Genomic DNA, 55,858 nt, shown 5'->3' with positions numbered 1-55,858 from the left:
CCACCCGCGCTGCTGCGCACGTGCGAAGCCGTCGGCATGCCGCTGTTCGAAGTGCCGTACCGCACGCCGTTCATCGCGGTCGCCCGCGCCAACGCGGAAGCGATCGCCGCTCAGGCGTACTCGCGTCGCAGCTGGGCACTCGACGCGCAGCGCGCCATCTCACGCGCGGCGCTGCGCCCCGACGGGCTGCGGGCGACCGTGACGGAGCTCGCACGACAGCTCGACCAGTGGGTCGGCCTGTTCGACGGTGCCGGCGCGCTCGTGCAACAGCATCCGGCCGCCTCACTGCCCGCAGGGGCGCTCGACGAGCTGCAGGTCGACGTGCAGCGCCTGCTGCAGAGGGGACACGGGTCGGGTTCTCGCGTCGCCGTCGGCGGCGTGCCGTTCTCGCTGCAGACGCTCGGATCGGGCGGACGGCTCAGCGGGGTGATCGCGATCGCCGGCGAGACCCCGGCGACCGAGGCGCGCGATCTCGTCACGGCCGTGACGGCACTCGCCGAACTCGCCCTCGCCCACAACGTCGTGCTCGGCGGCGCACGCGACGCGCTGCGAGAGGCACTGGTGTCGATGCTGCTCGCCGGACACACCGACGTCGTGGCGCGGGTCGCGGCGCAGGCCTGGGGACCACTGCCGGCGGGTGAGGTCGTCATCGCGTGGGCGACGGTGCAGCCCGAACGCACCGCCGCGCTATCCGACTGGCTCGCGGTGCGCGCCGCAGACGACGCAGTGTTCTTCGGGCGCATCGACGACGGCATGCTTGTGGTGTCCACCGACGCCGAGCTGCCCGATCGCATCGCCAACGAGTTCGACGCGACCGTGGGCATCGCCCCGCGGCATCCGCTGTCTGCTGCGCGCACCGCGTACCGGCAGGCACGCACGGCGCACGCCCGCGCCCGCTCCGGCGAGGCCGCGCGCTTCGCGGATCTTGCCGATCAGGGGATGCTCGCGGCGTTGCACACCGACGACGCGCAGGCACTCGCCCAGCGTCTGCTGCAGCCCGTGCGCGAACACGACCGTGCGCAGGGCACCGCACTGGAGCAGACGCTGCGGGCATGGCTCGCCCACGACGCGCAACTGGATGCTGCCGCACGAACGCTCGGGGTGCACCGTCACACCGTGCGCGCCCGCGTGCAGCAGGCGCAGGAGCTCCTCGGACTCGACCTCGCGTCCTTCCCCGCACGCGCCCAGCTGTGGGCCGCCTTCTCTGCCCTCGGCTGAGCCCGGCGATCGCGAGACTTCACAGATGTCACGTTTTCGCGCGGGAATCGTGACATTCGTGAAGTCTCGCGGCGTCAGGCCTGCGGGGCGTGCGTCTCGAGGAAGTCGTAGAGGTCCGTGGTGTCGACGCCGGGGAACGACCCGGTGGGAAGGGTCGCGAGCAGGGTGCGCGGCGTGCGGACGTTCGGCCACGCCTTGTCGCGCCACTGCGTCTCGAGCTCGGCCGGCGCACGACGGCAGCACACCTCGACGGCGTGCCGCGAGACGCCGCGGTTGGTCGAATCACGCCCGATGAACCATTTCGTGTCGTCGAAGCGCACGCCCACACTCACCGAGTGCGCCCCCTCGCTGGAGGCCTCGACGCGCGCCGTGCACCAGTACGTGCCGTTGCCGGTGTCGGTGTACTGGTAGTACGGGTTGAACTTGTCGGGGATGTCGAAGACGACGCGGCTCGTCCATTTGCGGCAGCACATCTGACCTTCGATGGACCCGAGCCGGTCGGCGGGGAAGTTCACGTCGTCGTTCTCGTATGCCTTGGTGATCGTGCCCGATTCGTGCACCTTCAAGAAGTGCACGGGGATGTCGAGGTGCCGTGTCGCGAGGTTCGTGAAGCGGTGGGCGGCGGTCTCGTACGACACGGCGTACGCGTCGCGCAGGTCTTCGATCGAGATGGCTCGGCGTGACTTCGCGTCCTGCAGGAACCCTGCGGCGTGCGATTCGGGGATCAGGAGCGCACCGGTGAGGTAGTTCGTCTCGACGCGCTGGCGCAGGAACTCGGCGTACGAGCGCGGCTCGCTGTGGCCGAGGATCCGGCTCGACAGCGCCTGCAGCACGGCGGTGCGCGAGTCGGCTTTCGCCGGCACCGTGCTCGACAGGTACAGGCGCCCATTCTTCATGTCGGCGACGCTGCGGGTGGACTGCGGCAGGTCTGACACGTAGTGCAGCGTGAAGCCGAGGTGCGCCGCGATGTCGGAGGTGGTGCGCTGCGTGAGCGGACCACCCGGATGGTCGACGGCCTGCAGGATCGACTGGGCGTGCGCTTCGAGTTCGGCGAAGTAGTTGTCCTGCGTGCGCATGAGGTGTCGCAGTTCGACGTTCGCACGGCGAGCCTCCTCGGGCGTCGCCGAACGCTCGTCGTTGAGGCGCTCGATCTCACCCTGCAGCGAGAGCAGCGCCTTGAGGACGTCGTCGGGGATCGCCTTGCCGATGCGGAACGGCGCGATGCCGAGCGCCTGGAACGTCTGTCCCTTCATGGCGCGCTCGAGGGAGATCTCCATCGTGGAGCGTTCGTCGAGCGGCTGCGCCTCCAGCAGCGCGTCGATCGTCGTGTCGAGCGCTTTGGCGATCGTGCGCAGCAGGGTGAGTTTGGGTTCGCGCTTGCCGGTCTCGATCATCGAGAGCTGGCTCGGAGCGCGCTCGACCGCGGTGGCGAGCTCGTCGAGCGTCATCCCCCGCGTCGTGCGCAGCTGCCGGATGCGGCGGCCGATCGTGAGGGCGTCCGCCTCGTCGAGCGGCTCGTCGACGGATGCCGGGGTCTCCAGGGTCGTCATGACCGGAATTCTGTCACGAACGTAGAAGAACAGCAAAACTTCACACGTGATTTGGTGAAGCATGGCGTCATTCTTCACCCAAAGTGGATGCAAGCCGCCGGGTCACCGGCATCCGACAACGCACAGAAGGACAGGGCCATGGCTCCCACCGCAACGGGCATCGCGCCCATCACCACCACCCTCCACACCGGCATGACGCCCGCGATCGAGATCGTCGGCGCACTGCGACCCCGCTACGACGAGATCCTCACGCCCGAGGCCGTCGAATTCCTCACCGCGCTGCACCACCGGTTCGCCGGTCGCCGCCACGACCGTCTCGCCGACCGCATGCGTCGTCGCTTCGAGATCGGCAACGGGCACGACCCGCAGTTCCGCGACGACACGGCGCACATCCGTGAGGACGCCGACTGGCGCGTCGCCGGCGCAGGGCCCGGGCTGGAGGACCGCCGCGTCGAGATCACCGGACCCACCGACCCGAAGATGACCATCAACGCGCTGAACTCCGGCGCGAAGGTCTGGCTGGCCGACCAGGAGGACGCGACGAGCCCCACGTGGCGGAACGTCATCGAGGGGCAGCTGTCGCTGTTCGACGCGATCCGCGGCCAGCTCTCGTACACCTCCCCCGAGGGGAAGGAGTACGCCGTCACGGCGCAGCGCACGCCCACGATCGTGATGCGCCCCCGCGGTTGGCACATGGTCGAGAACCACATCCAGTTCACCGATCGCACCGGCCGCACGCTCTCCGCGTCGGGTTCGCTGGTCGACTTCGGGCTGTACTTCTTCCACAATGCGAAGCAGCTCATCGCGAACGGCCGCGGCCCGTACTTCTACATCGCGAAGATCGAGAGCGCCGAAGAGGCGAAGCTGTGGGACGACATCTTCACCTTCAGCGAGCAATACATCGGCATCCCGCACGGCACCGTCCGTGCGACCGTGCTGATCGAGACGCTGCCGGCGGCGTTCGAGATGGAGGAGATCCTGTTCGAGCTGCGCGACCACTGCGCGGGCCTGAACGCGGGGCGCTGGGACTATATCTTCTCGATGATCAAGAACTACCGCGGGCGCGGCGCACGCTTCGTGCTGCCCGACCGCAACAAGGTCACGATGACGGTGCCGTTCATGCGCGCCTACACCGAGCTGCTGGTGCAGACCTGCCACAAGCGGGGAGCTTTCGCGATCGGCGGCATGAGCGCATTCATCCCCAACCGCCGCGACCCCGAGGTGACCGCCCAGGCGTTCGAGCGGGTCGCTGCCGACAAGAAGCGAGAGGCCGGCGACGGCTTCGACGGCACCTGGGTCGCCCACCCCGACCTGATCCCGGTGGCGATGGCCGAGTTCGACGCGGTGCTGGGCGACAGCCCGAACCAGGTGAAGCGTCAGCGCGACGAGGTGCACGTGACCGCGCGTCAGCTCATCGACTGCCACATCGGACTGCCGATCACCGCAGAGGGCGTGCATGCCAACGTATCGGTCGCAGTGCGCTACATCGAGGCGTGGCTGCGCGGGCAGGGCGCTGTGGCGATCGACAACCTCATGGAGGATGCCGCGACCGCCGAGATCAGCCGCTCGCAGGTGTGGCAGTGGATCCACCAGGACCGCCAGACCGAAGACGGCACCACGATCACGCCGTCCTACGTCGAGCAGTCGATCCAGCAGGTGTTGGGCGAGGTCGACCGCACCGACGGCGACCGGTTCGACGAGGCGGCCGAGGTGTTCCGCGACGTGGCACTGGGCACCGACTTCCCGACGTTCTTGACGCTCGGGGCCTACAACCGGTACCTGACCGAGACCGACTGACCCGCACCGGCCGGCTGGGGGGCAGCGAAGGGGCGGATGCGTTGCGGCATCCGCCCCTTTCGTCCGCCCGTCTTTCGGCTGCCCCGTCAGGTGATGAGGCCGCGCTCCATCGCGAGCGTGACGGCACGCGTGCGGTCACTCACGCCGAGTTTCTCGAACATCCGCAGCAGGTGCGTCTTCACCGTCGATTCGCCGATCCCGAGGGCGACGGCGATCTGCTTGTTGCTGCGACCGTCGCGCACCAGGCGCAGCACATCGAGTTCACGTTCGCTGAGCGCCTGCGCGGCGGGCTGCCGCATGCGCTCGACGAGGCGCACGGCGACCTGCGGTGACAGCGCGGTCTGCCCCTCGGCGACCGAGCGGATGCCCGCGACGATTTCGTCCTGCGGCGCCGCCTTCAGCAGGTAGCCGCTGGCTCCGGCTTCGATCGCCGCGAGGATCTGATCGTCGGACTCGTACGTCGTGAGGATGAGGATGCGGGCACTACTGCCCGACTGCACGAGCCTCGTCGTCGCACCCACGCCGTCGAGGACGGGCATGCGGAGGTCCATCAGGACGACGTCCGGCTTGGTCTCTTCGACCACCTCGACGGCGGCGGCCCCGTCTGCCGCCTGACCGACGACCTCGAAACCGGGCTCGTCGTCGAGCAGTCCGACGAGTCCCGCCCGCACGATGGGGTGGTCATCGGCGATCACGAGCCGGATCATGCCGTCCCCGCCTGACGAGGCCCGGGAAGGCTGACGGTGAGCGCCGTGCCGCCGCCGTCTCGTGTCACGACGTCGAAGTCGCCACCCGCGAGCGCCACCCGTTCGCGCATGCCGTCCAAGCCGAACCCGGCGCGCGCCGTCGCGGGGTCGAAGCCGCGACCATCGTCGGCAACCGTCAGCGACGCCGACCCGTCGACGCTCGTTCGCACCTCGACCTCGACGCGGCCGGCATCCGCGTGCTTGCGCACGTTCGCGAGCGCCTCCTGCAGGCACCGCAGCAGCACGATCTGCGTCTCACGGTCGACGGGCGCGTCGACGTCGAGCCGCAGGTCGACCGCGAAGCCCACCTCGACCCGGAACCGCTCGGTCAGGCGACCCAGTGCATCGGCGAGCGCGGTCTCGGACGAGACAGCCGCGGTGTGCACGACCAGTTCGCGCGCCTCCCGCAGGGCGTCGCGGGCGAGGTTCTCAACGGTCGACATCGTCTCTGTGGCTGCATCGATCCTGCCGTCCGCGGCTTGTCGCGAGCCCCGCTCGGCGAGGATGACGAGGCCCGCCAGTGTCTGTGTGACCGTGTCGTGGAGGTCACGCGCGATGCGCTCACGCGCTTCGGCGGCGCCCCGTTCACGACTGAGCACTTCGACCTCCGCCTGCGCCGCGGTGAGCTCGCTGATGAGGCGGTCACGCTCGACGCCGTACTCCATGACGCTGCGCAGCCACAGACCGATACCGATCGAGAACGCGCCGACGAGGCCACCGGTCATGCTCGCGAGGAAGAGCCCGCGCGTATTCAGCCCCGACGAGATCAACGTCCCCACGGTGATGCCCACCGCCATCGCGATCGTCGCGAACACGGCTCCTCGCCGCGTCGGCGCCAACAGCCAGCAGATCGGGTTGACGAGCGCGGTCGCCAGCGCGACGAACGGGCTGCCCGCATTGCCGATGAGCATCGCGACCGCGCACGCACTCGCGAATGCGACGAAATGCGTGGAGCGCCCTGCTCTGGCTGCGGGGTATGTCAGGAAGATGTAGCCGAGCCCGACGATCGCGATCGCGACCGCGACGAGGGCCGGCGCGAATGCCGCGAAAGCAGCGGCGTCGGGGATGGCGATCACGGCGATCACCGCGAGCACGCCGACGGCGGCAACGTCCCACCAGCGCGTGTGCGTCATGTTCACAGAGGCTACGCGGCGCCGGGGACTCACCTCGTCAAGCACGACCGAGCCGCCTGGATCGACATCGCCCGGGCCAAGGTCTGCTGTGCGCGCATGCGAGAGCGCCGCGTGAGCGATCGGCCGAAATGATTCGCTCACGCGGCACCCTTCCCCCGCCGACCACCTGACTACGGGCATGCCTGCCCGGAGTACCTCAGCATTCGCGGCATCCCCCAGTTCGTGCGGCCCCCACCGCACAGACGCCGCGACCGACGCGGACGTCGATCGCACCGAGGTGTCGAGTGGTGATCACCCTTCGATCCTCCTGTCTGCTCGCAGACTTCGACAGCCGCCATCAGTCGGAACCGGTGTCCACCATTCGGTGGACACCTCGAGCATTCATCTCGATCCGCCGACACACCATCGTGAGATCGAGTTTCATGCGCGCTGACACCCAGTACTCGACAAAGAATTGACGGACATGCCTGTCCGGTTGTGTGGAAACCCGAGAACTCCCATCCCCGCTCCGCCGCGCCCGCTAGCTTCCTGCCTGTTCGCCGACATCAAAGGAGATTCGTATGCGACGCACGATGGCGTGGGCGGCAGCTGGGGTATTGACCCTGAGCCTGCTCGCCACCTCCCCCGCTACCGCCACGACCGGATCGTTCTACGACCCACCCGCCGACCTGCCAGCCGCCAACGGCGAGCTCGTCCGCGCCGAGCCGATGCAGCTGGCCGCGTCCGTCTCGTTCGGAGGCAGCATCGCACCGCTGCCGGGCGCTGCCACCCGCATCATGTATCGGACGACCGACATGAACGGCGCCCCAGCCGCCGCATCGGGCGTGTACATCGAGCCCACCGTGCGCTGGCGCGGTGACGGCGAGCGCCCCCTCGTCGCCTTCGCCGCGGGCACCCAGGGCCAGGGCGACGCGTGCGCACCGTCGAAGACCCTCGAATCGGGGCTCGTAGTCGAATCGGGCGCCGTCGCCGTCGGGTATGAGATCCCCAGCATCTACGGCCTCCTCGCGCGCGGCATCGCGGTCGTCGTGACCGACTACATCGGCCTCGGCACGACCGATCGCGACCACTCCTACGTCGTGCGGCTCGACTCTGGGCACGCCGTCCTCGACGCCGCCCGCGCCGCCGACGACGTGCCCGGCGCATCGGTAACCGCGTCCTCGCCGATCGGCCTGTTCGGCTACTCGCAAGGAGGCGGTGCAGTCGCCTCGGCTGCCGAACTCGCAGCGACCTACGCGCCCGAACTGCCGATCAAGGGTACGTTCGCAGGCGCCCCGCCCGCCGATCTCGCCGCGGTGTTGCGCTCGGCCGACGGCACCTCGCTGACCGGCGTCATCGGGTGGGCCCTGAACGGTCTGGCCCAGTACGACGCCGAGTTCGCCGCCGCCGTGACGCCCGAACTGAACGAGAAGGGCGTCTCGACACTCGAAGCGCTGAAAGCGGCCTGCATCGGCGACGCGATCATCACGAGCGGGACTGCGTTCAACAAGACGTCGTCGTGGACCACATCGGGCGAGAGCCTGTCGCAGCTCGCCGCGCGACTGCCGGCCGTGCGCGACAGCCTCGCCGAGCAGCGGATCGGCACCATGCTCCCCAACGCGCCCGTGCAGATCCTCACCGGCACGAAGGACGACATCGTCGCCCACCCGCAGGCCAAACAGCTCGCGTCGGACTGGTGCGCACAGGGAGTCGCGGTGACATACGTGCCCGTCATCCAGCCCGTCGGCAGCGGCGGCACGGGGCTGAACCACCTCGCGCCGATGATCACGCGCGCCGCGCTCAGTCAGCAGTGGCTCGTCGACCGACTCGAGGGCGACCGCACGAGCGGCAACTGCAGTTCGCTGCGCTGGCTGCCCTGACGCAGTGACGACACTTTCGGGCGGATGCCGGAAACACCCGGCATCCGCCCGACGCGCACCCTGCGGGGCCACACCGCGACCGGCGCGCCGACTACGCTCTAGATCGTGACCGAACGCGCTCCCCTGTCCCGCAAGCTCTCGAACATCGCCGAGTCGGCGACCCTCAAGGTCGACGCCAAGGCGAAGTCACTGCAGGCCGCCGGCCGCCCCGTCATCTCGTACGCGGCGGGCGAGCCCGACTTCGCGACACCGCAGTTCATCGTCGACGCCGCCGCCGAGGCGCTGCGCGACCCGGCGAACTTCCGCTACACACCCGCCGGCGGGCTGCCCGTGCTGCGCGAGGCGATCGCCGCGAAGACGCTGCGCGACTCGGGGCTCGAGGTCGCGCCGAGCCAGGTCATCGTCACCAACGGCGGCAAGCAGGCCGTGTACCAGGCGTTCCAGGCCGTCGTGAACCCGGGCGACGAGGTGCTGCTTCCCGCGCCGTACTGGACCACCTACCCCGAGGCGATCGCGCTGGCCGACGGCACGCCCGTCGAGGTGTTCGCCGGTGCCGACCAGGACTACAAGGTCACCGTCGAGCAGCTCGAAGCCGCCCGCACCGAAAAGACGACCGTGCTCGTGTTCGTCTCGCCGTCGAACCCGACCGGATCGGTCTACACGCCCGACGAGGTTGCGGCAATCGGCCAGTGGGCCCTGGAGCACGGCATCTGGGTCATCAGCGACGAGATCTACCAGAACCTCATCTACGAGGGCGCCCGCGCCGTCTCGATCGTCGAGGCCGTGCCGGAGCTCGCAGGCCAGACGATCCTGGTGAACGGCGTCGCGAAGACGTACGCGATGACCGGCTGGCGTGTGGGCTGGATGGTCGGTCCCGCCGATGCGATCAAGGTCGCCGCCAACCTGCAGTCGCACCTCAGCTCGAACGTGAACAACGTGGCGCAGCGTGCAGCGCTCGCGGCGCTCACCGGGCCGCAGACCGAGGCCGAGCAGATGCGCGAGGCGTTCGATCGGCGCCGCCGCGTGATCGTGTCGGAGCTTGCGAAGATCGATGGCGTGACGGTGCCGAACCCGCTCGGCGCGTTCTACGTGTACCCCGACGTGCGGGGGCTCCTCGGCCGCGAATGGGCGGGCGTCACCCCGACCACGACGCTCGAGCTGGCCGATCTCATCCTCGAGCAGGCAGAAGTCGCCGTGGTGCCCGGCGAGGCGTTCGGGCCCTCCGGCTACCTGCGCCTGTCGTACGCCCTCGGCGACGACGCTCTGCTCGAAGGCGTGCAGCGCCTGCAGCGCCTGTTCGCCTGACCTGGGAGCGGTCGGCTCAGAGTTCGATGCCGACCAGCACCGGCTCTGGCTGCAGGATGAGGCCGAACTCGGCCTGCACGCGCTGCTGCACGAACCGCGCGAGTTCGGCAACCTCGCCGGCGGTCGCTCCGCCGCGGTTGGTGAGCGCGAGGGCGTGCTTGGTCGACAAGCCGGCGCGCGAGCGCGGGAGTTTGAACCCCTTGCGCAATCCCGCGTGCTCGATGAGCCACGCCGCACTGACCTTGACGTCGGGCTCGGAGCCTGCCGTCGATGGCAGCTGCCCATCCCAGGTGTGGAGCGGGATGACGGCATCTTCGCGGGTTTCGACGGCCATCGGCCAGCGCGGGCACGCGTCGGGAAGCGTGCGCGCGAACGAGGCCGAGATCACGGGGTTCTGGAAGAACGACCCGGCGCTGCGGGTGTCGGGGTCCCCGGCATCGAGCACCATCCCCTTCCCGGCACGGATCGCGAGGACCGTCTCACGGATCCACGCGGGTGTGACGAGCGCGTCGTCGTCGAGACGCAGCGCCTGCCGCAGCTGCTCCCCCCGCACCGGGATCGGGTCGTGGCCCACGACGGTGAGCTCGAGCGTGAGCGACACGATGACCGCCACACGTTCAGCGACGCTGCCGTAGTGGTTCTTCAGCACCGAGGTGCGAAGCCCGAGGCCCAGATCGGATGCCGGCACCACAGACAGGTCGCCGGTGGACTCGTCGAGCAGTTCGACCTCGACGAGGGTCTGCACGATCTCCTGCCCGTAGGCGCCGACGTTCTGGATCGGTGCGGCGCCCGCCGATCCCGGGATTCCCGACATCGCTTCGATGCCGGCGAGGCCGCGGTCGACCGAGTATGCGACGACCGCGTCCCAGTCGTGGCCGGCCTCGATCTTCAGCCGCACGGTTCCCTCGACCGGCGAGGCGACCTCGGTGATCCCCTCCGTGCGCACGAGGACGATCGTGCCGTCGAACGGTTCGTCGGAGGGCAACAGGTTGGAGCCGCCGCCGACGACGAGCCACGGTTCACCGTCCGCCCACAGTGCTCGCAGCGAATCGACGAGTTCGTCGCGCGTGCGGGCCTCGATCATGCGCGTCGGAGCGCCACCGACCTGCAGCGTGGTCAGCTGCGCGAGCGGAAGCGGCGTGATCTCGGGCATGCGTTCAGGCGGCCCGGCGCACGCGCACCTGGGCTTTGCCGAGCACGACCGTCTCACCGTGACTGACCGTCAGGTCGACGCGCACCGTTTCGTCGTCGAGCGCCCCGATCTTCGCGGCCACGGTGACGTCGGCGCCGCCCTCTGCATCGACGACGACGGGGCGGGTGAAGCGCACGCCGTACTCGAGGATGCGACCCGAGTCACCGAGCCATTCGACGATCGTCTCGACGGCGAGTCCCATCGTGAGCATGCCGTGCGCGAGGACACCCGGAAGGCCGACTCGTGCTGCGACGTCGTCGCGGTAGTGGATCGGGTTGAAATCGCCGGAGGCACCCGCGTAGCGCACGAGGGACTCTCGCGTGAGATGGATGGTGCGCTCGGCGACGACTGCACCGACTTCGAGGTCGCTCATGCGTCTTCACCTCCGACCAGCAGCACCGAGATGGCGGTGACGACGTGGGCACCGGTGTCGTCGGTGATCTCGGATTCGCTCGTGACCATGGCGCCCTTTCCGAAAGGTCGCACCCCGGTCACCGACAACTTCGCGGTGAGTGCGTCACCGGCGACGATGGGGCGCGTGTACCGGAATCGCTGCTCGGCGTGCACGGTGCGCTCGAGGACGATGCCGGAGTCCGGAAGGTTCAGCAGCTGCTGCAGCGTCAGATCTTGCACGACAATCGCGAAGGTCGGCGGCGCGACGACGTCGGCGTAGCCGAGCGCCTGCGCTGCCGTCGTGTCTTCGTGCTGGGGGTCGGTCGCGAAGACGGCGCGGGCGAACTCGCGCACCTTCTCTCGTCCGACGAGATACGGGGCGGTGGGCGGGAACTCGCGTCCCACCAGCTCAGGGTTCACAGACACCCCCCGATCCTACCGAGCCGACCGGCCGCCCCGACCCTTCCACGCCTTGACGGCCATCTGCGTCGCGATGAAAACGAGGAAGCCGGCGAACAGCAGGTTCGCGGCGAACGGGTCGAGGTGCAGTGCGATCCATGCGCCGAGCGCAGTCGTCGTGCATGCCGCGACGCCGATGAGCGCAGCGGCCGGCAGATCCACGTTCTTGCGTCGGATGTTGCCGATCGTGCCCGAGATGGCCGTCGGGATCATCATGAGCAGCGAGGTGCCCTTCGCGATCACGTCGCTCGTGCCGAACAGCAGGATCAGCGCCGGAACGACGATGATGCCGCCACCCACGCCGAGCAGACCCGACAGGATGCCGGTGATCACACCGAGCACGACCAGCCCGACGCCCGACCACACGTCGATGTCGAGTCCCGCGTCTCGCGACGGGATGACGATGAAGAGCATGATGACGACGACGGCGAGGAAGCCGATGAAGCCCCAGCGCAGGGCGTTCTGCGGGAGGCGTGCGAGCAGCCACGTGCCGATCTGGGCTCCCACGACAGCCCCCGCGGCGAGGACGAGCGCCGGAATCCACGCGACCGAGTCGCTGAGCGCGTACGAGACGACGCCGACGCTCGCAGTCGGCACGATCGCGGCCAGCGACGTGCCTGAGGCCAGTCGCTGGTCGAAGCCGAGGATGAGCACGAGCAGTGGAACGATGACCGTGCCGCCGCCGACGCCGAACAGGCCCGACAACAGTCCCGCCGCCAGGCCCACGGCCAGGCACGTGATGATGAACCGGGGCGTGCGCTCGCGCACATCGGACCCCTCACCCGCGAGCGGACTCACGCTTCCGGCACCTTCGGCGCCGGTGCTGCCGATGCGGCGGTCTGCTCGCCTGACAGTTCGTCAGTCACCGACTCGGCGGACTCGTCAGCGTGGTCGAGGACAGGCTCGTCTTGCGCGTCGATCGCATGCTCGAACTGGGACTGGTACAGCCGCCAGTAGGCGCCCTGTTGCGCGATGAGCTCGTCGTGGTTGCCCTGCTCGACGATGTCACCGTGCTCCATCACGAGGATGAGGTCGGCGTCGCGGATGGTCGACAGCCGGTGCGCGATCACGAAGGAGGTTCGCCCTTCGCGCAGCGCCGACATGGCGTGCTGCAGCAGCAGCTCGGTGCGGGTGTCGACCGAGCTCGTCGCCTCGTCGAGGATGAGCACCGCGGGCTGCGCAACGAACGCGCGCGCGATCGTGATGAGCTGCTTCTCACCCGCAGACACGTTCGCCGCATCCTCGTCGAGGACCGTGTCATAGCCCTCAGGAAGCGAGTGCACGAACTTGTCGACGCGGGTGGCGACAGCAGCCTCTGCGACCTCTTCGTCTGTTGCGGACTGGCGACCGTAGCGGATGTTCTCGCGGATGCTGCCCGCGAACAGCCACGGGTCCTGCAGCACCATGCCGGTGCGTGAGCGCACGTCGTCACGCGTGAGCTGGGCGATGTCCTGCCCGTCGAGCAGGATGCGCCCGCCGTCGAGCTCGTAGAAGCGCATCAGCAGGTTGACGAGCGTGGTCTTTCCGGCACCGGTCGGACCGACGATCGCGACCGTCTGACCCGGCTCGACGCGGAACGACAGGTCGCGGATGAGCGGCTTGTCGGGGCTGTAGGCGAACGAGACGTGCTCGAACTCGATGACACCGGGGCCGGGGACGAGTTCGGGGCCGTCTGCGTCGTCGGCGTCTTGCTCGTCCTCGTCGAGCAGTTCGAACACGCGCTCTGCCGAGGCGGTGCCGGACTGCACGACCGCGGCCATGCCGCCCAGCTCGGACAGGGGCTGGGTGAACTGCTGCGAGTACTGGATGAACGCCTGCACGCTGCCGAGGCTCAGCTGCCCCGCTGCGACCATGAGCCCACCGAGGACGGCGATGCCGACGTAGGTGAGGCTGCCGATGAACATCATGCCCGGCATGATCATGCCGGAGAGGAACTGCGCCTTGAACGCGGCCTGGTAGAGCTCTTCGTTCTCTTCTTGGAACTTCTCGCGGCTGTCGGCCTCGCGACCGTACACGCGCACGAGCGCGTGGCCGGAGAAGGACTCCTCGACACGCGCGTTGAGGCGCCCGACCTTGCGCCACTGCGTCGCGAAGGCCTTCTGCGAGCGAGGTCCGATGATGCCGAAGATGACGCCCATGAGCGGCAGGGCGACGAGCGAGACGAGCGCGAGCTGCCACGAGATGGAGAACATCATCGTGAGCACGCCGACGACGGTGAGCACGTTGGTGATCGCCGTCGACAGCGACTGCTGCATCGTCTGGGTGATGTTGTCGATGTCGTTCGTGACGCGCGAAATGAGCTCACCGCGTTGCACCTTGTCGAAGTACGACAGCGGCAGACGGTTGATCTTCGCCTCGACGTCCTCACGCAGACGCCACATCGTGCGCACCATGATGATGTTGATGACGAAGCCCTGCAGCCAGGTGAGGATGGCGGAGCCGACGTAGATCGCCAGCACGCCCACGACGATCCACTTGAGCTGTTCGAAGTCGACGCCGGCGCCGACCTCGAAGTTCTGCATGGCGCCGACCATGTTGGCCATCTCGCCCTGCCCGGCCGCCTCGAGCGCCGCGACGACATCGGCCTGCGAGGTGCCCGCCGGGAACTGGTCGGCGAGCGCAGTCGAGAAGACCCCCTGGAAGATCACGTCGGTGGCGGCACCGAGCACCTTCGGCGCGATGACGGCGAGCACGACGCCGATGGCGCCGAGGATCGACACGAAGACGAACGCGGCCGCCGACGGACGCAGCAGTCCGATCATGCGCTTGAAGCTGGGGCCGAACTGCGACGCCTTGCCCGGTGCCACACTGTCCCAATCGCCCGAGTTCAGGCGCGCCTGCTCGGCGAGTTCGAGCTCGAGCTTCTCGTCTTCGCTGAGGGTCTCGGTCGTGTTCACGTTCTCCCCGGCGCTCATGCGTCAACTCCGAGCTGCGATTCGACGATCTCGCGGTAGGTCTCGCTGGTCTCGAGCAGCTCTTCGTGGGTGCCGAGGCCGACCATGCGGCCGTCTTCGAGCACGACGATGCGGTCCGCATCGGTCACCGTCGAGATGCGCTGCGCGACGACGATCTTCGTGATGTCGGGCATCTCACGCCACAGCGCCTGTCGCAGCCTGGCATCCGTCGTCAGGTCGAGGGCAGAGAACGAGTCGTCGAACACGAGCACGTCGGGGCGTCGCACGACGGCCCGCGCGATCGAGAGTCGCTGCCGCTGACCGCCCGAGACGTTCGTGCCGCCCTGCGCGATGCGCGCGTCCAGGCCACCGGCCATTTCGGCGACGAACTCCCTGCCCTGCGCGATCTCGAGGGCGTGCCAGAGCTCTTCGTCGCTCGCATCCTCCTTGCCGAAGCGAAGGTTGCTGGCGACGGTGCCGGTGAACAGGAACGCCTTCTGCGGCACGTAGCCGATGCCCTGCCAGAGCCGGTCGAGATCGGCTTCACGCACGTCGACGCCGGCGACGCGCACAGCGCCCGCCGTCGCGTCGAACAGGCGCGGGATCAGCGAGACGAGCGTTGACTTGCCCGACCCGGTCGAGCCGACGATCGCGACGGTCTCGCCGGGCGCGGCGCGGAAGCTGATGCCCTGCAGCACCGGCACGTCGGCCCCGGGATAGGTGAAGGTGACGTCATCGAACTCGACGGTGCCTGGAGCGGTGAACTCGGTGATCGGCTGCGCCGGGCGCTCGAGTCGGTCATCACTGTCGAGCACTTCGCCGATGCGGTCGGCCGACACGGCGGCACGCGGGATCATGATCGTCATGAACGTCGCCATGAGCACACCCATGAGGATCTGACCGACGTACTGCATGAAGGCGAACAGGGTGCCGATCTCGACGTTGCCGGCATCGACCTGGATGCCGCCGAACCAGATCACGCCGACGACGGTCACGTTGAGCACGAGCATCGCGAGCGGGAACATGATCACGAACAGCGAACCGACCTTGCGGCCGACGACCATGATGTCGGTGTTGGCGACGCGGAAGCGGTCTTCTTCGATGCGCTCACGTACGAACGCGCGCACGACGCGCACGCCGGTGAGCTGTTCCCGCATGATGCGGTTCACGTTGTCGAGCTTGGTCTGATACGCGCGGAACAGCGGCACCATGCGGCTGATGATGAGCACGGCGATCACGAGCAGCACCGGCACCGAGACGGCGATGAGCCAGCTCAAGCCGACGTCCTGCTGGACCGCCATGATGATGCCGCCGATCGCCAGCAGGGGCGCGGTGACGAGCATCGTGGCGCCCATCATCGCGAGCATCTGCACCTGCTGCACGTCGTTGGTGTTGCGCGTGATGAGGGTGCCGGGGCCGAAGCGCGACACCTCACGTTCGCTGAAGCCGCTCACCTTCTGGAAGACGTCGCGGCGGATGTCGCGACCGACGCTCATGGCCGCACGCGCCGCGAAGTAGGTCGCGATGATCGAGGCGACGATCTGGCCGAGGGCGATGCCGAGCATGAGCACACCGTTCGACCAGATGTAGGCGGTGTCACCGTTGGTGACGCCCTTGTCGATGATGTCCGCGTTCAGTCGGGGCAGGTACAGCGAGGCCATCGCCGAGGCGAACTGGAAGATCAGCACGCCCGCGAGCAACAGCTTGTACTGCCGCAGATAGCGGACGAGGAGTTTTCCGAGCATGCGCGAGCTTCCCAGACGGCGACGGAGGAACGTTTCATCCTAGCCCCGGACCTCCGACATCGGGTTCGCCGCATCAGGTCGGATCGGAGGCCATCTCCCACATCTTCGGCGAACGCCACAGCGCGCTGGTGGTCAGCGACCGGATCATCTCCATCTCCTTGGGCAGCCGGTTGTAGAGCTTCATGAACAGCTCTTCGGCCTCCAGCAGCTCCGCCGTCCAGTCGCGGCGGTTGATGGCCATGCAGGTGAAGAAGTCGGCATCCGAGAAGTCCAGCCCTTCCCAGTTCAAGTCTTCGTAGCGGGGCATCCAGCCCAGCGGGCTCTCGACGGCGTGCGCCTTGCCGCGGGCGCGGCCCACGATCCACTGCAGCACTCGCATGTTCTCGCCGAAGCCGGGCCAGAGGAACGTGCCGTCCTCGTCGCGGCGGAACCAGTTCACCTGGAAGATGCGCGGCGGGTTGGGCACCTTCCGACCGAACGAGAGCCAGTGGTTGATGTAGTCGCCCATGTTGTAGCCCGCGAACGGCAGCATCGCGAACGGGTCGCGGCGTACGACACCCTGCGTACCGAATGCCGCGGCGGTCGTCTCGGAGCCCATCGTCGCCGCCATGTACACGCCGTAGGCCCAGTTGAAGCTCTGCGTGATCAAGGGAATGGTGCCGGCTCGGCGCCCGCCGAACACGAACGCGCGAATGGGGACGCCGGCCGGGTCGTCCCACGACTCGTCGAGGGCGGGGTTGAGGGTCGCCGGCGAGGTGAACCGGGAGTTCGGGTGGGCCGCCTTCGTGCCGGATTCCGGCGTCCAGTCATTGCCCTGCCAGTCGATCAGGTGCGCCGGTGTCTCACCGTCCATCCCCTCCCACCACACGTCGCCGTCGTCGGTGAGGGCGACATTGGTGAAGATCGTGTCGCTGCGCACGGATGCCATGGCCGCCGGATTGGTGGCGTTGGAGGTGCCGGGGGCGACCCCGAAGTACCCGGATTCGGGGTTGATGGCGTACAGCTTGCCGTCATCGCCCGGTTTGATCCAGGCGATGTCGTCGCCGACCGTGGTGACCTTCCAGCCCTTGTCGGAGAACGCCGGCGGCGGCACCAGCATCGCGAAGTTCGTCTTGCCGCAGGCGCTCGGGAACGCGGCGGCGACGTAGGTCTTCTCCCCCTCCGGGTCGGTCACCCCGAGGATGAGCATGTGCTCGGCGAGCCAGCCCTCATCCCGCGCCATCGACGACGCGATCCGCAGCGCGAGGCACTTCTTGCCCAGCAGCGCGTTGCCGCCATAGCCGGAGCCGTACGACCAGATCTCCCGGGTCTCGGGAAAGTGGACGATGTACTTCTCGTCGGGGTTGCACGGCCACGCGACATCCTGCTGGCCGAGCGCGAGCGGGGCTCCCACCGTATGCATGCACGGCACGAAGTCGCCATCGGCGCCGAGGACCTCGGCTGCGCCCTTGCCCATGCGCGTCATGATCTTCATGCTCACGACGGCGTACGGCGAATCGGTCAACTGCACGCCGAGGCGCGCGATCGGCGATCCGAGCGGCCCCATGCTGAACGGGACGACGTACATCGTGCGGCCGGTCATGCAGCCGGCGAACAGGTCGCGGAGGATGCCGCGCATCTCGCGCGGGTCCATCCAGTTGTTGGTGGGTCCGGCATCCTCCTCGCTGCGCGAGCAGATGAAGGTGCGCTCCTCGACGCGGGCGACGTCGCTCGCATCACTGCGTGCGAGGAAGCTGTTCGGGCGCTTGTCGGGATTGAGGCGGATGAACGTGCCGGCCTGGACGAGCTCCTCGCACATCGCCTCGTACTCTTCATCCGACCCGTCGCACCAGTGGATGTCGGCCGGCGTACACAGCTCGGCCATCTCCTCCACCCAGGCGATGAGTGCTTCGTTCGTGATCCACACCGGTGTGCTCATAGCCCGAGCATGCCCGCTGACGGCGCCGGGCGCCAGGGTTGCGCGTCGATGCGAACCATCGCCCGTCGCGGGCGGCGAACGACAAAACCCCCGATAAATCGGGGGTTCTCATCTGTAGCAGGAGCGGGGCTTGAACCCGCGACCTCACGATTATGAGTCGTGCGCTCTCACCAACTGAGCTACCCTGCCGCGACGCACCCGAAGGTGGTGTGCGAGCCCCGAGTCAGGATTGAACTGACGACCCCTTCCTTACCATGGAAGTGCTCTGCCACTGAGCTATCGGGGCGTGCTGCCCGCGTGCGGACAACTCATCGAGAATACCACCCACGCGGCGTCCCGACGAATCGAGGTCAGCTCCCCGCGTGCTCGAACATCCACGCCATCGGGTCGACCCGGGTGGTGCCACCGAGCAGCACCTCGAAGTGCAGGTGCGCACCGGTCACCTTGCCGGTCGCGCCGACCGTTCCGAGCACGTCGCCGACGCTCACGGTGTCGCCGGGCGCGACGTTCAGCGAGCCGTACTGCATGTGCGCGTACCGGGTCGAGACGATCTCGCCGTCGATGACGTGGTCGATCATGACGTTGACGCCGTAGTCGCCGCCGGCCTCCGTCGCGATGCGGACGGTGCCGTCGGCGATCGCATGGATCTCGGCGCCGGCGCCGGGCGTGAGGTCGACGCCGTTGTGTGCCGACGCGAACGTCGCGAGGTAGCTCGACGAGCCGTAGGCGGCCGAGATCGGCACGCCGACCTCGAAGGGCCACTGCACGTCGGCGTTCGGGTTGTTCACCCAGGTGTTCGCGAACTGCGTCACGCCGGCTTCTGCGGCGAGGTCGGCGAGCGAGGCGACGTTGTAGGTGTCGGTGCGGTTGAGCGCGAGCGCCTCGGTGTCCGACGCGGTGACGTACGCCTGGATGTCGGCTTCTTCTTCGGTCGCGGCGGTGCCGACGGCGCGGATGTCGGTGGATGCCGACGACGCAGCGAGCGCGGCGGGTCCTGCGGTGCCGAAGGCGAGCAGCCCGACCACACCCATGACGCCGATCGAGAAGGATGCCGCGGTGATGCGGCCGGCGATCGCGCGCCCCGAGATGCGACGGCGCGGCGCCAGGTGCACGGCGGGAACGAACTCGGTCGGTGCGCTCGCGGCCGTGCGGACCGGAACCTCACCCGTGAAGGAGAAGAGCCGTGCGGCGCGCTCGAACTCGTCGACGCTGCATTCGGACTGTCCGGCGAACGTCGCCGGCACGACGACGGGTTCGAGGACGGGCTCGTCGTGCGCCAGTTCCTGCGCGGCGGGAGCGGGCACAGAATCGCCGGGCGTCGCGATGGTGCGAGCCCGGCGTCGGAGGGGACGTGCGGGGACCTGTGCGGTCACGTCACCGTGAGTGCCGGCTGAGGCGATGACGGTCGCGATGACGGCGGCCTGTGCGGTCGCGTCGACGATCGGCGTTTCGACCGCGGGCGATGCCTCGTTCTGGGCCTCGACGACGGGGGCATCGACAACGGATGCCGTCGTCTCGACCTGCGCACCCGCCTGCTGCCGACGCCATTCCGCGCGCGTCATCGCAGCCTGCGCGACGGGCGCAGTGGCAGCGAGACGGCTGGAGCGGCGCGTGGGCGCGGCGTCAGCCGGTCGGGGGGCGAGGGTCAAAGGGCAGGCTCTCGTCGTTCAGCCGAGCGGGGGTCTCGGATGGGCTTCATCGGGGGCTTCGATCACTTCACCGTCGGGCCGGCAAAGGTAACGATCGGGTAAACACTATCGGCATCCGCCTGGGAATGCCATGGACGACTCACCGATATATGACCGCGGCGAGTCGCTCGAACAGTTCAGGCGCGGCCGCGAGCGTCATCGTCCGCCCGGGCGCCCCGTCGGGCTGACCACCCATGCGCCCGCCCGCTTCGAGGACGAGCAGGCCGCCGGCGGCGTGATCCCACGGGTACAGCCCCCGCTCGAAGTACGCGTCGAGCCGGCCGGCCGCGACGAACGCGAGATCGAGTGAGGCGGCCCCTGCACGACGGATGTCGCGCGCCAACTCGAACGCGCGGGTCACACGGTCGAGATCGCCCGCGCGGGTCGCAGGGTCGTAGCCGAATCCGGTCGCCACGAGCGCGCCGGCGGGGCCCGGTTCGCTCACCGCGAGGCGCTGCTCGCCGAGCCACGCGCCGCCGCCGCGCGTCGCGTGAAACAGCTCGCCGGTCGCCGGATTGTGCACGACGCCGACTTCGGCGCGCCACGAGCGGGCGTCGGGCTCACCGGTGACGGCGGCGATGCTCACTGCGTAATGGGGGATGCCGTAGGCGTAGTTCACGGTGCCGTCGATCGGGTCGACGACCCACGTCACGCCGGTCTCACTGCGCGCGGCGTCGGACTCCTCGCCGAGGAAACCGTCACCCGGGCGCGCTGCGGCCAGACGGTCGCGCACGAGCTGCTCGACCTCGCGATCAGCCTCGGTGACGATGTCGGCGATCGTCGACTTCGTCGCGGCGATCGACACCCCCTCCGATCGCCTGCGGCGGGCGAGCGCACCTGCCTCACGAGCGATCTCGAGAGCGAGCGGCAACAGGTCGGGGGCATCCACCATGCCTCCACGCTACGCGCACTACCGTGGTGCCATGAGCGCCGCCCCACCCATCCACGACGTCGTCATCGTCGGCGGAGGCCACAACGCCCTCGTCGCCGCCGCCTACCTCGCCCGCTCGGGGCTCAGCACCGTCGTGCTGGAGCGATTGGACCACGTCGGCGGGGCGGCCGTGTCGGAGCGCCCCTGGGCAGGCGTCGATGCGCGACTGTCGCGCTATTCCTACCTGGTGAGCCTGCTCCCCCGCCGCATCCTCGATGACCTCGGCATCTCACTGGAGCTTCGCCGCCGACGCTATTCGTCGTACACGCCCGACCCGCACGACCCGGCACGCGGCATCCTGGTCGACAACGGCGACGCGTCGGCGACCGCCGCATCGTTCCTGCGCACGACCGGGGATGCAGACGAGGCGGCCCGATTCGCCGCGTTCTCGCAGCGGATGCTGCCGCTGTCGCGCACGTTGTTCCCCACCGTCACCGAACCGCTGCGTCGTGCAGGCGACGTCCGTGCCCTGACTGCGGACGACGACCTGTGGCGAAGTGTCGTCGAAACCCCGCTCGGCACGTTGCTGCGCGACTCGCTCGAGACGGACATCGCCCGCGGCATCGCCCTCACCGACGGACTGATCGGCACCTTCGCAACGGCCGACGACGTGTCGCTGCGGCAGAACCGCTGCTTCCTCTATCACGTGATCGGCGGCGGCACCGGCGACTGGGACGTGCCCGTCGGCGGCATGGGGCAGGTGAGCGGCGCGCTCGAGCGGGCCGCTCGGGATGCCGGCGCCGACCTTCGCACCGGCGTCACCGTCTCCGCCATCACCCCCGACGGCGAGGTGACACTCGACAGCGGGGAGGTGATCCCTGCCCGCCTCGTGCTCGCCGGCGTCGGCCCCGCCGTGCTCGACGACCTGCTTGCCGCGGGCGGCGGCGATGCCCTCGGCGCCGAACGCCCCGAGGGCGCGCAGGTGAAGGTGAACATGCTGTTGCGGCGACTCCCCCGGCTGCGTGATGAGTCGGTCGCGCCCGAAGCGGCGTTCGCCGGCACGTTCCACATCAACGAGACGCTCACGCAGCTCGACGCCGCGCATGCCACGGCCGCAGGCGGTGGCATCCCCGATCCGCTCCCCGCCGAGATCTACTGCCACTCCCTCACCGACCCGAGCATCCTCTCGCCTCGGCTGCGAGAAGAAGGCGCCCACACACTGACCCTGTTCGGTCTGCAGGTGCCGCACCGGCTCACAACGGGCGTGGACCGCGACCGCGTTCGCGACGACCTCCTCACCGCGGCGCAGCGCTCACTCGACGCCGTGCTCGCGGAGCCGATCTCCGATGTGCTCTATGAAGCGCCCGACGGCAGCCCGTGCATCGAAGCGAGGACCACGGCAGACCTCGAGGAGTCGCTGGCCATGCGCGGCGGCGACATCTTCCACGGGTCGCTGTCGTGGCCGTGGGCCGGTGACGATGAGGCGCTCGAGACGCCCGCGCAACGCTGGGGCGTCGCCACCGCGCACCCTCGCATCCTGGTGTGCGGGTCGGGCGCGCGCCGCGGCGGTGCCGTCAGCGGCATCGGGGGCCACAACGCGGCGATGGCCGCGCGCGAAATCCTCGCGCGCTGACCGTCACTCGCGACCCCTCAGCCCCAGGTTCGCGAGCCCTCGCACTATTCGCGAGCCCACACGATTCCGGACGCAGAATCGTGTGGGCTCGCATCAGCTGTGTGGGCTCGCCGCTCAGCGCGGCGGCGCGGGCGGCGGCGGATAGCTCTGGTATCCGGGCTGCGCGTCGGGTGCGGCGGGCGGCTGGACGGGATCGGGCAGCGGCGGAGCGGCAGGCACCGACGGCTGTTCGATCGCGGCCGGTGCGGGCGCCGCCTGCGGAGCGCCCTGCGGGAAGGTCGGCTGGCCGGTGTAGTAGGCGTTCCAGTCGGGCGCGCCGTCGGGCATGACCGGCAGCGGGGTACGTCCGTCGGCGTAGGTGGGCCAGGCGACCGGCCCGGGCTGCGGCACGGCCTGGGCGACGGGCTTGGGCGTGCGCGGCGCGAAGAGCGCATTGACGAGCGGCACGAGTGCCGTGCCGACGGCGGCGAGGATCGCGAGGGCGACCACGATGCGCCAGTACAGGTCGCCGAAGTCGGTGTACTCGTCGAGCATGAGCGGCAGGACGAGCAGCACGACGAGGATCACGACGAGGGCGATGGTCACATACGTGACGATGCTCGTGAAGGTCGTCTGGTGGCGCAGGTACGCCTTCGTGAACAGCCACACGTGCAACAGGGCAAGTTGGACGATCACGACCATGAAGAAGAACTTCGAGAACCGGTCGAAGCCGCCCATGAAACCGTCGTACGGCATCCAGATGAGGAACGCGCCGAGCAGCAGGATCACGACCCACGACGTCATGCTCGCAAGCGCCAGCCATGCAGGTCGGCGCGATGCCAGGCTGGCCTCGAGGATCGAGATCCCCGCGAACGCGGCGAGCAAGAGGATCGTGAGGAACGCCTTGCCGATCATGCCGTCGGCATCCCCGATCAGCACCCACACGACGCAGACGACCGCCGCCGCGATCAGCGCGCCGATCGCGACCCAGATGGCCGCGCGCAGCAGCTTCGACGATGACGGACTGGTGATCGGTTCACTCATTGCCTGTTCCTCCCCCGCGGCGTCGCCGCTGCGACCATCCTGGCACGGAGACAGCGCGGAACGACGAAGGGCCCCGCATTCGCGGAGCCCTTCACAATCGGTGGCGAGTGAGGGATTCGAACCCCCGAAGTCGAAGACGGCTGATTTACAGTCAGATCCCTTTGGCCACTTGGGTAACTCGCCAGGCGCACCCGCCCGGCTTGTGCAGTCGACCGGAGGCGCGAGTACCTATCTTAGCCGCACGTTCAGCAGTGCGAAAACCATGCCCGTCACGGCTCGGCGATGCGCTCCACGAACGCCTCGATCCGGTGTTTCGTGCCGTCGATGCGACGGTCCACGCTCGCCCGGATCTCGCCCGGCGCGAGCGGCGCCGCGAGCCGCACGTTCTCGTGGCACGACAGGTCTGCGCAGATGTACGTGCCGACGCTGTCGCCTCGGTCTCCGGCATCCCCGGCTCTGCGCGCCGTGAACAGCGCAACCTGATCGCCCGGCTGCATCGTGTGGCAGAGGTTGCACATCGCCGGGTGCGCATGCGACGAACCGCCACCGGCGCGCAGCACGATGCCGGTCGCGGCGCCGTCGAGTTCGGCGACGAGGTAGCCGCGACCACGCGTGCGAGGATCGCGCCACGCGAAGAAGTCGAGGTGGTCCCACTCGACGAGAGGAAAGTCCAATGGCAGCGCGAGTCGGTCCCGCTCGTCGTCCGATGCGTTGACGAGCACCGCCCGCACCTCGTGTTCGGTGAGGGCCTGCATGCGGTCAGTCTACGAAACCGGGCGCGGTCAGCCGCTCGCCCAGATGAACAGCGCAATGGCGACGATGAGCCCCAGCACGGTGCCGACGATCGGCCATACGTAGCCGGCCTTGCGCGTGAACGCGATGACGAGCCCGACGATGCCGAGCACAGCGGCCAGTGCCCCGCCGAGGATCGCGATCGGCAGCGCGGCGAACAGGAACCACACGAAGTTCTCGTCGACCGTCGCGGTCAGCGCGAGCACGGCGATGCCCGGCACGATGCTGAGGCACGCGACGATGACGGCGACGACGCCCCAGGCGCGCTGCGCAGTCACGGACACGGGGGGCGTTGTCATGCCCACACCCTACGACCCGGCCGGGACGCGGCTCGGTAGACTCCTCGGCATGGCTGACTCTTCGTTCGACATCGTCTCCAAGATCGACCGCCAGGAGGCGGACAACGCGCTCAACCAGGCGCGCAAGGAGGTCGAGCAGCGCTACGACTTCAAGGGCACCGATGCGTCGGTCGAGTGGAGCGGCGAGGCGATCCTCATCAAGGCGAACAGCGAAGAGCGCGCGAAGGCCGTGCTCGACGTGTTCCAGTCGAAGCTCATCAAGCGCGGCATCTCGCTGAAGTCGCTCGACTCGGGCGACCCGCACGCCAGCGGCAAGGAATACCGCATCGTCTCGACGCTGAAGGAAGGCATCTCGCAGGAGAACGCCAAGAAGATCGGCAAGATCATCCGCGACGAGGGCCCGAAGTCGGTCAAGTCGCAGATCCAGGGCGACGAGCTGCGCGTGCAGTCGAAGTCGCGCGACGACCTGCAAGAGGTGCAGCGTCTGCTCAAGGCCGCCGACCTCGACGTCGATCTGCAGTTCGTCAACTACCGGTAGGCCTAGTCGGGCGTTGAGACGTTCATCACCGACGCCTTCGCTGATCAGGCGTAGCGAGGTTTTCTGACGTGCTACCAGGAATCCTCGGCGCATTCGAGACGCCCATTGCGGGTGCGAGGCTGGTCATCATTCCGGGCTGCTGTTCGCCTGCTCGGCGATGTCGGTCAGTGCGAGGATTCGTGCCTCGAGCGCGCGCAGAAGTGGTTCGCGTCGGGTGGTCTTGAGCAGCTCGTTGATGTATGACTGCGCCAGGCCTGTCGCGACGAGCCCGGCGTAGGCGCTGTCTTCGATTTCTACGACGAGGTCGCTGACGGCGTCGACGTCGTCGGCGACAATCGCGTGAAGGAGTCGTGCGGCGAGGCGTTCCGGCGCGTCCATGTCGGATCCTCCTTCTCTTGTGGGTTTCTGAGGTCGCGTGTGCCGCGCGGTGAGGGGTCTCTCCCGTCGTGCGGACGAGACCCCTCACGCGTGGTCCTTGCTGCGGAGGCGGCCATGATCGCGGCGAGGTCGCCTGCGATCGCGGACGCGGTCACGCGTCGATGCTGCGGTTCTCCTGCTGGACGATCTTGTCGCCGCTGGTGATGCCGATCTTGCGCGGCTTGGCGCGCTCAGCGATCGGGATGCGCAGGCGCAGCACCCCGGCGGTGTAGTCGGCATCGACGTGCTCAGTATCGAGCGAGTCCCCGAGAACGAGCTGTCGGCTGAAAACACCCCAGGTGCGTTCGGCGGCGACGGAGTTCGCGGCATCCGGCATCCGGCTCAGGCGTTCGGCTCGGATGGTGAGGACGTTGCGTTCCACATCGATGTCGAGCTTGTCCGGCTCGATGCCGGGCAGGTCGAGTTCGACGACGAACTGGTCGCCCTCGCGCCACGCGTCAAGCGGCATGCTCGACGGGCGGCTGACGGTTCCGAAGACCTGCTGTGTGAGGCGGTCGAGGTCGCGGAACGGGTCGTGTTGCAGCAGCATTTCGGATCTCCTCCTGTTCACATGTACTGGTCGACATTCGACGATCTATATCGAATGCAGTAGATTTTGTACCTCAACTTGGACAGCAATGCAAGTACTGTTCTCAGTGAACGTCGGAGGTGAGCGGTGATGTCGGAACCGGATCGAGACCCGGGCCGGACGCGGGGGGTGTATAGCATCGCGATCGCCGCGGAGCTGGTGGGCGTGGGCATTCAAACCCTCCGCTTGTATGAGTCCCGCGGACTCGTCGACCCAGCCCGCAGCGCGGGCGGGACACGGCGATACAGCGACGCCGACGTCGACGTGCTTCGGCGCGTCGTTCGCCTCCTCGCGGAAGGCGTCAACCTCGCCGGAGCACGCCAGATCATCCAGCTCGAAGACGACAACCACGCCCTCCGAGCGATCATTGCCGCCTCTAAGAGTACGAACGGCGAATGACGCGCACGCAGTCGCGACTCCACTGCGACGGGGAACGCCAGGGGCACGCGCGACCGAGTGCGATCTTGCGAGTCGAGAGCTGCCCGATGTCGATGCGACGTTGCTGGATGCTTTGGTTGACCGCATCCGCTTCGTCGTTCGAGGCCGTGACGAGCGCGACGCGCTTGCGTTGTCCCATCCAGCGGAACCACGCGTCAACCATCTGTTCGCGTGCCGCATCTTCGCTCGCGCTCGCTGAGACGGCATCGTCAGCCGTACGCGATGAAGCGCGCGGTCGTGCCGCGGAACGTGCTCGGGGTCTGGCCGGGCAGGGCGGAGCCGCTTGGGGGGCCGGGCGGCGACTCCGAGCCGTCGTGCGCGAGTCGGCGGTGGGTGTCACGGCGGGTACCTCGCAGGCGCATGATCTCGCCGGCACCTGACAACAGCCGGGCGGTGATCGGCTTGAAAGACGGGATGGCGACCGGCTTGCGACTATGCGGCTTCAGCATGGCTCTGACATTCGATGCAGGCGGCCGCGGACGGCAGCACCTCGAGTCGCGCGGGCGCGATCTGGTTCCCACACCGGACGCAGCGTCCGTACGTGCCGGCAGAGATACGGTTGAGCGCCGCGGTGATCTGGTCGACGGCGAGGCGGTGGGATGCCGTGGCCTGGTAGGCGACCGGGTCGACGCTTGGCGCAGCGAACGGCTGGAGTTCCTGTATCGCCAACAGCCGCTCGTCGAGCTGCCGCTCGAGCTCGCGCTGCAGTGCAGCGATCGGGACGGTGTCGGGCGTTTCGATGGTCATGAATCCTCCTGGATAAACAAAATCGCGCCGCAGGTGCGACGCGATGGGGTGTCCGGTTCGACCGGTTCGACGGAACCAGTCTCACGGAGGCGCGGCGCCCCAGGCGAGCGGCGTGGACAAGCCACCCGCGACGCTCTGCCGGGGCGGGAGCACCTCGTGGCGTGCGCCAGCGACGTCGGCCACTGCCGTCACGACGGAGGCGTCGATGAGACGCTCCGTACGGTGGCGACAGGTGTTCGTGGTCATGGTCATCACCATAGCCCGGTTGCAAAAAAAGGCAAGTCAGCGGATTTTTTTGTGCAAGGGGGTCGCGAGTTGACATTCTCTGGAAGGCGGCTATGGTCGGGGGTTCACCCGCCAGCCAATCAGGGGAAGTGAGGCATCATGTCAGGCAGGTCACCGCGTGCGCGCGACGCCAAAAAAGTGGCGCAGTCGTCGCCGAAGCAGAAGCGCGCCGAGAAGCGCGCGAGCGCGCAATCCCGAGCGTTCATCAAGCCGCGCAAGGGCGCGTCCGGTTGACGAACGACGCGGGCTCCTCAGCGCGGGGAGCCCGCGGCACCCCCGCTCGACGCGCGCCAGGAAGACCTCTTCGAGCGCCGGCTGCTTCTGCTTCTGCTGTTCGAGCGGTCCGGTCAACAGCTCGATCCATCTGGCTGCCATGTCGGCGTCCTTCGCTGATGTCCATGAACCCCTGATCGCGCAGCCCGGTGACGCAACCCTCCCCGCGAACAAGCAGCGGACCCGACGGGTCAGCGCAGCGCGCCGCGGCGCAGCCAGCGCTCGAGCTGCGCGTACGCGTCCGCACGCGGCTCCGGGCGCGACAGGAACAGGTCGTGGATGCCGTCGGTGATCCGCACGATCGTCACGGCCCGTCCGATGCGGGTCGCCGCCTTCGCGATGTCGTCGACGACGAGCACGGAGTCAGAACGCGTCATGGCCTCGTTCCACTGCACGGGCGTCGTGGTGCGGGTCGACAGCATGACGAGCGTCGGGCACCCGACATCCACACCCGCAGCGATCCGGGCGTGGCCGCGCACGATCGCCGCCAGCCAGCCGGGATGCGTCGGAAAGCCACGCTCGGGCCGCCACGCCGCACGGTACTCGGGCACTGGCAGTGCGCCGATCTCGGTCTGCGCCCGGGTGTAGAACCCGAGGTCGACCTCGGGGTGCGTCCCCAACGGATCAACCGCGGCCCGCCATTGGACGAGCGGCGCGAGCGCTTGGCGCGCGAGGCCACCCACCTGCAGTTCGAGCCACGGACTGTTGAGCACCAGCGCGTCGGCGACGCCCGGATGCCGTGACGTCCAGAGCGTGAGCGTCAGACCGCCGGTCGAATGACCCATCAGCACGAGCTTGCGCCGACGACCGCCGCGCACCGCAGGATCGTGACCCATCGCGACGAGTGCTGCACCGATGTCGAGGTCGTACTCGTCGAGGTCGGCGACGTACCCCGGTGTCTGCCCGTCGCGCAGGCTCCGACCGTACCCGCGCAGATCGACCGCATGGAAGCGCGCACCAAGACGGGTCCAGAAGCGGGCCAGTTCGGTTTGGAAGAAGTAGTCCGACCAGCCGTGCACGTACAGCACGTCGACATCACGCAACGCTCCGGTGAGCGCGGCGGTGAACGACGGCATCCGGCGCACGAGGGTCGCGACCGCCCCCGCGGGCTTGGCGCCGTCGAGTTCGAGCGTCACCTGCTCGAACCCGGCTCCCAGGATGTCGGGCGACCAGACCATGCCGTCAGCGTACGCGGTGGGGCGGACGCGGCGCTCCGGAGCTACTCGCCGCGCGAGATCGAGACCATCTCGTCGCGTTCGACGACCTTGACTCGGGCACGATCGTGCGGTGCACCGAGCGCGATCTCGTGCTCGTCGAGTCGGTGCCAGCCTTCGAGGTCAGTCCACGCGACACCCCGGCTGGCGAGCAGTTCGACGACTGCCGCCTCGGAGGGATCCTCCGGGCTCCACCACGACCCCTGATCGTTGATCAGGTGCCGGACCGTCTCCATCGCATCAGACTTCGTGTGGCCGATCAGCCCCACGGGACCGCGCTTGATCCACCCGGTCGCGTACACGCCGGGCACACGCTCGTTCGAACTCTTGCGCAGCACCTGACCCTCGTGGTTCGGGATGACGCCGTGCTTCTTGTCGAATGGCACACCTTCCAACGGTGAGCCGAAGTACCCCACGGCCCGGTAGAGCTGACCGATCTGGACCGTCCGCAGCTCACCGGTGCCCTCCACACCACCCTCGCCGTCGGGTCGCGTGCGCTCATAGACGAACGACGAGACGTTGCCCTCGGCATCCTTCTGCACTTCGACAGGCTTGGCGTAGAAGTGCAGGTGGAGTCGGCGTGAGGCCTCACCACCCGCGTTGTTCACGCTGGGGCGCTGCCGCCAGGACTGCAGCACGCGGTCGATCACCATGACCTGCTTGTTCGAGGCGATCGCCGCCTTCGAGGCCTCGTCGTAGTCGAAGTCCTCGTCGTAGACGACCATGTCGACGTCGCGCAGTTCGCCGAGTTCTCGCAGCTCGAGGGGGGTGAACTTAACCTGGGCGGGGCCGCGGCGGCCGAACACGTGCACATCGGTGACCGGCGACGCCTTCAGACCTTCGTACACGTTCGCGGGGATCTCGGTGGGCAGCAGGTCATCGGCGTGCTTGGCGAGCACGCGCGCCACATCGAGCGCGACATTGCCGTTGCCGATGACGGCGACCGACTCGGCATCGAGCGGCCATTCGCGAGGGTAGTCGGGGTGCCCGTCGTACCAACTCACGAAGTCGGCCGCACCGTACGAACCGTTCGCCTCGATGCCCGGAATGTCGAGGTCGGCGTCGCGGACCGCCCCGGTGGCGAAGATGACGGCGTTGTAGTGCCGCTTGAGGTCGTCGAGCGTGATGTCGGTTCCGAAGTGCACGTTGCCGAAGATGCGGATATCACCCCGGTCCAGCACTTCGCGCAGCGCGTTGATGATGCCCTTGATGCGCGGGTGGTCTGGGGCGACACCGTACCGTACCAGCCCGTAGGGCGCCGGAAGGTGGTCGAACAGGTCGATCGACACATCGAACTTGCGCTCCGCCTTCAACAGGATGTCGGCCGCGTAGATGCCGGCGGGTCCCGCGCCGACGATGGCCAGCCTGAGCTTGGTCATTGGAGTCCTTCCGAAGGGCGCGGGACGAGCGTCGCGCGGGTCAGTGGGAACGGTCGACGACGACCTGGGCGAACCGGGTGAGCGCCTCGCGGACCGGCCCGTCGGGCAGTGCCTCGAGCGCGGCAACGGCCGCTTCCGACCACTCGACGGCCAGTCGCCGTGTCGCCTCCGTGGCACCGTGCTCTCGCAGGCGCCCGAGCGGCTCGTCGAGGATCGCCGGATCCGCACCGTCGGCGATGCGGGCGACACCGTCGTCGATCGTCGCCTTCAGCGAGCGTGACGCGGGGTCATCGGCGCGGCCGAGCAGCAGGTACGGCATGGTCGGCACACCGGCACGCAGATCGGTGCCGGGCACTTTGCCGGTCTCTTCGGCGTCGGCTGACAGGTCGATGACGTCATCGAGCAGTTGGAAGGCGACACCCACCTTCTCGCCGAAGTCCAGCACCGCCTGCTCGTACGCAGCCGGCGCGTCCGAGAAGAGGACGCCGACCTGCGCTGCGGCCGCGATCAGCGAGCCGGTCTTATCGGCGAGCACCTGGATGTAGAAGTCGACCGGGTCATCGCCGGCCTGCGCGCCGAGCGTCTCGTGCATCTGGCCGAGCACGAGCCGCTCGAAGGTGTCGGCCTGCAGACGGATCGCGCGCTCCCCGATCTGGGCCATGAGCTGGCTGGCGCGGGAGAAGAGCAGGTCGCCCGTGAGGATCGCGACGTTGTTGCCCCAGACGGCGTGTGCGCTGGGCACGCCGCGGCGGGTGTCGGCACCGTCCATGACGTCGTCGTGGTACAGCGAGCCGAGATGAGTGATCTCCAAGGCCGCGGCGCCCGAGATGACGTGATCGGTGGTGCCGTTGCCGAGTTGTGCCGTGAGGATCGCGAGCATGGGTCGCAGTCGCTTGCCGCCGGCCTCGTACAGGTAGCGGGTGGTTGCGTCGGCGAGGGCATCGGTCACCCTGAGCTCCACCGCGAGCGCCGCTTCGACGCGTTCGAGTCCGTCTTCGACGGTTCGCAGGAGCTTGCGCTGCTTCGGGCCCGCGAGGATGCGCTCGGTCATGCCGATGCGGCCCGCAAGCTGCGAGCCGGGCGCGGAAGGGCTCGGAGTCACCCTTCCAGCCTACCGGGCCGCGCCGACGACGGTCAGCGGCCGGTCACTGCGCCGGGCTTGGTTCCCCGGTGCAGTGCGACGATGCCGCCCGACAGGTTGCGGTGTGCGACATCCGACCATCCTGCCTCGCGCATCCACCCTGCCAACGTGCGCTGGTCGGGCCAGTCCCGGATCGACTCGTTCAGGTAGTCGTACGCCACGGCGTTCGAGCTGAAGGCGCGCGCCACGACGGGCAGGACGCGGTTGTTGTAGAAGCCGTAGAGCGCGGCGAACGCACGCGACGGCGGGTGTGAGAACTCGCAGATGACGACCCGCCCACCGGGCGCGGTCACCCGCAGCATCTCTGCCAGCGCGACCTTGGGCTCGATGACATTCCGCAACCCGAACGAGATGGTCACCGCGTCGAACTCGTCGTCGTCGAACGGAAGGGCCGTCGCGTCGGCCTGCTCGAACGAGAGATTCGGGATGCCGCCGTGCCGACGACGCCCCTCGGCGATCATGCCCCGCGAGAAGTCGGCCGCGACGACGTCGGCGCCGCCGCGGGCGAGCGAGACCGAACTGGCGCCCGTGCCTGCCGCGAGATCGAGGATGCGCTGCCCCGGCCTCGGGTCGATCGCCCTCGTGGTCGCGATGCGCCACAGCTTGTCGTTGCCGAGACTGAGCACCGTGTTGGTGCGGTCGTAGCCTGCGGCGACCTCATCGAACATGCCGCTCACGCGGGAGGGGTCCTTGCCGAGATCGGCGCGGTTCGGCTCTGCAGTCACGGTTCGAGCCTAGGTCACCGAGGGACCCGGGTACTCGGCGGGTCGGTCGAGCACCGAGAGCCAATGGCGGGCGGTGCGCGCATCGAAGGGCGGCTCGTGCGCGGTGACCGCGCGAAGCAGTTCATCGGCGGTCGCTTCGAGCCGCGCCATCACCGATGGCGGGTATCCGTACGCGACACTGTGCTCCTCCCATTCGTCGACGTCGTCGATCCAAATGCCGCGGCCGGCGTGGTCGACGACATCCAGGTCCATGTCGATGCCGCCGGGTACGCCGTCGCGCCATCCGGCATCCCAGGCGAGGTCGATGTAGACGCGGGTGGGATGCGGCGGCGCGTTCATCGTGAGCGCCCAGGTGCCACCGGGTGGGAGCAGGGTGACGTTGCCGAACTCCGCGACGAACTCCCGGCCGGGGCGAGCACTCCCCCACCCCGGATGCTGCCCGAACCAGTCACCATGCGCGTCGGCACCGAGATACCGGCAGTCGTGCACCCAGTGCGGCGACCCGTCCCACTTGCGCCAGACGAACCGCAGACGCGTTCCGGGTGCGGGTCGCTCGTCCATCCCCCGAGTGTGGCACGCGGCGCGGCGCGGTCGCCGCGGCCACCGGTCGTAGGCTGGACAGGTGAGTTCCGCTCTGCCGCCCGTCAAGCTGTGCGTCGTGACCCGCGAGGTCGATCCGGGCACGGTCGAGGAACTGCTTGAGCTGACATCGCCGCGTGATCCGCTCGTGTGGTCGCGACGGGGCGATGTCATGGTCGGCGGTTCCGCTGTGGCGGAGATGACGGCCTCGACCGCGGCCGAGGCGGCACGCTGGTGGCGCGGGGTCTGTGACAACGCCGAGGTCGACGACCCCGTCGGACTGCCCGGCACCGGACTCGTCGCCTTCGGCGCGCTCCCGTTCGACGCCCGGTCGGGCCGCAGCGGCACGCTGCGCGTGCCCGAGGTGCTCATCGGCCGTCGCGGCGGTCACGCCTGGATCACGCACGTCGGGCTCGGGTCCGCCCCGACGGCCGATGCACCGCGGCCCACGCCGTTCGGCGCGCATTGGGCGCCGACGCTCGGCCCCGGCACCCTCACCCCGGAGGGCTACCAGGCAGCCGTGCGCGCAGGCCTCGACGCGATCGCCGCCGGGGAGGTCGAGAAGGTGGTGCTTGCCCGAGACATCGCGGGCACCGTGCCGCCCGGCGCAGACCTGCGCCGGCTGGTGCGCGCGCTTTCGACCGCTTACCCCGACACGTGGACGTACGCCGTCGACGGACTCATCGGCGCGAGCCCCGAGACGCTCGTGACCGTCGCGGGCGGCACGGTCACGGCCCGGGTCCTGGCGGGCACCACCGCGCGCGGTGCGGATGCCGACGCCGACACGGCGGCATCCCTCGCCCTCGCGACCAGCGTGAAGGACCTCGACGAGCACGAGTACGCGGTGCAGTCGGTGCTGCGTTCGCTGCGCCCGCACACGTCGGCGCTCGTCGCCGCGGAGGAGCCGTTCACCCTCAAGCTGCCGAATGTCTGGCACCTCGCCACCGACGTGGAGGGGACGCTGAGCGACGCGGCGTCGGCGCTCGACCTGCTCGGGGCACTGCATCCCACCGCCGCCGTCGCCGGCACTCCGACCCAGGTCGCCATGGACGTCATCCGCCGGCTCGAGCCGTTCGATCGGGGGCTGTACGCGGGACCGGTCGGCTGGATCGACGCCGCCGGTGATGGCGAGTGGGCAATCGCGCTGCGCTGCGCGCAGTTCGACCTGTCGGCGATCCCGCCGGGCGGTCGCGACGACATCCCGTTCACTGCTCATGCCGGTGCGGGCATCGTCGCCGGCAGCGACCCCGAGACCGAGATGCTCGAGACGAGGGTGAAGTTCCGCCCGATCGTCGACGCCCTGGCGTGAGGGTCAGGCTCACTTCTTCGATAGCTGACGCAGTGCAGTGTCCTGGATGTTCTTGTGTGCAGCCGTCCGACGTGCGATCAACGCCTTGATCGCCTTCGTCTTGTCGGCACCGTCCGGCAGATCCTGCGCCTCCGCCAGTTCTCCCTCGATCTCGTCGAGCTGGCGTAGCCACCAGATGTCATTGAACAACCGGAACGCTTCCAACGCATCCTCCGCGCCGACTCGGTCTGCGTTCAAGAACCGCTCGGACAGCCCCGCTGCCACGGCGGCTGGTCCCCAACCGTCCAACTCGCTGATCTTGGCACCGTTGATGTACACCAGCACATACGAATCGCCTTCCACCACCGGCGCTTTCGTCTCGCTCCAGCAGAGCTTGCCGTCGACGACCACGAACTGCTCACCGTTGCGCTCGAACGTGCCATCCTCGGAGACGATCTCGCCGCTGTCCGCATCGATGTGCGCAGGGATGAGGGTGTTCCCGTCCGGGTAGAGGAGCACGTAGCCGGCCTTCGTGAGCGGCTTGCCCGGCGAGCTGAGATTCACACGCCACGTCATCACCCGGTCGTTGTCGCCGTCGATGAGCTTGTCGACAGTGCGTCCGATGAGTTTCGTGGCTGTCTTCGCAACCGTGACCCAAGCCGCGCCTGCGGGCCCGGACACCGCAAACACCGGTAGCGCGGCGGCTGTCGCCGCGGCGTCCACCCAGGACTCGAACGTCTTCTTGTTGAATCGGTCGAACGCGAAGCGAATTGTCACGTCGAGCTCTTGGCTGAGTTCCGCGGGCGAATAGTAGACGACGTCGGATCCGGGTTCATCCGCCCGAGAACTGAGGAGCCGCCCGTACTCGAGACGTTGGTACATGTAGTGCATCGCGAGTGGCTTGGCGTTCTGCAGCAATGGGCTGCGAACCGCCGACGTCAAGATCGCATCCCGTCCGCGTTTGTGCGCGTCGTCACCTGGAAACACGCTGACGATTCGGATGCTGAGCGGTCGACCCGGCCGGATTGGTGAGGGCTTCGGTCCCTTCGTCGACTCGTCGGGGAGGACGACGTGCGAGTCGAGCACCTCGATCGCGTCCTCGAACACACTGATCGCGTCTTTTGCACCGACTAACGGCATCGTGAACTCCCCAGTCCCCATCGGCGCCCGGGTCGGCGCCACTCACAATGAGTAGTAGTCCTCTTACGTGCAACGGTCAAGACCCGCACCCGCGGGTCCGAGCCGACGATTGGCTCAGACCGTTCAGCGAGACGAAACGCCCGCCACCGCTCAGGTGGCGGCGAGTCTCGCGCGCTCGGCCGCAACGTCGAACGACGCCGCGGGCCACTGCGGATCGATGCGCTCCAGCGCATCGATGACGAGCTGTTGCACGGCGAGCCGGGCGTACCACTTGCGGTCGGCTGGGACGACGTGCCAGGGCGCCACTTCGCTCGAGGTTCGCTCGAAAACCGTCTGATACGCGGCCATGTAGTCGGGCCACAGCTTGCGCTCATCGACATCGCCCGGGTTGTACTTCCAGTGCTTGTCCGGTCGGTCGAGCCGCTCCATCAATCGGGACTTCTGCTCGTCGGGCGAGATGTGCAGCATGACCTTGACGACGTGCACGCCGCTGATGTCGAGATGCGTCTCGAACGCGTTGATCGCGTCGTACCGGCGTTCGATCTCATCTGGCGACGCCAGTTCGCGCACCTTGCCGATGAGCACGTCTTCGTAGTGCGATCGGTCGAACACACCGATGTACCCGGCCGCCGGCACCTCCTTCTCGATGCGCCACAGGAAGTCGTGTGCGAGCTCTTCCTCGGTCGGCTTCTTGAAGGCCTTCAGATGCACGCCTTGCGGGTCGGTGGCGCCGATCACGTGCCGCACGATACCGCCCTTGCCGGCAGAGTCCATCGCCTGCAGCACCAGCAGCAGCGACGGCGAGCGCGGGTTCGCCCGGCTCTGGGCGAACAGGCGTTCCTGCAGTTCGTCGAAGCGCCCCTCGGCGGCCGCGAGATCCCTCTCGCCCTGCTTCTTGCCACCGGTGTAGCCGGGCGTGGATGCCGGGTCGACATCGGCCAGTCGGAACCCGTCACCGACCCGCAGCAGTTCGGTCGGTTCGGTACTCCACACGTTCGCGCTCATTCCGCCATCATGGCGGAAGCCCACCTCAACGTTCCAGAGCGACCTCGATGAGCTGCCGGCCACCGACCGGCGAGGTGAGCGCCTGATCCAGCGCCGACCGGGTCGCGACCCGTTGATACTCCCAGCCGTACGCGGTTGCGAGTTGCTCCAGCCGGACCGTGTGCGGGGTGTACAGCACGCGATCCATGGCATCCGCGCCGGCCACCGTCGCCACTTCGAGCCCGTCGAAGATCGTGCCGCCGCCGTCGTTGCCGACGATGACCTGAATGCGGGGCTCGACCTCCCCTGGAGGCAGCAGCAGCGCCCCGACGTCGTGCAGGAGGGCGAGATCGCCCGAGAGCACCCGCGTGACCCCGGAGGCGCCGCCGGACTGACTGGCCAGTGCGATGCCGAGGCCCGTCGCGACCGTGCCGTCGATGCCGGCGAGTCCGCGATTGGCGTGCACCGGCACCTTCTTGCCACCCAGCAGCTGGTCGGCGACCCGCACGAGACGCGACGAGGCGAACAGCAGCCGGTCGTGCGGCCACGTCGCGCGCCACACCGCATCGACGAGCGCCGCGCGGTCGATCCGGGCCCGGATGATGCTGAGTTCGGCAGAGATCGCACCGAGTCGCGTCTCGGGTTCAGCCGACGCAAGCGCGTCTGCGTCCGGGGCCGCAGGGCTCAGGTCGACGGCGGCGTCACGTGATGCCCGCATCCACGCACCGAGCCACTCCTTGTCGGGGTCTCCCGGCGCCACGGCGACGGCATCCGCAGCCACCGTCGCACCGTTGAGATTGAGTGGTTCACCGGGCCCGCGCACGGCGATCACCTCGACGTCGTCTCGCGAGAGCACGGCGGTGACCTCGCGGCTGAGGGTCGGGTGCCCGAAGACGACGACGCGCTCGATGCGCCCGCCGAGATCGCCGTCCGTCAGCAGTGCGCGATACCCGTGCACGACGTGGCGCCCGAACCGCGAGCCGCTGACGATCTCGGCGATCAGCGGCCACGCGCCGGCGTGCGCGAGCGACTCGGCGGACGGACCGGCGTCGGCGCCGGCGACGACCACGGTGCGCGGTCCGCGATCGAGCATCGTCGGCGCGTCATCGGCATCGGCGGGCAGGTCGGACTCGCCCACGCCCCCGCCGCCCTGATACAGCGCACCCCACGGCTGCGGCTCGTCGGCGACATCGACGATCGCGTCCTCTGCGGACGCCTCCGTGGGTGGCACCTCGACGCCGAACCACGTCGGCAGGGCACCGGCGAGCGGTTCCCGCACGGGAAGGTTCAGGTGCACGGGCCCGGCGGCGCGGGCTCCGACGCCGAGTGCCGCAGCGAACGCGTCATCGGCGAGCGTGCGGAGCATGACGGTCTGCTCCGCCGTGCCGTCATCGTCGATCGCTTCGGGGACTGGCACATCGGCCTCGAACCGCATGTTCGGCGAGAAGATGCCGGGTTGGCGGGTGGTCTGGTTCGCGCCAACACCGCGCAGTTCGGGCGGCCGGTCAGCTGTCAGCAGCAGCAGCGGCACACCGGCGTGATGGGCCTCGAGTGCGGCGGGCAGCAGATTCGCGACGGCAGTGCCGGACGTGCAGATGACCGCGGCCGGCACACCGGTCTCGCGGCCGATGCCGAGCGCCGTGAACCCCGCAACGCGCTCATCGATGCGCACATGCACCTGCACGCGCCCGCGGGCTTCGAGTTCTGCCGCGGCGAGCGCGAGCGCCTGCGAGCGGGACCCGGGGCTGACGACCACGTGCGCCACGCCCGCATCGACCAACCGGCCGAGGAGGGCAGCGGCCGCGTCCGTCGCCGGCGCCCGGTCGAGTCGGTCGGTCATCTCAGGCGCGGGTGTCGCGGCCGTCGCCGTCGTCGTCGGACGTGCCGCTATCGGACGGTGTCGGGGAATCGGTTGCAGGATCTTCACCCGGCTCGACGGCACCGTCGGCGGCGTGCCAGCGCGGGTCGTCGTCTTCTGCATCCAATGCGGCGAGCTCTTCTTCGAGCCGGCGGATGCGCTCGTCCTGGTCGGCGATCGAGCCGATCGAGCCGAGGAACTCGGGGTTGTCGTCGGGAGCCCGGAACACCGGCATGGTGCGCTTTCGGGCACGTCCGACGACGAACCACAGGATGCCGCCGAACACCGGCAGCAGGATGATGATGAGGATCCAGACCGGCTTGCTCACGCCGCGGTGCCGCGTGGGTGCCTGCAGGGCGCAGTCGACGATGCTGTAGATCCAGAACGCGACCAGCAGCAGGCCCAACGGGATGAGAACACGCGCCACATCACCATCCTAGGCGGGCAGTGCGTGCTCCGGCGGCGGCCTGACGCCCGCGGTCATGCGACGTAGGATCGAGGTATGCGTGCCCGCTCCGTGATCATCTACAGCGTGCTGCGCCTGTTGGCGTTCCTCGTCCCCTTCGGACTGATGATGCTCATCCCGGTGCTGCGGGAGTACTACTGGCTGGCCGCGATCTTCGCCGCGCTCATCGGGCTGAGCCTGTCGATGCTGTTCCTGCGAAAGCCCCTCAACGACATGACGGCCGGTATGGCCGATGCCAGAGCCGCCCGCGATGTCGACGCCAAGCGCCCCGCGCAGCCGACCGACGAAGAGGTCGAAGACCGCCTCGAGTGACGGTGCTGCCGCACAGCCGACCGGTTCTCAGCCGACGAGGGCCCAGGTGAGCAGCGCGCCGTACAGGACGCTCGTCAGCGACGTCACACCGAGTGCGACGACCAGTTCGCGCGGTGCGCGGTAGGTCCAGACGATGAGCGTCGCGGCTGCGGCGGGCATGAGTGCCAGGAGCGTGAGCCAGGCGATCGGGTAGACCTGCGTGAACAGGATCGCGATGGCGAACGGCACGACCATGAGCACCGTGAACAGCCCCTGCGTCGCACGCCGCCCGATCAGCACGCTGAGGGTGCGTTTGCCGGCGAGCCGGTCCTGATCGATGTCGCGCAGGTTGTTCGCCAGCAGCACGGCGCACGCGAGCGCACCGGCGGCGATACCGCCGAGCCACGCTTCCTGCGGCACGCCACCCGACTGCACGAATGCAGTGCCGACGGTGGCGACCAGCCCGAAGAAGACGAAGACGAACAGTTCGCCGAGCCCGGCGTAGCCGTAGGGGCGCTTGCCGCCGGTGTAGAACCAGGCGGCCAGGATGCAGGCGGCGCCGATCGCCAGCATCCACCAGTGCTGCGTGCGCACGACGATCGCGACACCGGCGATCGCAGCGATCGCGAAGAAGACGAGTGCAACGGTGAGCACGGCGCGAGGCTTCGCCTTGCCGGATGCGGTCAGCCGCGCCGGCCCGACGCGGTGGGCGTCGGTGCCGCGGATGCCGTCGCTGTAGTCGTTCGCGTAGTTCACGCCGATCTGGAGTGCGACGGCGACGGTCAGACACGCGAGCGCGAGCACCCAATGGAAGCGGTTGTCGACGAGCAGCGCCGCGCCGGTGCCGATCGCGACGGGCGTGATCGCCAGCGGGAGCGTGCGCAGCCGTGCCGCGCCGATCCAGTCCTTGGCGGTCGCCGGCGTCACGCGGCGTGGGCCGGCGGTGCGCACCTTCTGGGGATTGCCGCGCGAGGGCTGCTGCTTCTTCGTATGTTGCTTCTTGGAGGCGCGCTTGCCGCGCGAGGATGCTGCCACGAGGGGAGATTCTAGTCAGCGCCCTTCTGCGTGCACGCTCACCGGAGCAGGCGAGCATCGCGTTGTCGGTCACCGGGTACCCGCAGCACTAAAACGGGCCCGTTCCCGGCATCCTGAGCCGCTGTCCTGACGTCAGGCGAGGGCGCGGGCGGCGCGGCGGTCGGGTTTGCCTGACGGCAGGCGCGGGATCTCGGCGACGGGAATGATGCGGGCGGGTCGGGCCGGGGCGCCGAGTTCGGCGGCGACTGCGGTGCGCGCGGCGGTGAGCGCGGCGTCCGGGTCGGTGACGCCGGCGGCGACGATGGCGGAGGCCTGCCCCCACCGCTCGTCGGCGATCGGCACGACGACGGCCTGCTCGAGCCCCGGCACGGTGTGCACGACACGTTCGACCCGGTCGAGCGAGACGTTGACCCCGCCCGAGACGATGACGTTGTCGAGTCGGCCGGTGATCCGCAAAACGTCGCCTTCGACCGCGCCGGCATCACCGGTGCGATACCAGCGGATGCCATCGTCGACGGTGAACGCGGATGCCGTGAGCGCCTCGTCGAGGTACCCTTCGGCGAGGGTCGGGCCCGATACCTGCACCTCGCCGTCGACGACGCGCAGGCCGACACCATCGAGCGGCACGCCGTCGTAGACGCACCCGCCGCTTGTCTCGGTCGACCCATACGTGCGCACGATGCGCGCACCGCGCTCGGCCGCACGCTCCAGCAGCGCCGGCGAGATGGCCTGACCGCCGACGAGGATCGCCTCGTAGGCGGCGAGGGCGGCATCCACCTGCGGGTCGTCGACGTCGAGCAGGGTCGCCAGCTGCGCCGGCACGAGCGACGTGTACCGCGGCACCGGGGTACCCCCGCGGCTCGATGCAAGCCCGTGCGTCGCCGCGGCGAACGTCTGCGCCGTGAACGAGCCGCTCAGCAGGGCTGGCTCGTGCCCGGCGATGAGGGCGCGCACGAGCACCTGGACACCGGCGATGTAGGTGGCCGGCAACGCCAGCAGCCACGCACCGTCGCCGATCCGCGCGCTCGTGGCCAGCGCGCTCGCGGTGAGGGCGTGACGGCCGAGGACGACGGACTTGGGGATGCCGGTCGACCCCGACGTCGTGAGGACGACGGCGGTGCCGGCGGGCACCTCAGCAGGCAAGCACGCGGGGTCGCCGCCGAGCGCGACCGCCGGCCCCGCACCCAGCACCGCCGCCCGCAACGCGCGCAGCACGTCGCGCGGGTTGGCGGAGACCAGTGGGCTCAGCAGCATCAGTAGTGGTACGGGTAGGGCGACCAGTCCGGGTCGCGCTTCTGCAGGAACGCGTCGCGGCCTTCGACGGCCTCGTCGGTGCCGTAGGCGAGGCGGGTCGCCTCACCGGCGAACACCTGCTGACCCACCATGCCGTCGTCGATCGCGTTGAAGGCGAACTTCAGCATGCGGATCGCGGTCGGCGACTTGCCGAGGATCGTGCGCGCCATCGCGATCGCCTCGCGCTCGAGGTCGGCGTGCGGCACGACCCGGTTCACGGCGCCCATCTCGTACGCACGCTTGGCCGAATACTCCTCGGCGAGGAAGAACACCTCGCGCGCGAGCTTCTGCCCCACCTGCCGCGCCATATAGGCGGAGCCGTAACCGGCGTCGAACGAGCCGACATCGGCATCCGTCTGCTTGAACCGGGCGTGCTCAGCCGACGCGATCGACAGGTCGCACACGATGTGCAGCGAGTGGCCGCCGCCCGCCGCCCACCCGGGGATGACGGCGATGACGACCTTCGGCATGAAGCGGATGAGCCGCTGCACCTCCAGGATGTGCAACCGCCCGGCGCGGGCGGGGTCGGGCGCGGTGGCATCGTCTGCGGCGTACGTGTAGCCGTCGCGGCCGCGGATGCGCTGGTCGCCGCCCGAGCAGAACGCCCAGCCGCCGTCCTTGGCGCTCGGACCGTTGCCGGTGAGCAGCACGACGCCGACCCTCGGGTCCTGCCGGGCGATGTCGAGCGCACGGTACAGCTCGTCGACCGTGTGCGGACGGAACGCGTTTCGCACCTCGGGGCGGTCGAACGCGATGCGCGCGATGCGCCCGTCGACGGACACGTGGGCGGTGATGTCGGTGTAGGCCTCAGCGCCGGGCGCGAGCACCCACTCCGCAGGGTCGAACAGCTCGGAGACGGTCACACGTCCAGCCTACGGCCGCGGGCCACCACACCCACCGATGCCGCGGCGCCTACAGTGGCGACATGGACACCTTCGTCGCCCGCGCGGTGAGACGGATGCCGATGTCGCGACACTGTCGGAGCATGGACCGTCGACGCGGACTGCACGCCGGGGCACTGGTCATCGCAGCAGCGCTCTCACTGAGCGCGTGCGCGACGACGCCCGGCACGACAGCTCCCCCCTCGGAGACCGCGTCACCCGATGCCCGAGCGTGGGTGCAGTTCGACGACTTCCCTCTCGAGCCGCGGGACCAGCCCGCCGCTGCGTGGACCGGCAGCGAGCTCCTCGTGCTCGGCGGTTCGACCGGACCACCGTGCCCACCGAATGCGTACTGCATCGCAGGCGACCCGGTTGCCGACGGCGCAGCGCTCGACCCCGAGACTGGCACCTGGCGGGCGATCGCCGACGCCCCGATGGGGCTGCCGTCCCCGACGGCTGTCACGGTCGGTGACCTCGTGTACGTGACGAGCACGCTCATCGCCGACGAACAAACGCTGCTCTCCTACGATCCCGCTGCAGACACGTGGGCGACCGTGGATGCCCCACTCGAGGTTGGACACCTCCTCGTCGCCGACGGCGACGATCTGCTCCTGGTCTCGGCCTCCGACGAATACGGCGGCGTGCCTGACCTCGTGCTCGACGGTGCGACCGGCGAATGGACAGAGCTCCCCGCCGACCCGATCGGCGATGCGTTCAACCGGATGCTGACGCCCACGACGCACGGCCTCGTGCTGACGGCCCACGATCTCGTCGACAATCCCGGCGCCGACGGCCCCTCGCTTACACTCGCGGCACTGTTCGACCGCGAGACCCAGACCTGGACGCGGCTGCCCGATACCGAGCAGATCGCCGATTGGCCGTGGGCCGTCAACGGCGACCGCCTGATCGCACCGTCGCTCGGCGGCGCGGACGGCGGGGAGATAGGCAACTGGGGACGCGTGTATCCGAACGGCGGGGTCATTACCCTGCCCGACGGTGCGTGGGAGCCGTTGCCGAACCTGCCTACCGGCAACCATCAGCCGGGGCTCGCCGATGCGGTCGGCACTCACCTCTCGGTCGCCTCCGGGTACCTCTACGACGACGATGCGCGCACGTGGGAGCCGCTGCCACCGGTCGACGACATCCCCGACGTTGTGCGGACGACCGCCTGGATGGGTGACCGACTCCTCGCCTTCGGTGGCACCGCGTGGAACAGCCGCGAGGGCGAACGCCTGAGGTCCGTCTGGATGCTGACGCCGTGAGTCGCGCAGCGCTCGCGCTGCCGGCATTGCTCGTCGTCGCGATCCTGGCCGTGTCTGCACACGGACGCGGCGGACACGGTCTTCTGCGGCACCGACGTGCGGTGGTCTCCGCCAGAATGAGCCCGTGATCCTCGAACACGCCGTCCTGCCCGTACGCGCCGGTCGCGAAGCGGACTTCGAAGCCGCGTTCGCGCGTGCCCGCCCGCTGATCGCGTGCCAGCCCGGCTTCATCGACCTCGCCCTGCACCGGTCGGCCGAGACCCCGAACGAATACCTGCTGCTGGTCTCGTGGGAAAGCGTCGAAGCGCACACCGAGGGCTTCCGACGGTCGGCCGAATACGAGCAGTGGCGGCACCTGCTGCACGACTTCTACGACCCGTTCCCGGTCGTCGAGCACTTCACCGAGATTCCGCTCGGCGCACCCGAGGCTCAGCGCACGGAATGAACCTCCGGTGAGCGTCCGGTGACCCGGTCGCAGGAGCCGGGCGAGCATGCGATCCTGGTAGGGACCACCCTCTCCCCCGGAGGTCGCGCCATGCGAATCACCCGAAGCTCCGACTGGCGGGACGCCCTGTCGTTCGACATGCCGTTCCGCGCCGCAGATGTCGCCCCCGGCGAACCTGCTCGTTGCGCTGCGTGTCCCGGCGACGCCGATGCGCTGCCGCGCACCGACCTGTGGGCGGTGAAGCATCGGCATCCCACGAACCCGGCCGGCTTCGTGCGCTTCTATTGCGCCGCACACACCCCGAAGGCCCCCGCCCGCCCCGTGGCGGCCGCAGCGCCCGCGCGCGCATCGCGTGCGCCCCGCCGCGAACCGGCCCGCCGCGAGACGATCCCGAAGCGTCAAGCGCCGACCGATATCGTGCGGGCCATGTGCCCCGACTGCTTCGTCGAGGTCTCCGCCACCGGCGAATGCGGCATGTGCGGCCAGCGCATCTGAGCAGCGCCGCAGCGTCCCAGCCGCTGCCGAGGATCGCGCGTTCAACATTCAGGCTTCGCGAGGTCTCCGGCGACGTGAGCCGCAGAGTTCCGCGGGCATCGCAGCACTTGGGCCACGCAGAGCCTGAATGTTGAACCGGGCGCGGCAGCAAGTAGCATCGGCGGATGCTGCGATTCGACGATCCGCTGCCCGTGCGGCCGCAGAAGATCGTCGTCGCGGGCGTCTCAGGTTCAGGCAAGACGACCCTCGCGGGTCGCATCGCCGCCGTCGCCGCGGTGCCGCACGTCGAGATCGATGGCCTGTTCCACGGCGCCGACTGGACGCCGAGACCGACGTTTCTCGACGACGTCGATGCGTTCACGGCGGAGCCGGCGTGGGTCACCGAGTGGCAGTACCGCACCGCCCGGCCGGTGCTGAGCGATCGGGCCGACCTGCTCGTCTGGCTCGACCTGCCCTTCGCCACCGTGACGCTGCCGCGGGTGGTCTCGCGGACCCTTCGCCGCCGCATCCGTCGTGAGGAGCTGTGGAACGGCAACGTCGAGCCGTCGCTGCGTACGTTCTTCACCGACCGCGAGCACATCGTCCGCTGGTCGATCTCCACCCGCAACAATTACCGCGCGCGCATCCCGGCGCTCGCGGAGACCCATCCCGCACTGCCCGTCGTCCGACTGCGATCCCAGCGGCAGGTCGACGCGTGGATCGTCGGGCCACTCACCGCCGCGGTCGCCGCATCGTCGCGTGCACAACGTCGCAATTCCGATCCCGAACGGCCTTGAGCCGGCCATTCTCAGCCTGCACGTGGCGAATTGGCGACGTTGTGCTCACCGCCGCGGCGCGCGACGCGCCTTGAGGAACCCGTCGATGATGTCCCAGACGGCGACGCCGGCGATCGTGAACCCGGTGATCGTGCGGAGGATGAACAGGAGGTCTTCGCCCGCCCCTGCGTCGAGGCCGGCTTGGACGGCAGCCGGGTTGAACAGCACACCGAGGTTGTAGAACAGGATGCCGGCGGCCGCGAGCGCGAGCACGGTGTTCACGACCGCGGCCGCGACCGTCCAGCGACCCATCCGGTACACCCAGGCGGCGAGCGCGATCTCGAGGGCCATCACGACGAACAGCAGCACGATCTCGACCGGCCACAGCGAGCTGTTGAGCACCGAGACGAGTCCGTCGTCTGTGGGGACGAAGCCGACGCCGAGGTCCCACAGGATGAGTCCCGCCAGGAACACCATGAAGATGACCGATGCGACGAGGTCCGACAGGCGGGCGCCCGTCTCGCGCGGCAGCGGCAACCGGTCGGGCGTCCACTCGAGCACCGGCGCTCCGGAGCGGGCACCGGTGCGCTCGATGATCGCGAACACGAGCGTCACCCAGAAGCACACGTGCATGATCACCGTGATGACGGTGACGACGGTCGTGCCGATGACATCGCCGACCTCGGCACCCGAGAGCATCTTGCCCAGCGCGACCCCGAAGGCGGCGCAGGTCGGCACGATCCACAGCAGCAGGATCAGCAGCCGCTTCCACTCCAAGAAGTACCGGGGGCCGATCAGCTGCAACGGCCGGTCGGCGTAGCCGGCGGCCAGCACATCGGGGTCGCCGAGCGCCTCGATGACGGCGCGCTCTGCGGCGGCGGGTGTTTCGCCGGCGGCGACGCGGTCGTCGATCTGATCGGCGAGCAGGGCCGACAGTTCGCGCTCGACGTCGTCGCGCTGCGCTTCGGGGACGGCCCGGGTGACGGCGAGGAGATAGCGGTCGGTGAGGGTGGCATCCATGGTGGTCCTCCGGTTCAGGCTTCAGGAAGGTCGGCGATCGCGGCGGCGACCGTGCGGAAATCGGTGGCGAGGACGCCCGCAAGGCGAGCACCCTGCGCGCTGGTGCGGTAGAACTTGCGGGGTCGCGCCTCCTCGGTGTTCCACTCGCTCGTGAGGTGCCCCTGCTTCTCGAGGCGCCGAAGCAGCGGATAGAGCGTGTTGGCGTCGGTGTCGAACCCGCGCGCGTTCAACTGCTCGAGCAGCCCGTAGCCGTAGCCGGGCTCGGCGAGCAGTCGGAGCACGGCGAGCACCACCGTGCCCCGCCGCAGCTCTTGCAGGTGCGTCTCAAGTGCTTCCGTCTCGCTCACGCCTCACACGATACTGTGTGACACACACTATCGTCAATGACACAGTCTGACGCGGACGTCGGGGTCTGGAAGAATCGAGAAAAGGGGGTTCCATCATGGGCATCCGTTCGACCTTCACTCGCATCAAGCAGGCGATCTTCGGCAAGCCGCTCACCCGTGAGCAGGCGCAGGTGCAGAACGAGAACTACCGTCGCGCCGCACAGGGCAGCAGCGCTGAGCGCGGATCGTCGGTCCAGAACCAGACCTTCATGTTCTGATCAAGCCAGGATGGATGCCGTGAGCATTCCAGCCCTGTCTGACCTGACGACCGAGTTCCACGTCGTCGCACTGCCGCTCGTGACGCGATTCCGCGGCGTCGAGACTCGCGAGGCGCTCCTGCTCCGGGGACCTGAGGGGTGGAGCGAGTTCTCCCCCTTCGTCGAGTACGACGACACCGAGGCGGCGACGTGGCTCGCTGCGGCGATCGACTTCGGCTGGCGTGAGCAGCCCGCGCCGGTGCGCGACCGCATCCCGGTCAATGCGACGGTGCCGGCGGTGACAGCAGACGCGGTGCCCGGCGTGCTGGCCCGGTTCGACGGATGCCGCACTGCGAAGGTCAAGGTGGCCGAGCGCGGCCAGCGCCTGGCCGACGATGTCGCGCGGGTGCGGGCCGTGCGCGAGGCGATGGGGCCCGAGGGGCGTATCCGCGTCGACGCGAACGGCGGCTGGAACCTCGACGAAGCCGAGCACGCGGTGCACGCACTCGCCGAGTTCGACCTGGAATACGTCGAACAGCCGTGCGCGAGCGTCGATGAACTCGCCCAACTGCGCACCCGCATCCGCTACATGGGCATTCCGGTCGCCGCCGACGAGTCGGTCCGCAAGGCCGACGACCCGCTCGCAGTTGCTCGGGCAGGGGCCGCCGACCTCATCGTCGTCAAGGCGCAGCCGCTCGGCGGCATCGCGCGCGCGCTCGAGATCGTCGCGGATGCGGGCCTGCCCGCTGTGGTCTCGAGCGCGCTCGACACGAGCGTCGGCCTGTCGATGGGCGTCGCGCTGGCCGCATCGCTTCCCGACCTCGAATTCGACTGCGGCCTGGGCACCGCGTCGCTCCTGGCGGCCGACGTCACCGCTTCGCCCCTCACCCCGCGCGGCGGGGGGTTGCCGGTCGCTCGCGTGGAGGTGGATGCCACCCTGCTCGAGCGCCATGCCGCCTCCGACGAGCGACGCGAATGGTGGACGCAGCGCCTGCGGCGCTGCCACGCGCTGCTGGCGGGCTGAGTCAGCGCGGTTCGACGAGCGCGCCGACGAGCATCTCGAGGCGCGTGTTGAGCCGCTCGCCGATCTCGGCCTGTGTGCACCCTTCGAGGGTCGCGTTCGTGCAGGTCGCGGTCGTCACGTCGTGGAGGAGCTCTGCGGCCTCGGCGACCGAGATGCGCAGGCGGATGCCGTGCGTTTCGACCACTTGGGCGATGATCTGCTCGATCCGTCCGCACACGGCACGCTGCCACGTCAGGAACGCCTCGGCCATGCGGCCGTCGCGCATGGCCTGCGCCTGGATCTCGCTGACGAGATCGGACTTGAGCTGCTCACCGAACGAGGCACCGACGATGTGCCGCACCATGCGCACCGGGTCACCCGCAGCCTCGTCGGGTATCTCGCGCACACGGTCGGCGACTTCGGCCATCTTCTGTTCGGCCAGCTGCATGATGAGCGCGAGGAACAGCTCATCCTTCGATTCGAAGTTCGAGTAGAATGCACCGCGCGTGAACCCGGCACGCTCGCACACCATCTCGACCGACGCGGCATCCATACCGACTTCGGCGAACACCTCATGTGCCGCGTCGAGCAGCCTCGCGCGCGTCTGCTCGCGACGCCGGGGGGCCGGTTTGGCGGTCACGTCGGTCATGCGCGCGGCTCCTCTCTGCCCGTCGATCACTGCGGGCCGATCTTCACACCGAGTCCCCAGGATTGCGTCGAGGACCAGACTTAGGATACATCTATGTATTGGATACAGCGTTGTATCGAATCCTCCTGACCATTCGATCCCGGAGAGCTCGTGTCCACTCTGCTCTACTCCCTCGGCCGCTGGTCGTTCCGTCACCCGTGGCGCGTGCTCGTGTCGTGGCTGCTGCTGCTCGCCGTCGTCGGCGGCGCGACCGCCGTCTTCATGAAGGGCACCGACAACTCCTTCACGATTCCGGGCACCGAGGCGCAGGAGGGTATCGAGATGCTCGACCGCACCTTTCCCCAGGCCAGCGGCACCAGTGCGCAGCTCGTGATCGTTGCCCCCGAGGGCGAGCGGGTCGACACCTCCCCCATCGACGGGCTCATCACCGAGACCGTCGAAGACCTCAGTGACCTCGACGGCGTCCTCGCCGTGACCGATCCGTTCGACGACATGGTCTCGGGCATGGTCTCGGAAGACGGCGAAGCGGCCATCGTCCGCCTGCAGTTCGACGGCCAGGCGACCGACGTCTCGGACGCCACCCTCGAAGCCCTCACCGAGGTCGCCGCCGACCTGCGCACCGACATGCCCGACGGGTCGCAGGTCGCAATGGGCGGCGACCTGTTCTCCACCTCTGTGCCGGCGCTGACGATCACCGAGGTCGTCGGCGTGCTGATCGCACTGTTCGTGCTGATCATCACGTTCCGGTCGTTCGCCGTCGCGTGGTTCCCGCTCGTGAGCGCGCTCATCGGCGTCGCCCTCGCGATCGCACTGATCTTCGTCTCCACCGCCTTCGCATCGGTCTCGTCGACGACACCGATGCTCGCCGTCATGCTCGGGCTGGCGGTCGGGATGGACTACGCCCTGTTCATCGTCGCTCGACATCAAGATCAAGTGCGCGACGGCGTCGACCCGGAGGAGTCGGCCGCGCGTGCGACCGGCACCGCGGGTTCGGCCGTCGTCTTCGCGGGCGTCACCGTGCTCATCGCCCTCGTCGGCCTGAGCTTCGCGAACATCCCCTTCCTCACGACGATGGGTATCGCGGCCGCGGTGGCCGTCGCGATCGCCGTCGTCGTCGCCGTCACGCTGACCCCCGCGCTCCTCGGATTCGCGAAGGGGCGTGTCATCGGTTGGAAGCGTCGCGCTCGGCGCGCCGCGAAGACCCCGAAGCCCGCTCGCGCAGCCCGGCGCGGATTCGCCGACCGCTGGGTGACCGGCGTCACCCGGCATCCCATCGTCGCCACGGTCGCGGTCGTCGTCGGCCTCGGCATCCTCGCCATCCCGGCAGCGAGCCTCACCCTCGCGCTGCCGAACGCCGGCGTGCAATCCCCCGAGAGCGAGGCACGCCAGGCCTACGACCTCACCGCGACGCACTTCGGCGCAGGCGCGAACGGCCCGCTCATCATGGCCGGCACGATCGTCACCTCGAACGACCCCCTGGGGCTCATGGAGGACCTGAAGGCCGAGATCGAGCAGATCCCCGGCGTGAAGGAGGTCGCCCTCGCGACGCCGAACGAGACCGCCGACACCGGACTCATCCAGATCGTGCCCGAGACCGCCCCCGACGACCCCGCCACCGCCGACCTCGTCCGTGAACTGCGCGCCCAGCACGACCGACTGCTCGACGAGTACGGCGTCGACCTCGTCGTCACCGGTTTCACCGCGGTCGGCATCGACATCTCCGATCGCCTCGGCGCAGCACTCGTACCGTTCGGCATCTTCGTCGTCGGGCTCTCGCTGATCCTTCTCACGATCGTGTTCCGCTCGATCTGGGTGCCGCTGAAGGCCGCCGCCGGCTACCTGCTGTCGGTGCTCGCCGCCTTCGGCGTCGTCGCCGCCGTCTTCGAATGGGGCTGGCTCGCCGACCTGCTGCACGTGACGCGCACCGGGCCCGTCATCAGCTTCATGCCGATCATCCTCATGGGCGTGCTGTTCGGGCTCGCCATGGACTACCAGGTGTTTCTCGTCTCTCGCATGCGCGAGGACTACGTGCACGCCCGCCGCGCCCGCGGTGGCCGCGCCGACCGGCAGACCGCGGTCGGCGCCGTGCGCAGCGGCTTCACGGCGTCGGCGCGCGTCGTCACCGCCGCCGCCGTCATCATGTTCGCCGTCTTCGCGGCTTTCGTCCCCGAAGGCGACGCGTCGATCAAGCCGATCGCGCTGGGCCTGGCCGTGGGCATCGCCGTCGACGCGTTCGTCGTGCGGATGACGCTCGTGCCGGCGGTCATGGCGCTGCTCGGCGAGAAGGCGTGGTGGATGCCACGCTGGCTCGACCGCATCCTCCCCCACTTCGACATCGAGGGTGAAGCGGTCGAACACGAACTGCAGCACGCCGATTGGCCCGAGCCCGGGTCGACCGCGCCCCTGGCCGGTCAGGGCGTCACGGTGCGCGCCGACGGCGGTCGAGGCGTCGGCGAAGTGACCCTGTTCTCGGGCGCCGACTTCCGCCTTGAGCAGGGCGGCACCCTGCTCGTCACGAGCCCCGATGCACGTGCAGGTCGGGCGTTCGCGCTCATGGTCGCGGGCCGCATCCCCGCCGACGAGGGACTGCTCCGCGTCGCCGGACACCTGCTGCCCGGCCGCTCCGCATGGGTGCGCGCCCACGTCGGCGTGGCGCTGCTCGACAGCTCGACCGATCCGATCGCCGCGTTGCGCGGCGCGCTTGCCGGCGGCACCCGCCTCGTCGTCATCGACGGCATCGACACCCTCTCGGGGCCGCAACGCGACCAGGCGAGCGCCCTGCTGCGCGACGCCGCGGCATCCGCCTCCTCGGCCGACGTTGAGGCGAGTCCGCTCACGCTCGTCGCCACCGCCAGACGCGACGGCCCCGCACTCGACGTGCTCGCCGACGCGCACCGGCCGAGCGTGACCGCGCTGGCCCTCACGACCCGACCCTCCGACTCCGACCTTCCCACGCAGGTGATCTCATGACCCTCCCCATCGAACGCGCGCGCTCCCGCCGCCCCGTCACGTGGCTCACGCTCGTCGGCGTCCTGCTGCTGCCCGTCGTGATCGGCGGCATCCTCGTCGCGGCGCTCTACAACCCCACCGAGCGACTCGACGGCATGAGCACCGCCATCGTCAACAACGACGAGCCGGTCACGATCGACGGCCAGATGGTGCCACTCGGTCGGCAGTTGACCGCGGGCCTGGTCGAAGGCTCCGACGACCTCGAGAGCAACCTCGACTGGACCATCTCGAACGCGGACGACGCGGCTGCGGGCCTCGTCGACGGCACGTACGACGCCGTCATCACGATCCCCGAGAACTTCTCGGCCGCCGCCACCTCGACCGCCCCCGGCGGCGACCCGGAACAGGCCACGATCGAGGTCACCACCTCGCCCGACAGCCTCATCGTCGACGACGCCATCACCTCCCAGGTCACCCAGACCGCCGCCGCCCTCATGGGTGACGAACTGTCGAGTGTCTACCTCGAGAACGTCTTCCTCGGATTCACGACCCTCGGCGACCAGCTCGGCCAAGCGGCAGACGGCGGCGCACAGCTCGCCGACGGCGCCGCGCAAGCCGCCGACGGTGCTCGCGAGTGGGCCGACGGCGCGGATGCTGCGGCTTCAGGTGCCGTGTCGCTGGCCGACGGCATCCGCAAGCTCTCGTCTGGCGCCTCCGAACTGGCAGACGGCACCGACGGCATCGCGACCGGCGCCGACGGCATCGCCTCGGGCGCCACCAAGCTCGCCGACGGCACGAGCGCCACGGCCGACGGCCTCGACAGCTGGGCCGCGGGCGCGAACGACCTCTCGGCGGGCACGAGTGAACTCGCCGGCGGACTGCAGCAGATGGCCGATCAGGTCTCGCAGCTGCCGGAGGTGCCGCAGGAGATCGTCGACGGCGCCAACGAGATCGCCGCGAACAGCGAACAGATCAAGTCGACCGTCACCGGTGCCGTCTCCGAACTCGAACGCCTCTCGGCCACCTGTGTCGACGAGGGCGGGTCAGCCGAGCTGTGCGAGGCGCTCGCGCAGGCATCCGCAGAGGCGAACTCCGCCCTCCCGACGATCACGGGCGTCATCGACCAGTCCGGCGCCGTCGCGGGCCAGGTCGAGCAGCTCGCACAGTTCGGCCCGCAGCTGACCGCGGGCCTGCAGCAGTCGGCCGACGGTGCGGCCTCGCTCGCCGGCGGCATGTCGGGGCTCGCTGCCGGGGCGACTGACCTCGCCGGCGGCTCACGCCAGCTGGCATCCGGCATGAACGGCCTCGCGTCGGGCGCCGGGCAGCTCGCCGACGGTGCCGGGCAACTCGCCGACGGCGGCGACGCGCTCGCCTCGGGCGCCGCCTCGGCCGCGACCGGGGCCGACGAACTCGCGTCGGGTGTCGGGCAGCTCGCCGACGGCGCCGGATCGCTCGCCGACGGTGTCGACGAACTCGCCGACGGCACCACGACCCTCGCCGACGGGCTCGCGCAGGCCGCCGACGAGCTCCCCTCGTACACGGATGCCGAAGCGAGCAGCCTCGCATCGGTCGTCTCCGACCCGGTCGGGGCCGACGGCATCGGCACCGATCTGTTCGGCGCCTCGGCCGTGCCGCTGCTCGCGGCGGTCGCCCTGTGGTTCGGATCGCTCGCAACCTTCGTCGCCCTGCAGGCCGTGCCGCGCAACGCGCTCAGCTCACGCCGCCCGTCGGCGCTGCTCGCATTGCGCTCGCTGGCGCCGGCGGCGGGGATCGGTGCACTGCAGGGCGTGCTGGTGGCTGCCGTCGTGCAGTTCGCCGCAGGCTATGACGCGAGCACATGGCTCGGCTTCGCGTCGCTCGCCGCACTCGCGGGGATCGCATTCGCCGCAGTCAACCAGGCGCTCGTGGCCGTCTTCGGCGGCGCGGGTCGCTGGATCGGCGCGCTCGTCGGCGCGCTGGCCGTCGCGACCGGCATCGTCTCGACGGTGCCCGGTGTGCTGTCGTCGATCGCGGTGCTCATGCCGACGACGCCCGTCTACCAGGCGCTGCTCGCGGTGCTCACCTCGGCCGGGGGCCTGGGCTCGGCGATCGCCGGCATCATCATCTGGAGCGTCCTCGCCCTGGCAGTCACGATGCTCGCCGTCGCCCGCCGTCGCTCCACGACCGCCCGCGCCGTCCTGACACCGGCATCCGCCTGAGCCCTACGCCGGTCGCCACGGCGAGAGGACCGCGTCAGCTCAGGCCGCTGTAGACGTGCAGGCCCTTGAAGAATTGGTTGACGATGATGAAGTTGAACAGCACTGCACTGAAGCCGATGATCGACAGCCAGGCCGAGCGCGCGCCGCGCCAGCCGCGGGTCGCGCGGGCGTGGATGTAGCCGGCGTAGAGCACCCAGATGACGAAGGTCCACACTTCTTTCGTGTCGAAGCCCCAGTAGCGGCCCCACGCGTCGTTGGCCCAGATGGAGCCGGCGATGAGGGTGAACGTCCAGAAGATGAAGCCGATGATTGCGAAGCGATAGGCGAGGGACTCCAGCGCGTCGGCGCTCGGCAGCGTCCGCAAGAAGCCGGGACCGGTCTTCACGACACCGCCATCGGATGCGGTGGCGGATGCCGCGACCGCGAGCCGCTCGCGACGCGCCTGCAGCAGCTGCATCACCGACAGGCCGAACGCGAGGGCGAACAGCGCCGAGGACAGCGTCGCGACGAAGACGTGGATGACGAGCCAGATGCTCTTCAGCGGGTCGGCCAGCGGCACGACCTCGACGTAGAACGCGAGCGTCGCGCCACCGAGCAGCACGACGGTGAGCCCCGTGATGAACGCGCCCAAGAAGCGCAGGTCGTAGCGGAACAGCGTCACGAGGTAGACGGCGACGACCAGCAGCATGCCGGTGAGCGCGAACTCGTACATGTTCGACCACGGCACGCGCTCGGCGGCGATGCCGCGCAGCACGGTGCCGGCGAGGTGGAACAGGAAGCCGAGCACGGTCAGGGACGTGCCGATACGGGCCCACACGAAGCGGGGGCGTTCCTTCGGGGAGGCGGAGATCGCGTCGGCAGCGAGGGCCTCCTCGGCCCGCACGGCGTCGATCGGCGAACCGCCCACGGCGACGAGTTCACGCTCGAGCGCGGCATCCTTCGCCTTGATCGACTGGTCGGAGCGCCGCGCCAGGTCGATCGCGTACGCGACGAATGCGAGCGTGTAGATCGCGACGGCGGTCCACACCGTCAGGACGGAGATGGCATCCAGCGAGAGACCCTCTTCAGGCATGGCTTTGATTCTACTTTCCGGGGGTCGCGGCGGTCGCGGGGCTCACGATGGTCGCCAGCGACGCGAGGTGACGGGTGCGGAGGTCGTCGACCGCCGCAGCGATCGCGGGGTCTTCGCCGCGGGCGAGGCCCGCGTACTCCAGGTGCAGGTCGTCGTCCGGACCGACCGTCGCCTTGACCCACAGGCGCCGGCGCGGCACGAACAGCGCGATCATGAGGCCCAGCGTGGCGAGCACTGCGAACGCGAGCACCCACGGCGCCCCGACGTCGCGGTGGATCGACAAGGACACGTATCGGGCCACCGACTCGGGAGCGCCCGACGCCGTCGCGTCTTCGAAGGTGACTGATCCGCGGCCATCGGGCAGGTCAGCGGTCTGGCCGGGCGCGAGTTCGAGGGTCTCGGCCTCGCTCTGCCGCCCGGCGATCTGCGTCATGTCGCTCGTGTCGAGGGTGTAGACCGAGCGGGGCGTGCCGTCGTCGATGCCGAGGTCGCCGACGTACACCTCGAGTGTGAGCAGCGGGTTGAGCAGGTCGGGATAAGCCGACGCGATCGCGCCGGTCTCGAGGGTCGCCGCGGTCGGGTAGAAGAAGCCGACCATGCCGAGCTGCTCGTCGAGCCCGTCTGCGATCTTGACCACACCGAGCGACGTCATCGTGTTGCCACCCTGCGGCAAGAACTCGACCGCCTCGCTGAAGACGATCTCGCCGTCAGCGCCCCGCACCGTGATCTTCGGCGCGTACCCGTTGCCCATCAGGTATACGCGGTCGCCCGCGATGTCGACGGGATGGTTGACCCGCACGACCTCGTCGCGCGCCTCCTGCCCTGCCTCTTGCACGGTCACGTGCGCTGCGAAGTCGCCCGCCTGACCCGCACCGGACTCGCCGAACGGCGTGTAGGTGACGTCGAAACGGTCGAGGGTCACCGTGTAGGGGGTGAGGGCGTCGGTGTCGACGAAGCGACCGGGGTTGAACGACGTGTAGCCGAGCCCCAGCGAGTTCACGAAGCTCTTGCCCTCTTGGATCACGGTCTGGCCCGTGTACGTGAACCCGCCGCCGATCCCGACCGCGAGCAGCACGCCGACGAGCGACGCGTGGAAGACGAGGTTTCCGGTCTCGCGTGCGTAGCCCCGCTCGGCCGACACCGACCACGTTCCGCGGCCGTCGTAGCGCTCGACGCGGTACCCCGCCTTGCGCAGCTGCTCGCTCGCGGCATCGATCACAGCGGACGCTTCGGCCTCGGCATCCACGCTCACCGGCACCGACTCAGTCAGGTGGTCGGCCAGCCGCGACAGTCGTGCGGGCGTGCGCGGCGGGCGCGAGCGCAGCGCCTTCCAGTGGTGCTTCGTGCGCGG

The 55,858-nt window shown here is 69.2% G+C and carries 55 protein-coding genes and 3 tRNA genes (2 of these 58 cut by a window edge); 17 read left to right on the top strand and 41 right to left on the bottom strand.

Features of this window, described 5'->3' with window-relative positions:
- A protein-coding gene (locus AC3ENX_RS00580) for a PucR family transcriptional regulator (protein WP_434809898.1) crosses the window boundary here: on the top strand, positions 1-1,218 show its 3' portion. The gene continues 303 nt to the left of window position 1, outside the view; only the last 1,218 of its 1,521 coding nucleotides appear in the window; its start codon lies off the left edge, out of view; it ends in the stop codon at positions 1,216-1,218.
- A 74-nt stretch (positions 1,219-1,292) separates the two neighbouring features.
- On the opposite strand, the gene AC3ENX_RS00575 is transcribed toward AC3ENX_RS00580, so the two are convergent.
- The gene (locus tag AC3ENX_RS00575) at positions 1,293-2,768 is read right to left on the bottom strand and encodes a helix-turn-helix domain-containing protein (RefSeq protein WP_434809897.1); all 1,476 of its coding nucleotides are present in this window, start codon (positions 2,766-2,768) and stop codon (positions 1,293-1,295) included.
- Between the two features lie 138 nt (positions 2,769-2,906).
- On the opposite strand from AC3ENX_RS00575, the gene aceB reads away from it, so the two are divergent.
- Positions 2,907-4,565, top strand: coding sequence for a malate synthase A (aceB, locus tag AC3ENX_RS00570; RefSeq protein WP_434809895.1), 1,659 nt, complete (start codon positions 2,907-2,909; stop codon positions 4,563-4,565).
- Between the two features lie 86 nt (positions 4,566-4,651).
- Here the strand turns inward: aceB and AC3ENX_RS00565 are convergent, their stop codons facing one another.
- A complete protein-coding gene (locus AC3ENX_RS00565) occupies positions 4,652-5,272 on the bottom strand; it encodes a response regulator (protein WP_434809894.1) in 621 nt (206 codons plus the stop codon).
- Complete coding sequence (locus tag AC3ENX_RS00560) at positions 5,269-6,444, bottom strand: sensor histidine kinase (RefSeq protein ID WP_434809892.1); 1,176 nt, start codon at positions 6,442-6,444, stop codon at positions 5,269-5,271. Before AC3ENX_RS00560 ends, AC3ENX_RS00565 begins: the two co-directional genes overlap by 4 nt.
- Before the next feature lie 560 nt (positions 6,445-7,004).
- On the opposite strand from AC3ENX_RS00560, the gene AC3ENX_RS00555 reads away from it, so the two are divergent.
- Positions 7,005-8,303 carry a lipase family protein gene (locus AC3ENX_RS00555; protein WP_434809891.1) on the top strand — a complete coding sequence of 433 codons (1,299 nt, stop codon included), beginning with the start codon at positions 7,005-7,007 and terminating at the stop codon, positions 8,301-8,303.
- A gap of 105 nt (positions 8,304-8,408) precedes the next feature.
- Positions 8,409-9,608 carry a pyridoxal phosphate-dependent aminotransferase gene (locus AC3ENX_RS00550; protein ID WP_434809890.1) on the top strand — a complete coding sequence of 400 codons (1,200 nt, stop codon included), beginning with the start codon at positions 8,409-8,411 and terminating at the stop codon, positions 9,606-9,608.
- 16 nt (positions 9,609-9,624) lie between these two features.
- Here AC3ENX_RS00550 and AC3ENX_RS00545 read toward each other — a convergent pair whose 3' ends face one another.
- The 11 genes from AC3ENX_RS00545 to AC3ENX_RS00495 form a co-directional block, all read right to left on the bottom strand.
- On the bottom strand, positions 9,625-10,761 hold the full coding sequence (locus AC3ENX_RS00545) for a UDP-N-acetylmuramate dehydrogenase (RefSeq protein ID WP_434809889.1): 1,137 nt from the start codon (positions 10,759-10,761) through the stop codon (positions 9,625-9,627).
- A 4-nt stretch (positions 10,762-10,765) separates the two neighbouring features.
- Positions 10,766-11,173 (bottom strand): MaoC family dehydratase, encoded by a 408-nt coding sequence (locus tag AC3ENX_RS00540; protein WP_434809888.1) that lies wholly within the window; start codon positions 11,171-11,173, stop codon positions 10,766-10,768.
- Positions 11,170-11,619, bottom strand: a complete 450-nt coding sequence (locus AC3ENX_RS00535; RefSeq protein ID WP_434809887.1) for an FAS1-like dehydratase domain-containing protein — start codon at positions 11,617-11,619, stop codon at positions 11,170-11,172. Before AC3ENX_RS00535 ends, AC3ENX_RS00540 begins: the two co-directional genes overlap by 4 nt.
- 9 nt (positions 11,620-11,628) lie before the next feature.
- Positions 11,629-12,450, bottom strand: a complete 822-nt coding sequence (locus AC3ENX_RS00530) for a sulfite exporter TauE/SafE family protein (protein WP_434809885.1) — start codon at positions 12,448-12,450, stop codon at positions 11,629-11,631.
- The gene (locus AC3ENX_RS00525) at positions 12,447-14,567 is read right to left on the bottom strand and encodes an ABC transporter ATP-binding protein (protein WP_434809883.1); all 2,121 of its coding nucleotides are present in this window, start codon (positions 14,565-14,567) and stop codon (positions 12,447-12,449) included. Before AC3ENX_RS00525 ends, AC3ENX_RS00530 begins: the two co-directional genes overlap by 4 nt.
- Positions 14,564-16,291: an ABC transporter ATP-binding protein gene (locus AC3ENX_RS00520; RefSeq protein ID WP_434809882.1), complete on the bottom strand. Its 1,728-nt coding sequence runs from the start codon at positions 16,289-16,291 to the stop codon at positions 14,564-14,566. Before AC3ENX_RS00520 ends, AC3ENX_RS00525 begins: the two co-directional genes overlap by 4 nt.
- A gap of 73 nt (positions 16,292-16,364) precedes the next feature.
- On the bottom strand, positions 16,365-18,209 hold the full coding sequence (locus AC3ENX_RS00515) for a phosphoenolpyruvate carboxykinase (GTP) (RefSeq protein ID WP_434809881.1): 1,845 nt from the start codon (positions 18,207-18,209) through the stop codon (positions 16,365-16,367).
- A 115-nt stretch (positions 18,210-18,324) separates the two neighbouring features.
- Positions 18,325-18,398 (bottom strand) — tRNA-Met (locus AC3ENX_RS00510).
- Between the two features lie 25 nt (positions 18,399-18,423).
- Positions 18,424-18,495: transfer RNA gene (locus AC3ENX_RS00505), tRNA-Thr, on the bottom strand.
- A gap of 64 nt (positions 18,496-18,559) precedes the next feature.
- Complete coding sequence (locus AC3ENX_RS00500; RefSeq protein ID WP_434809879.1) at positions 18,560-19,771, bottom strand: M23 family metallopeptidase; 1,212 nt, start codon at positions 19,769-19,771, stop codon at positions 18,560-18,562.
- A 226-nt stretch (positions 19,772-19,997) separates the two neighbouring features.
- Positions 19,998-20,789: an inositol monophosphatase family protein gene (locus AC3ENX_RS00495; protein WP_434809878.1), complete on the bottom strand. Its 792-nt coding sequence runs from the start codon at positions 20,787-20,789 to the stop codon at positions 19,998-20,000.
- A gap of 31 nt (positions 20,790-20,820) precedes the next feature.
- Here AC3ENX_RS00495 and AC3ENX_RS00490 point away from each other — a divergent pair, with 31 nt between their 5' ends.
- Positions 20,821-22,401 carry a phytoene desaturase family protein gene (locus tag AC3ENX_RS00490; protein WP_434809877.1) on the top strand — a complete coding sequence of 527 codons (1,581 nt, stop codon included), beginning with the start codon at positions 20,821-20,823 and terminating at the stop codon, positions 22,399-22,401.
- Between the two features lie 114 nt (positions 22,402-22,515).
- Here AC3ENX_RS00490 and AC3ENX_RS00485 read toward each other — a convergent pair whose 3' ends face one another.
- The 4 genes from AC3ENX_RS00485 to AC3ENX_RS00470 form a co-directional block, all read right to left on the bottom strand.
- The gene (locus tag AC3ENX_RS00485) at positions 22,516-23,424 is read right to left on the bottom strand and encodes a hypothetical protein (protein WP_434809876.1); all 909 of its coding nucleotides are present in this window, start codon (positions 23,422-23,424) and stop codon (positions 22,516-22,518) included.
- A gap of 101 nt (positions 23,425-23,525) precedes the next feature.
- Positions 23,526-23,607: transfer RNA gene (locus AC3ENX_RS00480), tRNA-Tyr, on the bottom strand.
- A gap of 86 nt (positions 23,608-23,693) precedes the next feature.
- Positions 23,694-24,179: an FBP domain-containing protein gene (locus tag AC3ENX_RS00475; RefSeq protein ID WP_434809875.1), complete on the bottom strand. Its 486-nt coding sequence runs from the start codon at positions 24,177-24,179 to the stop codon at positions 23,694-23,696.
- Positions 24,180-24,206: 27 nt separating this feature from the next.
- Positions 24,207-24,515, bottom strand: coding sequence for a hypothetical protein (locus tag AC3ENX_RS00470; protein WP_434809874.1), 309 nt, complete (start codon positions 24,513-24,515; stop codon positions 24,207-24,209).
- Positions 24,516-24,564: 49 nt separating this feature from the next.
- On the opposite strand from AC3ENX_RS00470, the gene AC3ENX_RS00465 reads away from it, so the two are divergent.
- Positions 24,565-25,053, top strand: coding sequence for a YajQ family cyclic di-GMP-binding protein (locus tag AC3ENX_RS00465; RefSeq protein WP_434809873.1), 489 nt, complete (start codon positions 24,565-24,567; stop codon positions 25,051-25,053).
- Positions 25,054-25,179: 126 nt separating this feature from the next.
- Here the strand turns inward: AC3ENX_RS00465 and AC3ENX_RS00460 are convergent, their stop codons facing one another.
- Together AC3ENX_RS00460 and AC3ENX_RS00455 are read right to left on the bottom strand one after the other, a co-directional pair.
- A complete protein-coding gene (locus AC3ENX_RS00460; protein WP_434809872.1) occupies positions 25,180-25,431 on the bottom strand; it encodes a hypothetical protein in 252 nt (83 codons plus the stop codon).
- 151 nt (positions 25,432-25,582) lie between these two features.
- Positions 25,583-26,020, bottom strand: a complete 438-nt coding sequence (locus AC3ENX_RS00455; RefSeq protein ID WP_434809871.1) for an Hsp20/alpha crystallin family protein — start codon at positions 26,018-26,020, stop codon at positions 25,583-25,585.
- A gap of 129 nt (positions 26,021-26,149) precedes the next feature.
- On the opposite strand from AC3ENX_RS00455, the gene AC3ENX_RS00450 reads away from it, so the two are divergent.
- A complete protein-coding gene (locus AC3ENX_RS00450; RefSeq protein WP_434809869.1) occupies positions 26,150-26,458 on the top strand; it encodes a MerR family transcriptional regulator in 309 nt (102 codons plus the stop codon).
- Between the two features lie 248 nt (positions 26,459-26,706).
- Here AC3ENX_RS00450 and AC3ENX_RS00445 read toward each other — a convergent pair whose 3' ends face one another.
- The 9 genes from AC3ENX_RS00445 to AC3ENX_RS00405 all read right to left on the bottom strand — a co-directional run bounded on the left by AC3ENX_RS00445 (position 26,707) and on the right by AC3ENX_RS00405 (position 32,822).
- A complete protein-coding gene (locus AC3ENX_RS00445; RefSeq protein ID WP_434809868.1) occupies positions 26,707-26,946 on the bottom strand; it encodes a hypothetical protein in 240 nt (79 codons plus the stop codon).
- On the bottom strand, positions 26,930-27,244 hold the full coding sequence (locus tag AC3ENX_RS00440; RefSeq protein WP_434809867.1) for a TraR/DksA family transcriptional regulator: 315 nt from the start codon (positions 27,242-27,244) through the stop codon (positions 26,930-26,932). The genes AC3ENX_RS00445 and AC3ENX_RS00440 overlap by 17 nt, the downstream gene beginning before the upstream one ends.
- A gap of 81 nt (positions 27,245-27,325) precedes the next feature.
- Positions 27,326-27,490, bottom strand: a complete 165-nt coding sequence (locus AC3ENX_RS00435) for a hypothetical protein (RefSeq protein WP_434809865.1) — start codon at positions 27,488-27,490, stop codon at positions 27,326-27,328.
- Positions 27,491-27,640: 150 nt separating this feature from the next.
- On the bottom strand, positions 27,641-27,904 hold the full coding sequence (locus tag AC3ENX_RS00430) for a hypothetical protein (RefSeq protein ID WP_434809864.1): 264 nt from the start codon (positions 27,902-27,904) through the stop codon (positions 27,641-27,643).
- Between the two features lie 89 nt (positions 27,905-27,993).
- Positions 27,994-28,980: an alpha/beta hydrolase gene (locus tag AC3ENX_RS00425; RefSeq protein WP_434809863.1), complete on the bottom strand. Its 987-nt coding sequence runs from the start codon at positions 28,978-28,980 to the stop codon at positions 27,994-27,996.
- A 41-nt stretch (positions 28,981-29,021) separates the two neighbouring features.
- Positions 29,022-30,395: an FAD-dependent oxidoreductase gene (locus AC3ENX_RS00420; protein ID WP_434809861.1), complete on the bottom strand. Its 1,374-nt coding sequence runs from the start codon at positions 30,393-30,395 to the stop codon at positions 29,022-29,024.
- A gap of 40 nt (positions 30,396-30,435) precedes the next feature.
- Positions 30,436-31,497, bottom strand: coding sequence for a polyprenyl synthetase family protein (locus AC3ENX_RS00415; RefSeq protein ID WP_434809859.1), 1,062 nt, complete (start codon positions 31,495-31,497; stop codon positions 30,436-30,438).
- A 32-nt stretch (positions 31,498-31,529) separates the two neighbouring features.
- Positions 31,530-32,204: a class I SAM-dependent methyltransferase gene (locus AC3ENX_RS00410; protein WP_434810365.1), complete on the bottom strand. Its 675-nt coding sequence runs from the start codon at positions 32,202-32,204 to the stop codon at positions 31,530-31,532.
- 66 nt (positions 32,205-32,270) lie between these two features.
- Positions 32,271-32,822, bottom strand: coding sequence for a DUF402 domain-containing protein (locus AC3ENX_RS00405; protein ID WP_434809857.1), 552 nt, complete (start codon positions 32,820-32,822; stop codon positions 32,271-32,273).
- A 61-nt stretch (positions 32,823-32,883) separates the two neighbouring features.
- Between AC3ENX_RS00405 and AC3ENX_RS00400 the strand changes: the two genes are divergently transcribed.
- Positions 32,884-34,149, top strand: a complete 1,266-nt coding sequence (locus tag AC3ENX_RS00400; protein ID WP_434809855.1) for an isochorismate synthase — start codon at positions 32,884-32,886, stop codon at positions 34,147-34,149.
- A gap of 9 nt (positions 34,150-34,158) precedes the next feature.
- On the opposite strand, the gene AC3ENX_RS00395 is transcribed toward AC3ENX_RS00400, so the two are convergent.
- The 4 genes from AC3ENX_RS00395 to AC3ENX_RS00380 form a co-directional block, all read right to left on the bottom strand.
- Positions 34,159-35,268 carry a hypothetical protein gene (locus tag AC3ENX_RS00395; RefSeq protein ID WP_434809854.1) on the bottom strand — a complete coding sequence of 370 codons (1,110 nt, stop codon included), beginning with the start codon at positions 35,266-35,268 and terminating at the stop codon, positions 34,159-34,161.
- A gap of 150 nt (positions 35,269-35,418) precedes the next feature.
- On the bottom strand, positions 35,419-36,273 hold the full coding sequence (locus AC3ENX_RS00390; RefSeq protein ID WP_434809853.1) for a polyphosphate kinase 2 family protein: 855 nt from the start codon (positions 36,271-36,273) through the stop codon (positions 35,419-35,421).
- Between the two features lie 25 nt (positions 36,274-36,298).
- The gene (menD, locus tag AC3ENX_RS00385; RefSeq protein ID WP_434809852.1) at positions 36,299-38,092 is read right to left on the bottom strand and encodes a 2-succinyl-5-enolpyruvyl-6-hydroxy-3-cyclohexene-1-carboxylic-acid synthase; all 1,794 of its coding nucleotides are present in this window, start codon (positions 38,090-38,092) and stop codon (positions 36,299-36,301) included.
- A gap of 1 nt (position 38,093) precedes the next feature.
- Complete coding sequence (locus AC3ENX_RS00380) at positions 38,094-38,537, bottom strand: PLD nuclease N-terminal domain-containing protein (protein WP_434809851.1); 444 nt, start codon at positions 38,535-38,537, stop codon at positions 38,094-38,096.
- Positions 38,538-38,612: 75 nt separating this feature from the next.
- Between AC3ENX_RS00380 and AC3ENX_RS00375 the strand changes: the two genes are divergently transcribed.
- The gene (locus tag AC3ENX_RS00375) at positions 38,613-38,888 is read left to right on the top strand and encodes a DUF4229 domain-containing protein (RefSeq protein WP_434809850.1); all 276 of its coding nucleotides are present in this window, start codon (positions 38,613-38,615) and stop codon (positions 38,886-38,888) included.
- A 27-nt stretch (positions 38,889-38,915) separates the two neighbouring features.
- On the opposite strand, the gene AC3ENX_RS00370 is transcribed toward AC3ENX_RS00375, so the two are convergent.
- The 3 genes from AC3ENX_RS00370 to AC3ENX_RS00360 all read right to left on the bottom strand — a co-directional run bounded on the left by AC3ENX_RS00370 (position 38,916) and on the right by AC3ENX_RS00360 (position 42,058).
- Complete coding sequence (locus tag AC3ENX_RS00370; protein ID WP_434809849.1) at positions 38,916-39,902, bottom strand: 1,4-dihydroxy-2-naphthoate polyprenyltransferase; 987 nt, start codon at positions 39,900-39,902, stop codon at positions 38,916-38,918.
- Between the two features lie 132 nt (positions 39,903-40,034).
- Positions 40,035-41,156 carry an AMP-binding protein gene (locus AC3ENX_RS00365; RefSeq protein ID WP_434809848.1) on the bottom strand — a complete coding sequence of 374 codons (1,122 nt, stop codon included), beginning with the start codon at positions 41,154-41,156 and terminating at the stop codon, positions 40,035-40,037.
- Entirely contained in the window at positions 41,156-42,058 is a 903-nt protein-coding gene (locus AC3ENX_RS00360) for a 1,4-dihydroxy-2-naphthoyl-CoA synthase (protein WP_434809847.1), read from the bottom strand. The genes AC3ENX_RS00365 and AC3ENX_RS00360 overlap by 1 nt, the downstream gene beginning before the upstream one ends.
- A 122-nt stretch (positions 42,059-42,180) precedes the next feature.
- On the opposite strand from AC3ENX_RS00360, the gene AC3ENX_RS00355 reads away from it, so the two are divergent.
- The 4 genes from AC3ENX_RS00355 to AC3ENX_RS00340 all read left to right on the top strand — a co-directional run bounded on the left by AC3ENX_RS00355 (position 42,181) and on the right by AC3ENX_RS00340 (position 45,054).
- Complete coding sequence (locus AC3ENX_RS00355) at positions 42,181-43,338, top strand: Kelch repeat-containing protein (protein ID WP_434809846.1); 1,158 nt, start codon at positions 42,181-42,183, stop codon at positions 43,336-43,338.
- A 124-nt stretch (positions 43,339-43,462) separates the two neighbouring features.
- Positions 43,463-43,783, top strand: a complete 321-nt coding sequence (locus AC3ENX_RS00350; RefSeq protein WP_434809845.1) for an antibiotic biosynthesis monooxygenase family protein — start codon at positions 43,463-43,465, stop codon at positions 43,781-43,783.
- A 90-nt stretch (positions 43,784-43,873) separates the two neighbouring features.
- Positions 43,874-44,278, top strand: coding sequence for a glucose-6-phosphate dehydrogenase (locus AC3ENX_RS00345; RefSeq protein ID WP_434809844.1), 405 nt, complete (start codon positions 43,874-43,876; stop codon positions 44,276-44,278).
- A gap of 164 nt (positions 44,279-44,442) precedes the next feature.
- Positions 44,443-45,054: a P-loop NTPase family protein gene (locus AC3ENX_RS00340; protein WP_434809843.1), complete on the top strand. Its 612-nt coding sequence runs from the start codon at positions 44,443-44,445 to the stop codon at positions 45,052-45,054.
- 45 nt (positions 45,055-45,099) lie between these two features.
- On the opposite strand, the gene AC3ENX_RS00335 is transcribed toward AC3ENX_RS00340, so the two are convergent.
- Positions 45,100-46,053: a permease prefix domain 1-containing protein gene (locus tag AC3ENX_RS00335; protein ID WP_434809842.1), complete on the bottom strand. Its 954-nt coding sequence runs from the start codon at positions 46,051-46,053 to the stop codon at positions 45,100-45,102.
- A gap of 14 nt (positions 46,054-46,067) precedes the next feature.
- Positions 46,068-46,400, bottom strand: coding sequence for a PadR family transcriptional regulator (locus tag AC3ENX_RS00330; RefSeq protein ID WP_434809841.1), 333 nt, complete (start codon positions 46,398-46,400; stop codon positions 46,068-46,070).
- 95 nt (positions 46,401-46,495) lie between these two features.
- Here AC3ENX_RS00330 and AC3ENX_RS00325 point away from each other — a divergent pair, with 95 nt between their 5' ends.
- Together AC3ENX_RS00325 and AC3ENX_RS00320 are read left to right on the top strand one after the other, a co-directional pair.
- The gene (locus tag AC3ENX_RS00325; RefSeq protein ID WP_434809840.1) at positions 46,496-46,657 is read left to right on the top strand and encodes a hypothetical protein; all 162 of its coding nucleotides are present in this window, start codon (positions 46,496-46,498) and stop codon (positions 46,655-46,657) included.
- A 10-nt stretch (positions 46,658-46,667) separates the two neighbouring features.
- Complete coding sequence (locus AC3ENX_RS00320; RefSeq protein WP_434809839.1) at positions 46,668-47,660, top strand: o-succinylbenzoate synthase; 993 nt, start codon at positions 46,668-46,670, stop codon at positions 47,658-47,660.
- 1 nt (position 47,661) lies between these two features.
- Here AC3ENX_RS00320 and AC3ENX_RS00315 read toward each other — a convergent pair whose 3' ends face one another.
- Positions 47,662-48,288: a TetR/AcrR family transcriptional regulator gene (locus tag AC3ENX_RS00315; protein WP_434809838.1), complete on the bottom strand. Its 627-nt coding sequence runs from the start codon at positions 48,286-48,288 to the stop codon at positions 47,662-47,664.
- Positions 48,289-48,438: 150 nt separating this feature from the next.
- Here AC3ENX_RS00315 and AC3ENX_RS00310 point away from each other — a divergent pair, with 150 nt between their 5' ends.
- Positions 48,439-51,258, top strand: a complete 2,820-nt coding sequence (locus tag AC3ENX_RS00310; protein WP_434809837.1) for an MMPL family transporter — start codon at positions 48,439-48,441, stop codon at positions 51,256-51,258.
- The gene (locus AC3ENX_RS00305) at positions 51,255-53,435 is read left to right on the top strand and encodes a YhgE/Pip family protein (protein ID WP_434809836.1); all 2,181 of its coding nucleotides are present in this window, start codon (positions 51,255-51,257) and stop codon (positions 53,433-53,435) included. Before AC3ENX_RS00310 ends, AC3ENX_RS00305 begins: the two co-directional genes overlap by 4 nt.
- A 34-nt stretch (positions 53,436-53,469) precedes the next feature.
- Here the strand turns inward: AC3ENX_RS00305 and ccsB are convergent, their stop codons facing one another.
- On the bottom strand, positions 53,470-54,507 hold the full coding sequence (ccsB, locus tag AC3ENX_RS00300; protein ID WP_434809835.1) for a c-type cytochrome biogenesis protein CcsB: 1,038 nt from the start codon (positions 54,505-54,507) through the stop codon (positions 53,470-53,472).
- Positions 54,508-54,517: 10 nt separating this feature from the next.
- Positions 54,518-55,858, bottom strand: partial view of a cytochrome c biogenesis protein ResB gene (gene resB / locus AC3ENX_RS00295; protein ID WP_434809834.1) — the 3' portion only. It continues 342 nt past the right edge of the window; 1,341 of the gene's 1,683 nt are visible here — the last part of the coding sequence; the start codon falls outside the window, past its right edge — the gene reads right to left on this strand; its stop codon occupies positions 54,518-54,520.

This window comes from Microbacterium sp. bgisy189 (assembly GCF_057707225.1).
Note: the sequence above shows the minus strand (reverse complement) of the source record. Positions and strands in the feature narration are given on the sequence as shown.

Coding starts and splice junctions, on each gene's coding strand:
- AC3ENX_RS00575 (WP_434809897.1), bottom strand. CDS start 2,768: ATGACGACCCTGGAGACCCCGGCATCCGTCGACGAGCCGCTCGACGAG.
- aceB (WP_434809895.1), top strand. CDS start 2,907: ATGGCTCCCACCGCAACGGGCATCGCGCCCATCACCACCACCCTCCAC.
- AC3ENX_RS00565 (WP_434809894.1), bottom strand. CDS start 5,272: ATGATCCGGCTCGTGATCGCCGATGACCACCCCATCGTGCGGGCGGGA.
- AC3ENX_RS00560 (WP_434809892.1), bottom strand. CDS start 6,444: ATGACGCACACGCGCTGGTGGGACGTTGCCGCCGTCGGCGTGCTCGCG.
- AC3ENX_RS00555 (WP_434809891.1), top strand. CDS start 7,005: ATGCGACGCACGATGGCGTGGGCGGCAGCTGGGGTATTGACCCTGAGC.
- AC3ENX_RS00545 (WP_434809889.1), bottom strand. CDS start 10,761: ATGCCCGAGATCACGCCGCTTCCGCTCGCGCAGCTGACCACGCTGCAG.
- AC3ENX_RS00540 (WP_434809888.1), bottom strand. CDS start 11,173: ATGAGCGACCTCGAAGTCGGTGCAGTCGTCGCCGAGCGCACCATCCAT.
- AC3ENX_RS00525 (WP_434809883.1), bottom strand. CDS start 14,567: ATGAGCGCCGGGGAGAACGTGAACACGACCGAGACCCTCAGCGAAGAC.
- AC3ENX_RS00520 (WP_434809882.1), bottom strand. CDS start 16,291: ATGCTCGGAAAACTCCTCGTCCGCTATCTGCGGCAGTACAAGCTGTTG.
- AC3ENX_RS00515 (WP_434809881.1), bottom strand. CDS start 18,209: ATGAGCACACCGGTGTGGATCACGAACGAAGCACTCATCGCCTGGGTG.
- AC3ENX_RS00500 (WP_434809879.1), bottom strand. CDS start 19,771: ATGACGCGCGCGGAATGGCGTCGGCAGCAGGCGGGTGCGCAGGTCGAG.
- AC3ENX_RS00495 (WP_434809878.1), bottom strand. CDS start 20,789: ATGGTGGATGCCCCCGACCTGTTGCCGCTCGCTCTCGAGATCGCTCGT.
- AC3ENX_RS00490 (WP_434809877.1), top strand. CDS start 20,821: ATGAGCGCCGCCCCACCCATCCACGACGTCGTCATCGTCGGCGGAGGC.
- AC3ENX_RS00485 (WP_434809876.1), bottom strand. CDS start 23,424: ATGAGTGAACCGATCACCAGTCCGTCATCGTCGAAGCTGCTGCGCGCG.
- AC3ENX_RS00475 (WP_434809875.1), bottom strand. CDS start 24,179: ATGCAGGCCCTCACCGAACACGAGGTGCGGGCGGTGCTCGTCAACGCA.
- AC3ENX_RS00470 (WP_434809874.1), bottom strand. CDS start 24,515: ATGACAACGCCCCCCGTGTCCGTGACTGCGCAGCGCGCCTGGGGCGTC.
- AC3ENX_RS00465 (WP_434809873.1), top strand. CDS start 24,565: ATGGCTGACTCTTCGTTCGACATCGTCTCCAAGATCGACCGCCAGGAG.
- AC3ENX_RS00460 (WP_434809872.1), bottom strand. CDS start 25,431: ATGGACGCGCCGGAACGCCTCGCCGCACGACTCCTTCACGCGATTGTC.
- AC3ENX_RS00455 (WP_434809871.1), bottom strand. CDS start 26,020: ATGCTGCTGCAACACGACCCGTTCCGCGACCTCGACCGCCTCACACAG.
- AC3ENX_RS00450 (WP_434809869.1), top strand. CDS start 26,150: ATGTCGGAACCGGATCGAGACCCGGGCCGGACGCGGGGGGTGTATAGC.
- AC3ENX_RS00445 (WP_434809868.1), bottom strand. CDS start 26,946: ATGCTGAAGCCGCATAGTCGCAAGCCGGTCGCCATCCCGTCTTTCAAG.
- AC3ENX_RS00440 (WP_434809867.1), bottom strand. CDS start 27,244: ATGACCATCGAAACGCCCGACACCGTCCCGATCGCTGCACTGCAGCGC.
- AC3ENX_RS00435 (WP_434809865.1), bottom strand. CDS start 27,490: ATGACCACGAACACCTGTCGCCACCGTACGGAGCGTCTCATCGACGCC.
- AC3ENX_RS00430 (WP_434809864.1), bottom strand. CDS start 27,904: ATGGCAGCCAGATGGATCGAGCTGTTGACCGGACCGCTCGAACAGCAG.
- AC3ENX_RS00425 (WP_434809863.1), bottom strand. CDS start 28,980: ATGGTCTGGTCGCCCGACATCCTGGGAGCCGGGTTCGAGCAGGTGACG.
- AC3ENX_RS00420 (WP_434809861.1), bottom strand. CDS start 30,395: ATGACCAAGCTCAGGCTGGCCATCGTCGGCGCGGGACCCGCCGGCATC.
- AC3ENX_RS00410 (WP_434810365.1), bottom strand. CDS start 32,204: ATGTTCGATGAGGTCGCCGCAGGCTACGACCGCACCAACACGGTGCTC.
- AC3ENX_RS00405 (WP_434809857.1), bottom strand. CDS start 32,822: ATGGACGAGCGACCCGCACCCGGAACGCGTCTGCGGTTCGTCTGGCGC.
- AC3ENX_RS00395 (WP_434809854.1), bottom strand. CDS start 35,268: ATGCCGTTAGTCGGTGCAAAAGACGCGATCAGTGTGTTCGAGGACGCG.
- AC3ENX_RS00390 (WP_434809853.1), bottom strand. CDS start 36,273: ATGAGCGCGAACGTGTGGAGTACCGAACCGACCGAACTGCTGCGGGTC.
- menD (WP_434809852.1), bottom strand. CDS start 38,092: ATGACCGACCGACTCGACCGGGCGCCGGCGACGGACGCGGCCGCTGCC.
- AC3ENX_RS00375 (WP_434809850.1), top strand. CDS start 38,613: ATGCGTGCCCGCTCCGTGATCATCTACAGCGTGCTGCGCCTGTTGGCG.
- AC3ENX_RS00365 (WP_434809848.1), bottom strand. CDS start 41,156: ATGCTGCTGAGCCCACTGGTCTCCGCCAACCCGCGCGACGTGCTGCGC.
- AC3ENX_RS00355 (WP_434809846.1), top strand. CDS start 42,181: ATGGACCGTCGACGCGGACTGCACGCCGGGGCACTGGTCATCGCAGCA.
- AC3ENX_RS00345 (WP_434809844.1), top strand. CDS start 43,874: ATGCGAATCACCCGAAGCTCCGACTGGCGGGACGCCCTGTCGTTCGAC.
- AC3ENX_RS00340 (WP_434809843.1), top strand. CDS start 44,443: ATGCTGCGATTCGACGATCCGCTGCCCGTGCGGCCGCAGAAGATCGTC.
- AC3ENX_RS00335 (WP_434809842.1), bottom strand. CDS start 46,053: ATGGATGCCACCCTCACCGACCGCTATCTCCTCGCCGTCACCCGGGCC.
- AC3ENX_RS00325 (WP_434809840.1), top strand. CDS start 46,496: ATGGGCATCCGTTCGACCTTCACTCGCATCAAGCAGGCGATCTTCGGC.
- AC3ENX_RS00320 (WP_434809839.1), top strand. CDS start 46,668: ATGGATGCCGTGAGCATTCCAGCCCTGTCTGACCTGACGACCGAGTTC.
- AC3ENX_RS00315 (WP_434809838.1), bottom strand. CDS start 48,288: ATGACCGACGTGACCGCCAAACCGGCCCCCCGGCGTCGCGAGCAGACG.
- AC3ENX_RS00305 (WP_434809836.1), top strand. CDS start 51,255: ATGACCCTCCCCATCGAACGCGCGCGCTCCCGCCGCCCCGTCACGTGG.
- ccsB (WP_434809835.1), bottom strand. CDS start 54,507: ATGCCTGAAGAGGGTCTCTCGCTGGATGCCATCTCCGTCCTGACGGTG.